Genomic DNA, 51,318 nt, shown 5'->3' on the forward strand with positions numbered 1-51,318 from the left:
GTGACCGCGTGGGCGACGGTCTGCCCCTCGCGCTCGGCGGCGGCGGTCAGGCTGTCCGACGCCGAGTTCGTCAACAGGACCGCCAGCGCGACCATCACCGGCACCGAGACCAACAACATTGCCGCCATCAGGCGGTAGCGGTACGGCCATCGTCGACGCCGTGACAACCGGGTAGTCATGGTGCCGCCCCCTTGGCCAACCGAATCTGACCGACCCTCGAGGGGATGAAATCCGCCTCGCAAACCCAGTGTGAGGCGACAACACGGTTATCGCACGTGCGCATGGTGATTGTGTTCTGCGTGATTTCGCCCGGGATGGCGCTAAGAAACGGGCTCGCCGTCGTCGCCGCGCCGCGGCAGTTCCGGTACACACATGGAGGCGTGCCAGTGAGCTTCGAGCTCGGCCGGGGCCATCGGTAGCCCCACGGCGAATCCCTGAGCGGATTCCACCCCGACGGCTTTGAGCAGCTCGAGCTGGTCCGGGTGCTCGACTCCTTCCGCCACCACGGGGAGGCCCAAGGCATGGACGGCGTCCACCATCGACCGGAAGAGCTCGCGCGTCGTCGCTGTACTGACATCGAGGTAGTCCTTGTCGATTTTCACGATGTCGACCGGGAGGCGAGTCAGCTGCTCGACGGTGTTGTATCCCGCACCGAAGTCGTCCAGGCTGAGTGCGACCCCCATGTGCCGGAGCTCACGCAGGTTCTTCATGGCGAGGACGCCGCCGACCAGCGTGGTCTCCGTGATCTCGAGGACGAGCCGGCCAGGATCGATACCGCTGCGACGCAGCGCGGTCGCGACGTCGTCCCGGATGCGCGACGCGTTGAGGTGGCGGCCGGAGACGTTGACGGCGACCGTCAGGTCGCGAGCTCCGACCGCGCGGTTCCAGGCGGCAAGCTGTTCCGTGGCGTTGTTCAAGGCCCACACACCGATCTCGCAGATCAGGCCGGACTTCTCGGCCACGGGGATGAACTCGGCCGGAGGAAGCAGCCCCACACCCGGCCGATCCCACCGCACGAGTGCTTCGAACCCTTCGAGGACTCCTGTCCGCACGCTGACGATCGGCTGGTAGTGCAGCACGAGCTCGTCGCGGTCGATGGCTTGCGAAATCGCAGCCTCGAAGTCAGAGATGCTCATGAACTCCCCGCCAGGTCAGCGCTCGTCGACTATTGCTCAGGCAATTCTTCCGCTCCACAGAACTGGGCGATTTCAGCGAGATCTCGGGTCGGAAGCGCTGGATCAACCATCGTTGACGGCATGGTCCGCAATGAGCACACCGAGCGAGCGTGAGATGCGGCGCCGCCGCACGGCAGCGACGGCCGGTACTCCCGGAGGAATGCCGTCGAGCACGCCCCGCGGAGTGTGGAACAGCCACATCGACATCGCGCGGAATGCGGCCCAGTCGCCGTCCGTCACCCGCATCGACACGATCTCGTCGCCGCTCGAACCCGCGGTGGTGCTCCGGACCACGGTCAGCCGCACCGGTGCGGCTCCGGGAAGGTGGAGCTCGACCACGCGGCCGGCCGGTGCGGAACCCTCTGGAAGCCGGACGGCCGCCCCGCCGACCGAGATGTCCACGAGCTCACCGTCGACGCCGTCGAGCTGCACCCTGGCGCGCACCGCGATGCGGTGCGAGTTGCGGCGCGACGTCGCGTAGGCGGGCGCCATGACCCGCAACGCACCGAGCACGAGGCCGATGCCGGCCAGCAGCAGCCAGACGGCGGACGCCACCGTCGCGCCGGCGGTCGCCCGCCAGGGAACCCAGCCCAGAGCGCCGGCGAGCGCGTAGATCAGCACCGCGAAGACGGCGACGATCGGCACGGTCACGATGCGCGGCGGGCGCGCCCGGACTCGCTCGTCGGCTCCCGCCTTGGGGGTGACCGCGAACTTGAGCGTCCGCCGGGTCACCAGCCACCACAGGCACGAGAAGCCCACCGGGATGCGGAAGATCCGCAGCGCGAACGACGTCGGAAGGTGCAGGTGGTGCCGGAACAGTCGCCGCACGCCCCACATCCGAACCACGAACATCGCGACGAAGACTGCGGCGAAGGCTCCTGGACCCGCGGTCGACGTCTGCGCACCACTGAGCAGGATCACCGCTGGGAGGAGAAACATCGCGACCGTGATCACCCCCTCCAGCCACCACACGGTCCCGCTGAGGTACTCGAAGTAGTTGCGCCACGACATCCATCTCTTGGCGGCCCACAACCGTTCCTTGGCGAGAACCTGCATGGAGCCCAGGCCCCACCGGGTCCGCTGCAGGAGGTACTGCTCCGGGGTCTGGGGCGCCAGTCCGACGGCCAGAGTCTGACTGTGGTAGACGGTCTTCCAGCCCGCGCGGATGAGGCCCAGGGTCGTGTGCATGTCCTCCACGATCGTGTCGGTGGCGATCCCGCCCACCTCGCGAAGCGCGCGCAGGCGGAGCAGGGAGGTGGAGCCGCACCAGAACGGTCCGGCGTTGTCGTGGTTGCGGGCCGCCATCAGGACGTGGAAGAAGATGCCCTGCTCACCGGTGACCCCGTCGTCGTCGAACGCCCCGGAGTTGTAGAACGTCTGGGGGCCCTGCACCAGCGCGATGCCGGGATCGTCGAACCAGCCCAGAGTGGCGGTGAGAAACGTCGGCAGCGGCACGTGGTCGCAGTCCAGCACGGCGATGATGTCGACGTCGTCGCCTCCGTCCGCGGCCTCCCGCGCCATGAGGTCGAGAGTGTGGTTGAGGTTGCCGGCCTTGGCGTGGTCGTGGACCGGCCGACGGACGTAGCGGGCCCCGTACTCCCGGCACATCTGTTCGACCCAGTCCCGGTCGCCGTCGTCGAGCACCCATGTCTCATGGGCAGGTCTCAGCGCGCAGGCTGCCGCGATCGTGGGCGCGATGACCTCCGCCGGCTCGTTGTAGGTGGGGATGAGGACCGCAACCCTCATCCCGGCGGGAAGCTCGCTGACCGGTTTCGGGGCGCGGCAGTCGATGTTCCACAGCGTCACGATACGGATCATCAGGCCCAGCAGGGGAAGCGCCTCGAAGCTCACCAGCACCCATGCCGCCGTCCTGTCCCAGCCTCCCGGGGGCATGGTGAAGCCGATGCGCCACCACAGGTAGGCCACGAGAGCCCCGATCGCGACGAGGCCGCCGATCCTGGCGAGCCAGCGGCGACGGGCAGACTCCGGCCGGGGCGCGCCGAGCAGGTATGCCCAGCCGGCCAGGTCGCTCCCGGGCTCGACCGAGACCGCGGTTCCCAGCGCCCGGTGCGGGTGGACATCCCGGGGAGGTGCGGCGGCTCGGGCACCAGGTGGGCCACTGGATCGGATCGGACTCATGGGGTCTCCTCCAGAAGCATTTCGCTTCCACGGTAGACGAGAAACGATTCAAAGGCTGGGCGCCCGGTGATGCCGAAATCTGCTGACCGACTTTCTGTTATCCGCGGCCCCCGGCAGGATCTCCTGTTCGGAAGCACTGTTTCGGGATCAAGCGGACGGGAGCGGCGAGTGCGGACGCACGGCGACGTGGACGGCATGACGGTGGCGGCGGCGCAGGCCGGGGACGAGCGGGCCCGCGACCTGCTGGTCGAGGCGTACCTCCCGCTCGTGTACAACATCGTGGGCCGCGCCCTGGACGGGCACGCCGACGTCGACGACGTGGTCCAGGAGACGATGGTCGCGATGGTGCGCGGCCTACCCGGGGTCCGCGAGCCGGAGCGGTTCCGGTCGTGGCTGGTGGCGGTCGCGGTGAACCAGGTGCGCGCGGCCGGCCACCGCAGGGCGGGTGCCGTGGCGGGCACCGGCGACGAGCTGGCCGAGGTCCCCGACCCGGGCGCCGACTTCGTCGGACTGACCATCCTCCGGCTGGGCCTGTCCGGTCAGCGCCGGGAGACGGCGGAGGCCACGCGCTGGCTCGGACCCGAGGACCAGGAGATCCTCTCGCTGTGGTGGCTCGAGGCCGGGGGCCGGCTTCGTCGCGACGAGCTGGCCGACGCCGTCGGGCTGAGTCCGTCCCATGCCGCGGTCCGGGTGCAGCGCGTCAAGGAGCAGCTCGAGACGTCCCGTACGGTGGTCCGCGCACTGCACACCGAGCCGCGCTGCCCGGGGCTCGCGGAGTCCGCCGTCGGCTGGGACGGCCGGCCCAGCGTGCTGTGGCGCAAGCGGCTGGTCCGGCACGTGCGCAACTGCACCTTCTGCCACTCGGCCGCGGCGGACCTTGTTCCCGTCGAGGGGCTGCTGGCGGGCGTGGGCCTGGTGCCGCTGCCGGCCGCGCTGGGCCACCTGGTGCCGCCGCAGCTCCCGGCGGGCGTGGTGGAAGAGGCCGGGCGTTCCGCCGGGCACCTCGCCCAGGGCCGGCCCGAGGGCTCGGCCGCTCTTCGGGCCCTGGTCGGCAAGCCGGTCGCTCTCGCCGTCGCCGGCGGGCTGCTGGTCGCCGTCGGCGGCGTGGTCGCCTATGCACAGGGCGTGGCGCTCCCCGACGACGCCGCGACGGCCGTCGCCTCGCCGAGCGCTCCGGTCGCCGAGGCGGTGTCGGCGAGCCCGTCGGCGTCGGCCGATCCGTCGATGGAGCCGAGCACCGAGCCGAGCCCGTCACCCGCGACGATTCCGGCCACGCTGGCGGAACGGCTGGCGGTCTCCCAGGTCGAGCTGCCCACGGCCCTGACCTACCTCGAGGCGGGCTACAACAACGTGCCCGAGTGGACCCGCGTGTCCGTCGCCGTCGCACCCGACGGCACGGCGCGCGCGGCCTGGCCCGCGCAGGACGGCGTGCACGTCACGCCGCTGACCGGCGCGCTGGAGCGCAGCGGCACGGACATCGTGGTCGGCGGCTCGGCCGAGGTGGGCGGCCTGGTCGCGCACGACGACGGCTTCGCCCTGCTCACCCGGGTACCGGACGACAACAAGTGGGGGGACACCGCCGCGGTGCTCGTCCGGTACCAGGGCGGTGCCGAGGCCTTCGCCGAGCGGCTCACCGGCGACTCCTCCACCGACACGAGCCCGGTCCTGGACGGCCAGCTGGCGTGGAACGGCAGCCGTTACGGCGCGTACTTCGTGGTTCACGGCGCAGACGGCTGGGCGGACGGGCACTACGGCGACAAGCTCGTCTACGTGGACCCCGCGGGGGCGCGGCTGTCCGGCGGCTGGGACTGGGGGTGCAGCCACAACGAGGGCATCGCGCTCCACGCGGAGGAGTCGGGCGCGTTCACCTCCTTGTGCTTCGACGACTGGCGCTCGGGCCTGTTCGTCAGCACCGGCATCTCCGCCCCGGACGACGCCCCGGTCGTCCAGCGCGAGGAGTGCTGGGCGGGCTACTGCGGCGGCACCTTCCCGAGCAGGAGCGGCTCGCTGGTCCGCTCCGGGACCGGCGTGTACGCGACGGCCTTCGCCTCCCGGGGTGCGACGTCGGCGGGCAAGAATGCGCAGGACACGAGCGGGCGCGGCTGGACGGTGGCCCCGGGCGGGGACACCCACCAGGTCGTGGTGGCGTTCCTGAGTGACGGCTCCACCCCCGCCGGCGACCCCGTGCGCCTGACAAGCGACCCCGGTACCGACCACGTGAACGTGCGCATCGCCCCCTACGGCGGTGACCGCTTCCTGGTCACCTGGGAGACGGTGGCCGACGCCGCCTGCGCGGCCGGGACGTGCACCGGTCGCTTCACCGGAACCCACCTGGCCCTCGTGGACACGTCCGGTCGCGTGCTCACCGAGGAGGTGGTCGAGGCGCACGTGTCGGGCGACATCGCCGTCCTCCCCGACGGCGACCTGGCCTGGGCATTCGTCACGGCCGCTCCTGACTACGGCTCCCGCCTCGGCAGCTCGCCCACGACGACGACGCTGTCACTGGCCCGGCTGGACCTGGTCGAGGGGTAGGTCGCGGCCCGGCTGAGGCCGGCCCGCATTCTCAGGTACTTCTGAGACTCCCCGCAGGGGCACCCCCGGTTCGGGCCGGATGCTGGAGGAACAAGATTCCTCGTGGGGAGGTGGCCTCGATGACCGAGGTGCTGGATCCGGTTGCCACCATCGACGGTGGTTCGCCGGGCGTCGAGGTGCCGTGGTGCACCGCCTCGTTGCGTCCCGTGGGACTGCTCCATCGTGGGCACGCTCGCCGCATCGGCGTCCTGCTCGAGGCGCTGAGCGGGGTGGCGAGCGTGGTGTGCCTGGACCTCGAGGCGGCCTCGCTGCGCGGGAGCGCCGTGGTGGCAGCTCTGGAAGAGGCTGCGCGACGCCTGGCCGAGAACGGTGGCGCGTTGCTGGTCGTCCACGCGAGCCAGGAGGATGCCGAGATCCTTCGACGGGAGGCGCCGGACGCGCTGCTGACCTCGGGCGGGTGACCGCCCGCATCCTGCTTTGAGTGGTTCGCCCATTTTGCCCTTCGAACACGCCGTTGACCGCGCGCCGCCGCCGGGATAACGTTCTCCCGCATGCGGCCCCTCCCGAGGGTTCGATGGTCATTCGAAGGAGAAGACATGAGCGACGCAACGATGCGGATTACCGGGACGCGCCGGCGGACGGTGGCTGCGGTGATGACCGTGCTCGGCGCCGTCGGGCTGACGGCCTGCGCCAGTGGTGGCGAGGAGGAAGGCGCCGCGGCGCCGGACAAGACAGAGATCCGGTTCACCTATGCCACCGGTGACGAGTCGTGGAACGGTGCGGTCAAGTCCGTGGTCGAGGCGTACAACGCGCAGAGCGAGATCGCCACGGTCCAGCTCGACCCGCTGACCGGGGGCACCGACTACGCGACGGCCGTCAAGACGATGGACGCCACGGGCAACTGGCCGGCCGTCATCGACATGCGTGACACGCGGACGTACATCGAGGCCGGCAAGCTCGCGCCGATCCCCGAGGAGGTCACCGCCCTGCTCGACGACGCGGTCTACAGCCCGGCCTCGGACGGCAACGTGTACGTGGCCCCGTCCACGGCCCTGAACGGCGAGATCGGCCTGAACATCATCTACGACAAGGCCTACTTCGCCGAGAACGACCTCGAGGTGCCGGCCACGTACGACGAGTTCATCGAGCTGCTGGAGGAGATCAAGGCCAACGGTGACGTGCCGCTGGCGACCGCCGCCGGGGAGATCTGGCCGAGTGACCAGCTCTGGAAGCCCCTCGCCTCGCCCGTGTTCGCGGAGTGGAGCGACAAGGGCGGGTTCTGGGCTGCTGTCGAGGAGGGCAAGGCGTCCGTCGAGGACCTGCGTGAGCCGCTCGACCGGCTGAAGTACATCACCGACAACTTCGTGCTCGAGGGCTGGCAGTCGACGCAGGACGCGCAGACCACGACGCTGCTGGTCAACCACCAGGCCGTGATGGCGACGTCGTCGGCCGGCATCGGGCGACTCAACGACATCCACAAGGTGGCGCCGGACTTCGAGGCGGGGCTGTTCATCGTCCCGGACGACGAGGGCCACATCAACGTGCTCAAGAACTCGGTCAACGGTGACACGCTGTCCGGGCTGTCGATCTCCGCCCAGGCCAAGGAGAACGGCGCCGAGTACGACGCCGCCGTCGACTTCCTCACGTACTTCTACTCGGTGGAGGCCGCGGACATCATCGAGCAGGCCGGTGTGATCGCGCCGAACATCAAGCTGGCCGACGAGATCACGCGCAACACCGCGATCCCCGGCGCGGAGGACTACTTCGCCCTGCTCGAGAGCCCCGAGCTCGTCTGGTACCAGAACGAGACGCTGTCGCCCAACTTCAGCGCCTTCAACACGTTCTTCCGGCAGACCCGCATCGAGATGCAGGACGGCCAGACGTCCATCGACGAGGCGATCGCCAAGAGCCAGGCCGAGTTCGACAACACCATCACCGCGGGCTGAGCCGTCGGTCGAACGCTCCGGGGCCGGGTGCACGCCGGCCCGGCCCCGGAGCGGTGCCATCGGGAAGAGACGGAAGGTCAGTACGCACATGAGTGAAACGCACACGGTCGAGAAGGCCCCGGTGCGCATCAGTGGGACGCCGACGGCGCAGAGCGACCCGGTGCGCGGCGGCTCGCAGCGGTTCCGGCGCCAGCGGGCGGCGATGTTCGGTTTCATCGCCCCGGCCCTGCTGGTGTACCTGGTGATGGTGATCGCGCCGTCCCTGCAGTCGATCCAGATCAGCCTCACGGACTGGGACGGCGTCAACGACGCGTACAACTACGTCGGCCTGAGCAACTACGAGGACATCCTCGGCAGCGAACGGTTCTGGAACGCGGTGAAGAACACGCTGCTGCTGGGCCTCGGGTCGGCGGTGATCGTCAACGTGATCTCGCTCGCGGTCGCGCTCCTCCTCGATCGCCTGCACCACTGGCAGGGGTTCTTCCGGACGATCGTGTACCTGCCGGCGCTGGTGAGCGGCTTCATCGCCGCGACGATCTGGAAGTACATCCTCAACTTCAACTTCGGCGCGGTGAACACCTCGCTGCGCGACCTCGGCGTCCCGACCTGGGCGCACGACTGGCTCGGCGACAGCGACATCGTCGTGTCGGTCCTGTTGTTCCTGCTGTGCTTCACGCTCGGCGGAAACACCACGCTGATCTACCTCGCCAACCTGCAGTCGGTCCCGCAGGAGCTGGTCGAGGCCGCGCGCATCGACGGGGCCTCGGGGCGCCAGGTGTTCCGGTTCGTGACGTGGCCGATGCTGGCCGGCGCGGTGACCGTGAACCTCACCCTCGCGATGATCGCAGGGTGGACGATCTTCGACCAGATCATGGTCCTCACCTCCGGAGGGCCCGGCTTCATCAGCGAGACGATGGCCTTCTTCATCTACAAGGTCGGTTTCGGCGAGTACCGGGCCGGGTACGGCAGCGCCGCCGCGGTCGTGCTGTTCATCGTCGTCCTGGTGAGCACCGTCGTCGCGAACCGGTACATGCGCAGCAGGGAGATCCAGGCATGAGCACCACCGTTCCCGTTCGCCGCGAACCGGCAGAGGCGCAGCAGGGAGATCCGGGCAGGAGCACCACGGGGCCCCTTCGCCACCGGACGCGACGTGGCACCGACCACGTGCGCTACACGGTCGGCGAGGTCGTCTCGATGGCGGTCCTCGCGGTCCTGGTCCTGGTCGTGTCGTTCCCGGTGCTGTACGCGCTGCTCAACTCGTTCCGGACCTACGCCGAGATCACCATCGACCCGATGGGTCTGCCGACGTCGTTCAAGCTCGACAACTACGCCCGGCTGTTCCAGGAGACCGCGTACGGCGAGGCCGTCCTGAACACGCTGATCATCACGGTCGGAACGATCGTCCTGCTGATCGCGGTCGTGCCGATGGCGGCCTACGGGATCGAGCGGATCGGCGGGCGGACGTCGCGCTGGGTCTACCTGCTCTTCGTCGCCGGTCTCATGATCCCGTTCCAGGTGCGCATGATCCCGCTGGTCAAGGCGATGAACGAGGTCGGGCTCTACAGCACGCTGACCAGCGTGATCCTGGTCCACCTCGGCGGCGCCGCGTCCTTCGGCATCCTGCTGTACTGCAGCTTCATCAAGAGCGTTCCGGTCGAGGTCGAGGAGGCCGCGCACATGGACGGCGCCGGCCGCCTGCGGACGTTCTGGTCGATCGTCTTCCCGATGCTGCTGCCCGTGACGTCGGCGTTCGTGATCATCCAGGCGCTGGGTCTCTGGAACGACTTCTTCATCCCGCTGGTGTTCCTCGACTCGACCTCGGCGGGGACGATCAACGTCGCCATCAACCGGATGGTGGGTCTGCTCACCTCGCAGTGGGAGCTCATCTACACCGGGGCGATCCTCGCGCTCGTGCCGTCGATCATCATCTTCGCGGCGTTCCAGCGCTACTTCATCAAGGGGATGTCGATCGGGGCCGTGAAGGGATGAGCGGCCCGTCGCAGGTCCTGTCCGGCTGGGTCGCCCTCGACGGGCCGGTCGCGCGGACCGCACTCCTGTGCTGGTACGCCTTCGTGGTCTCCGTGTGCTTCCTGCTCGCGTTCGCCCCCTACCTCCTGTTCGAGCGCCTCGTCGGGTGGCAGCCCAGCCACCTCGCGATCTGGCTCGGGGCCGTGAGCCTCGCCCCGGCCGGGCCGGCGACCTGCGGCCTGCTGGGCGCGATGCGCGTCCTGGTGGGCGACCGGGAGTACCCCGGCCGCCCCGTGCGTCAGTTCGTCGGTGCGGTCCGCGCCGGCGCGCGGAGGCTGCGACCGTGGTGGTGGGCGGTGCCGGCGGCTGCGCTCTTCCTCGGGTACGACGCGGTGCTCTACCGGGATGCTGTGCCGTCGGCGCCGGCATTCGTCGCCGTCGTGGGCGTCCTGATCACGGTGCTCCTCGTGGGCGTGACCGTGGTCGCGGGGGGCGACGCCGGTGCCGACGCCGGGACCGTCGCCGACGCCGACGCCGACGCCGCGGCCGGCGGGACCGCCGGGCTCCGGAGCGCGGCGCACGCCACGCTGTCCTCGTTCCTGCGGCGCCCCCTGGTCCCGCTCGCCTGGCTCGCCCTGCTCGTGGGCGCGGTGCTGCTCACCCGGCTGCCGGTCGTCGGGCCGAGCCTGGTGCTCTTCGCGCCCGCGGGGTGGGCCGGCGCGGTCGACGTGGTCAACCGCGCCTGGGGCTTTCCGGCGCCGTCCCCGCGGGTACCGGCAGGGCCGGTGCCGGGGGACCGGGCGGACGCGGAGAGCGAGCGTGCGAGATAACGTTCTCAGCCACCGGAGGACGCTCCCGGTCCGCCCGGAGCCTCCGTCAGGAGCGCGGCGGGGCCGTGGACTCGCGCACGACGAGCTGAGGCGTCGCGACCGACGTCGTCACGTTCTGAACGCCTTCGATCAGCTGGGACAGCATCCCGAAGGCGCGCGCGCCGAGATCCTCGAAGTCCTGGTCGACCGTCGTCAGCGACGGGCGCCACAGGCCGACGAGCGGCTGGTCGTCGAAGCCGACGACGGAGATGTCCTCCGGGACGCTCACGCCCCGGTCCGACAGTGCCCGCATCAGCCCGAGGGCGATCTCGTCGTTGCCGCAGAAGACCGCCGTGACGTCGTCCCGCCCGGCGACCTTCTCGCCCCAGCGGTAGCCCGCCATGGCGTCCCAGTCGGCGTTCATCACGGCGGGGACGGGGGCGCCGGCGGCCTGCAGGGCTGCCCGCCAGCCGTCCGTGCGGCCGGAGTGCTTGCCCTCGGTCGGCCCGGCGACGTGGTGCACGGTGCGATGACCGAGCCGGAGCAGGTACTCGGTGGCCTGGCGGCCCCCGGCGCGCTCGTCGATCAGTGCGGCCGCCGGCCCGCCCGCCCGGCGCGAGCCGCCACCTGCGACGACGAGCGGCAGGCTCTCCGGCAGCGCGCGGCCCGCGTTGATCCCGGCGCGGTCGAACTCGAGCACGATCACCCCGGCGGTCGGCTGGGCCAGCGCCAGGTCGATCGACCGGTTGACGTGCTCGTCGTCGCTGGACTCCAGCACGGTGATCGTCACGGACATCCCGGCGTGCCGGGCGGCGGTCTCGATCCCTTGGAGCGTGCGCGAGTAGCCGTAGTTCGCCGTCGAGCCCGCGAGGACGGAGACGAGCGTGCGCCGTCCGGACCGCATGGACCGTGCCGCGCTGTTGGGCCGGTAGCCGATCGCCTGGACGGCGTCGTGCACCCGCCGTGCGAGCTCGGGGGCGACGTACTTCGTGCCGGTCAGCACCCGCGACACGGTCGGGACGGACACCCCTGCTGCCTTCGCGACGTCGGCGAGGACGGGGGCGCGGTACGACTTCGGCGCGGCCATGGTGTCGAGGATAGAAGGCACCAGGCCCTTTCGTGAGCACTCTGGGCAGTGTCGTCGGGCGATGTCGCAGGGACGATCACCGTGATAACGTTTTCCCGCATTGCCGACAAGGAGGTTGCATGTACACCAGTGCTGCCGCGACACGCGGAACCATCGCCCCCGGGACCCTCTTCACGGACCAGGACGGTCGTCCGGCCCAGCTCCACGGGGTCGGGATCCAGGCCTTCGACGGGGTGTTCTACGCCTGGGGCGAGGACAAGTCCACGGGCGGGCTGTTCGGCGGGGTCGCCTGCTACTCGTCGCCGGACCTCGCGACCTGGACGTCCCACGGCCACGCCCTGCCGGTGACGCCGGACGTGGGGGACCTGGGGCCCGACCGCGTCGTCGAGCGGCCCAAGGTGCTGCGCAACCCGGACGGTGCGTACGTGATGTTCCTGCACGTCGAGACTGCCGATTACCAGTACGCGAGGCTCGGCTGGGCGGTCTCCGACCGGCCGGAAGGCCCCTACACGTACGTCCGCAGCGAGCGCCCGCTGGGCAACATCAGCCGGGACATCGGCGTCTTCCAGGACGACGACGGCACCGGGTACCTCCTGTCGGAGGACCGGGAGCACGGCCTGCACGTCTACCGGCTCTCGCACGACTACCTCGCTGTCGAGGAGATCGTCTCGACCACGCTCGCCCCGGACAGCGACCACCCCGCCGGGCCGCACGGCTACGAGTCGCCCTCGATGGTGAAGGTGGACGGCCTCTACTACCTGTTCGGGTCGGACCTGACGGGCTGGTCCACGAACGACAACAAGGTCGCCACGGCGCCCTCGCCCGCCGGTCCGTGGAGCGAGTGGGAGGACTTCGCACCGGCCGGCTCGGCCACCTTCGACTCGCAGACCTCCGTGATCGTGCAGGTGCGCGGCACGGAGACCACCAGCCACGTCTACGTCGGCGACCGCTGGCTCCAGGACGACCTCTACCGCTCGGCGCCCGTCTGGCAGCCGATCCAGGTGGGCGGCGGGACGGCCCGGCTCGAGTGGCGCGACGCGTGGACGATCGACGCCGTCACCGGGGTGATCGCATGAGTGTCACCCTCCCCGGCCTGGCGGACGACACCGAGAGCAGCTTCGAGTGGGGCAACGACGTCCTGCGGCTCCTGATCGCGCACGGCCCGCACACGACCCCGCGCCTCGTGGCGCTGTGGCACACCGCCGAGGACGGCCCGGACCAGCTCGGTCTGCGCCGGTCGGCGCTGCCCGTGCTGGAGGTCGCGCTCGCCGGCGACGGACGGGTCGGCACCTCGGGCAAGCGGCACGTCGACGGCGCCGCCGCGCAGCGGATGCGGCTCCTGGGCCTCGCGCAGGATCGCGAGATCGGTCTGCATCACCTGCGCCTGCAGCTCGGTGACGAGGTGACCGGCCTGCGCGCGGTGGTCCACCTCGAGCTGGCCGACGGGATCCCCGTGCTGCGCTCGTGGGCGGAGCTCACCTCCGACCGCGAGGTCGCGGTCGACTACGCCACGACCGGAGTCGTGTCCGGCCTGGGCCACGGTGCCCGGTGGGAGAGCGAGCTCGCCGTCTGGGAGGCGGCCAACCCCTGGAGCGGCGAGTTCCGGTGGCGCCGCTCGACCCTGTCGGAGCGCGGCCTGTACGACGTGGGCATGGTCCGGTTCAACCAGGTCGGGTCCAAGAACCGCGTGAGCCTCACGTCGACGGGGGCGTGGTCGACGTCGGAACACCTCCCGCTCGGTATCGTCGAGGACGCGCGGACCGGACGCATGCTGGCCTGGCAGATCGAGTCGAGCTCCGCGTGGCACGCCGAGCTCGGGGACCGGTACGGGGACGTGTACCTCGCGGTCCTCGGCCCGACGTCGCACGAGCACCAGTGGGCCGTCGAGCTGTCGCCCGGCGAGACGTTCTCCACCGTCCCTGTCGCGCTCGCGGTCGTGCCGGGCTCGGACGACACCGACACGACCCTCGGTGCGGTCGGGGCGGCGCTGACCGCGCACCGCCGTCGTACCCGGCGGCCGCACCCGGACCACACCGGGCTCCCGGTGATCTACAACGACTTCCTCAACGCGCTGATGTCCGACCCCACGACCGAGCGCGAGCTGCCGCTCATCGAGGCCGCCGCCGACCTCGGGGCCGAGTACTTCGTGATCGACGCCGGCTGGTACGACGACGAGTCGGGCGGCTGGTGGGACTCCGTCGGAGCGTGGGAGCCGTCCACGAACCGGTTCCCCGGCGGCGGGCTCGACGCCGTCGTCGACCGCATCCGCGAGCTCGGCATGAAGCCGGGGCTCTGGCTCGAGCCCGAGGTCGTCGGCGTGCGCAGCCCGATCGCGGACGAGCTGCCTGCCGAGGCCTTCTTCCAGCGCGACGGCCGGCGCGTCGCCGAGTGGGGCCGCTACCAGCTCGACCTGCGCCACCCCGCCGCCCGCGCCCACGTCGACACCGTCGTGGACCGCCTCGTCGACCGGTTCGGGCTCGAGTACCTCAAGCTCGACTACAACGTCGACACCGGCCCGGGGACCGACGGCGGTGTGGGCGAACCGCCCGGAGCCGGGCTCCTCGGGCACGGCCGCGCCTTCCTGGCCTGGGTGACCGACGTGATGGACCGTCATCCCGGCCTCGTGGTCGAGGGCTGCGCCGCGGGCGGATCGCGAATGGATGCGGCGAGCGGGTCGGTGTTCCCGGTCCAGTCGCTCACCGACCAGCAGGACTACCGGCTCGTGCCGCCCGTCGCGGCGGCGGCGCCGCTCGCCATCACGCCGGAGCAGTCGGGGGTGTGGGCCTCGGTGGAGGGGTCGATGAGCGAGGAGGAGCTGTCCTTCTCCCTCGTCACGGCCCTCTTGTCGCGCGTCCACCTCGCGGGACGCATCGACACGCTCGACGAGCCGCAGCGCGCCGTCGTCCGTGACGCCCTCTCGGTGTACCGGACGGTCCGGCCCGCGATCGCGCGATCGGTGCCGGTCTGGCCGCTCGGGCTGCCCGGCTGGCGCGACCAGTGGGTCGTCCTGGGCGCCCGCGACGGCTCCGACCTCTACCTCGCCGTCAGCCGGCGCGGGACCGAGCCGGGCGGCGCCGACGTCGTCCGGCTGCCCCTGCCGGGGCTGCGCGCGGTCGGAGAGGCCCAGGTGCTGTACCCCACCTGGCACGACGACTCGATCGCCGTGGCCGACGACGGCTGCTCGCTCGAGATCAAGCTGCCCGCCCCGACGACGGCGCGCCTGCTGCGCGTCTCCGTCACCGACCGCTGAGGAGGACCCGTGCATCTCGTGAACCCTGTCGTGCGCGGCTTCGCGCCCGACCCCTCGGTGATCCGCGTGGGGGAGTGGTACTACCTCGCCACCAGCTCGTTCGAGTGGTTCCCTTCGATCCCGCTGTTCCGGTCGCGCAACCTCGCCGACTGGGAGCACGCCGGCTCGGTCGGCTCGGCCGTTCCCGGCAGCTCCCTGCTGGGCGTGCCGGACTCGGCCGGGATCTGGGCGCCGGCGCTCAGCCACGCGGACGGGCTGTTCTGGGTCGTGTACTCGATCGTCCGCTCGATCGGGCGACGGTACTTCGACCTGGAGACGTACGTCTGCACGGCGCCGGAGGTCTCGGGCCCGTGGTCCGAGCCCGCCCGGGTGCCGGGCCACGGCTTCGACCCGTCCCTGCTGCACCACGACGGCCGGCACTACCTGCTCAACCTGCAGAACGACTCGCGGGTCGGCGGGCGGCGCTTCGACGGCATCGTGCTCACCGAGCTCGGCGTGCCGGTCGTCGAGGGCGTGCCGGACGTCGCCGGAGTGCGCGCCGCAGGCCCGACGCACCTGCTGCTCCAGCGTGAGGAGCTGGTCGAGGGGCCGAAGATCACCGTCAAGGACGGCTGGTTCTACCTGCTCCTCGCCCAGGGCGGCACCGGGGTGGAGCACGGTGTGCTGGTCGCCCGGTCGCGGTCGCTGACCGGGCCGTACGAGGTGGACGAGGTCCCGCTGCTCACGTCGCGGGACGACCCGGCGGTGCCGCTGCAGAAGGCCGGCCACGGCGAGCTGGTCCGGGCGCCCACGGGCGAGTGGTACCTGACCCACCTGGCCGCCCGGCCCGTGGCCACACCCGGCGGGCCGCGAAACCCCCTGGGGCGCGAGACCGCGGTGCAGGAGATCGCGTGGGTGGACGGCTGGCCGCGGCTCGCGCAGGGCGGCTGGCACCCGCAGACCGCCGTGACGGTACCCGACGTCGCGGCTCCGCCGCCCGCCCTCCTGGGCGACAGCCCGGCCGGGCTCGACGTGGCTCCCGCGTGGCCGTGGTCGACCCTGCGCGAGCCGGCGGGGGACTGGATCGACACGACCTCGCGGCCGGGATGGGTCCGCCTGCGGGGGCGGATGGGCCCGGAGTCGCTGTGGGAGCAGTCGTTGCTGGCGCAGCGCCTCACCGAGCACAGGGCAGAGATCGAGGTCGCCGTCGACGCGAGCCCGACGACGCACACCCAGTCCGCGGGCCTGGTGCTGTGGTACGACACCGCCTCGTACTACCGGCTCCACGTCACCTGGGCCGAGCCCGCCGGGGAACGTCAGGCGGGGCAGCAGTGGCGGGGCGAGGGGCGTCGCGTGCTCGTCCTCGAGCACGGGCATCCCGACGGTAGCCGGGTCCTCGCGACCGTCGAGGCTCCCGACGGCCCGGTCCTGCTGCGGGCCGAGACCGACGGCGCGGTCGCCCGGATGTTTGCTGGGGCGGCGCGGGGTGATCTCGGGAGCGTCGAGCCCGACCTCGACCTCAGCGAGCTGTCCGACGACTTCGGCGGCCGGCTGCGGTTCACGGGAGCGTTCGCGGGCATCAGCGTCGTCGACCTCGTCGACGGTGCCTTCACCGCGGACTTCTCCGCGTGGACGATGCGGGTGCTCCCCCGGGAGGAGTGGCGGCGCTAGCCCGGCCGCGGCCGGGCGGCGCTAGCTTGGCCGCGCGGACGGCACGAGAGGGGGCATCCCGACGTGCTCGCCGACCCAGCTGACGAGGGGGACGAGCATCCCGGCAAGCTCGTGGCCGGTCGGCGTGAGCGCGTAGTCGACGCGGGGCGGCACGGTTCCCTGGGACTTCCGGTCGATGAACCCGTCGGCCTCGAGCAGCCGCAGCGTCTGGGCGAGCATCTTCTCGCTGATGCCCCCGATGTTGCGGTGCAGCTCGCCCCAGCGCATGGAGCCGTGGGAGAGCGCGACGATGACGAGGACCCCCCACTTGCTCGTGATGTGGTCGAGGACGACGCGGCTCGGGCAGTTGGCGTCGAAGGGGGTCGCCTTGTCGGGCGTCAGCACCGCCACACGGCCGGGGTTGGTATCGCTCACGTAAGTACCTTACCAAGAAGTGCGTACGGCGATCTGGGAAGTAAAGGGTTGGGCGGCTCGTTGGGCGGAGTGCGCGCGGACGAAGGTTCGCGTGGACACCGACAGGAGAACCACATGAGCATCATCGTCACGGGCGCCACCGGGCACCTCGGCCGGCTCGTCGTCGATCATCTGATCGCCCGGGGCGTGGCCCCCACGAGCATCGTCGCGGCGGGTCGCGACAAGGACCGGCTCGCGAAGGTCGCCGAGACCGGCGTGGCCACCGCGGTGATCGACTACACCGACCCCGCCACGCTGGACGCGGCGTTCGCCGGTGCCGACACGCTGGTGCTGGTGTCCAGCAGCGAGATCGGGCAGCGGGCGGCGCAGCACGCCAACGCGGTCGAGGCAGCGCAGCGCGCGGGCATCGCGCGCGTCGTCTACACGAGCGCCCCGGGCGCCACGACGTCGGCGCTGATCCTGGCACCGGAGCACAAGGCCACCGAGGAGATCATCACCGCCTCGGGTCTGACGTACACGATCCTGCGCAACAACTGGTACAACGAGAACTACTCGGCCGCGCTGGCCCAGGCCAAGCAGACCGGCGCCTACCTCGCGAGCACTGGCTCCGGGAAGGTGTCCAGCGCCTCGCGGAACGACTTCGCGGAGGCCATCGCGGCGGTCCTCACCACGCCGGGACACGACGACGTCGTGTACGAGCTCGCCGGCGACACGTCCTGGGACGGCGACCACTTCGCGGCCGCGGCGACGGCCGCGCTGGGCGTGCCGGTGGCCCACCAGTCGGTCAGCTCGGAGGAGCACGGGGCGATCCTCGCCTCCGTCGGGCTCGACGCCGGGCTGGTCGGCTTCCTCGTCGCCCTGGACGCCAACATCCGCGACGGTCTGCTCGACGCGCCGACGTCCGTCCTGTCCGACCTGATCGGCCGGCCCACCACCCCGCTCGCCGACACGCTGCGCGAAGAGGCCGCTCACCTGGCGTGACGCCAGCGCTGTGGGTATGGGTACGGCGTGAACTCGGGCCGTACCCATACCCACAACCCTCGGGTGAGGTGGCATGGTTTGCACCATGTCAAACGATCTCCACACCGCCGCCGAACTGGGGCCGGGAGCCCGGCTGAGCAATGGGGTGTCGTGGTGAGCCCCGCCGAGCCCGCCACGGGCGGCCTGTCGACGGCCGGGGTCGACGGTCCCGCGGAAGCCGTCTATCGCCTCGTCCTCGGTGAGGGGACGGTGAGCGTCGGGCGCGTGGCGGAGGCCCTCGGCCTCGACGAGCACGAAGCCGGCGCCCGGCTCGAGGAGCTGCGGGCGGCCGGGCTGATCAACCGTGGCGCCAGCGACGGCCGGTTCGCGGCCGTGGACCCTCGCGTCTCGCTGCGGGCCGTCGCGGAGCGCGCGGAGGCCGGCCTGACCCGGCTGCGGGCCGCGATCCCGGTGCTCGCGGAGGTCTTCGAGTCCAGGGACGGCGCCGACCGGCCGGGGGCGAGCGTCCGGGTCCTCGTCGGCGCGGATGCGGTGGGCGCCGCGTACAACCGCCTGGAGCACGAGGCCGTGGAGGAGTTCCTGGCGTTCGACCGGCCCCCGTACGTCCTCGCGCCGCTGAACCCCCTCGAGCCAGCTGTCATCGCGCGGGGCGTGCGGTGGCGTGCGGTGTACGCAGCGGCCTCGCTGGACCGGCCGGGTGCGTGGGACGAGATCGGGCGGGCGATCGGCTTCGGAGAGCAGGCGCGGATCACGGCCGAGCTGCCGGTCAAGCTGGCGATCGCCGACCGGCGCTCGGCCATCGTGTCCACGCGGCTCGACGCGGAACGGCCCGAGGCGATCCTGACCGACTCCGCGCCGCTGGTCAGTCTCCTCTGCGACGTGTTCGAGGAGCGCTGGCAGCAGGCGGCCGACATCCCCCGCACCTGGTCGTCCGGGCGCGTCGCCGTGACGGCGGGCTCGCGCGGGCCGTCGGGGGAGGAGCGGACCCTGCTCGCCTTCTTCGCGGCCGGGGCGAAGGACGAGGTCATCGCGCGTGAGCTGCACATCTCGCCGCGCACCGTGCGGCGGCGCGGCCAGCTACTCCTGCGCCGGCTCGGTGCCGCGAACCGCTTCCAGGCGGGGGCGCAGGCCGTGCGACGCGGCTGGATCTAGCGGCGCACGAAGAGTGGCCTCTTGCGGCCACCTGTCCGGGGGAGGACCTCCGGACGCTTGTCGACGAAACATGGCGGGGCTTGTCTGGTCGTCGACCGCCATGCGCGGGTCGCACAACGTCCACCGGAAGGTCACCATGCCTCACGTCCCCCGCCGCAGCGGCCTGGCCGCCGCGTTCACGGTGCCGGTCGCGCTGGCCGGATCCGCCCTGGCGCCGCTCGGCGCCGCGGCCGGCACCGGCGAGCCCGTCGTCGTCATCATCGAGCTCGATGGGCCGGGCGCCGCCGGGCGCGTCGGTCTCGAGCGCCTCGCCGAAGCCAGGGTGGCGGGCCCGGGCGAGGTGGGCGCGCTCGACGCGCTCGTCGCCACGTACGCCGCTGCCGCAGACGACGTCGCTGCCGAGCAGGACGCCGCGCTCGACGCGCTGCAGGCGTCCGGCATCCCGGTCGAGGAGCGGTCCCGGATCACGGGCCTGATCAACGCGGTCGTGGGCGAGGTGCCCGCCGACCGGGTGGACGAGCTGGCCGCCGCCGAAGGCGTCGCTCACGTCACGGCCGACCGGCCGGTCCGCGCGCTCACCGACGGCAGCGTCCCCTCGACTGGAGGCCCCGCCGTCCGGGACGGCACGGATGCGTCGGGCAGCCTGCGCGGCACCGGCGTCACGGTCGCCGTCATCGACACCGGCGTGGACTACACCCTCGCCGACCTGGGCGGCGGGTTCGGGGAGGGGCACCGCGTCGTCGACGGCTACGACTTCGTGGCCGACGACGCCGACCCGATGGACGAGCACCACCACGGCACCCACGTGGCGGGCATCATCGCCGGCTCGGGCGCGGAGTCCGTGACGGGGGTGGCCCCCGACGTCACGCTCACCGCGTACCGGGTCCTCGACGAGAACGGGGAGGGATATCTCTCGGACGTGCTGCTCGGCTTCCAGGCAGCCGCCGACCCCGCCGGTGACCACCCGGCCGACGTCGTCAACATGAGCCTCGGCAGCGACGGCGGCGCCGACGACCCGCTCGCCCGCGCCGCCGCGGCGGCCGTCGAGGCGGGCACCGTCGTCGTCGCGGCCGCCGGCAACGCCGGTCCGGGCGCCCAGACCGTGGGCACACCCGCCGCCGCACCCGGCGTGCTCGCCGTCGGTGCGTCGACCACGGGCATCGTGACGCCGACGATCGCGTTCGAGGGGGCGTCCGTGCCCGCCGGGTCCGTCCGCCGCTACTCGCTGTCCGCCAACCCGCCGCCCGACCCCGTCACGGCGCGCCTGGTCGACGTCGGCGCCGGTACCCCGGAGGACTACGACCGGGCGGGCGACGTGACGGGTGCGGTCGTGGTCTACCAGGGCTACACGTCCGGGCCGGTCAGTGGTTACGACCTGTACCTCGCCGAGCTCGCCGAGGCCCGCGGCGCCGTCGGTGCGATCGTCTACCAGCCGACGGCCGCCGATCCTGTCTCACCGGCCGGTGTCGTCGCGTCCGACCCTCAGGGTTTCGAGGCGAGCGCCGACGGCACCCGCGACCTCACCGCCCAGGGCTGGGACACGCGGCGCGAGTCGCTCGTCATGTTCACCATGTACTCCGGCGACTACCTCGGCATCCGGGCGCAGGTGCTCGCGGGCACGGTACGCGCCTCGATCGGTGGCACCGACGCGACCGACCTCGTCGCCTCCTTCAGCTCGCGCGGTCCCAGCGGCGTGGACGTCAAGCCCGAGATCGTCGCTCCCGGCGTCGAGATCCGCTCGACGATCCCGGCCTGGCAGGGCATCGAGGGGAATGCTTATCGCCTGTCCGGCACGTCGATGGCCGCGCCGCACGTGGCCGGTGCCGCCGCGCTCGTGCGCCAGGCCCACCCGGACGAGTCCGCGCTCGACATCCGGGCCAGGATCATCGGAGGTTCCCGCCCGCTCGACAGCTCGGACGCCGGCGTGAGCCCGTTCGTGCAGGGCGCCGGGGCGCTCGCGGTGGACCGCGCCATCGGCCAGGACGTCACGGCCTCCCCGGACGTGATCGGGCTCGGCCTGGCCGACACGGTGGGGACCACTCGGTCCCGCACCGCGACGGTCACCCTGACCAACCACGGGCCGACCAGCCGGCGGCTCGGGCTGGACGTCGTCGAGTCGGGCGTGAGCGACGGCCGCGTCCAGCTCTCGGCGCGGAGCGTCACCCTGGAGCCCGGCGGACGGGCCGATGTCGAGATCACGGTGACGGCCGGCGACCGTGCCGCCGCCGGCGAGGTCTCCGGCGTGCTGGTGGCCACGGACCAGGGTGGCAGCACGCTGCGCGTCCCGTACGCCCTGCTGGTGCGCCCGCTCGTCGTGCGGGCCACTCCCGACGTCACGGAGGGACCGACCCGCGTCGTCGTCCAGGCGGCCGCGCCGCTGCAGGACCCGGTGCTGACGGTGGTCGCGCCGTCCGGGCGGCGTAGCACGGTGGGGCTCGAGCCCATGGCCGGACGCGCGAGCTGGTACATCGCGAACCTGGACGTCCGCGAGGGTGGGGTGCACTCGCTCGAGGCGGCAGGTTCGGCGGGCGACCGCCTGCTCGGCGGCACCGGATCCCTCGTGGGCCTCGGACCCGAGCGTCCCGGCGGCTGGGAGCAGGTGGGCCCGGTCTTCACGGGCGGGCGCACCGTGACGTCGCCCGGCGCGGCCGGCACGGCGCTCCACGTGCTGCAGGACAGCGTGAACCCGTTCGTCACCACCGACGGCGGCACGACGTGGACCCGGATAACGGCCATGCCGGTCGCCCGCGGCTGGGCCCTGGCTGCGGCAGACCCCACGGTACCCGGCGGATTCTGGCTGGCCGTGAACGGCCGCGCGGGCCGTGACGTCCTCGACGCGACGTACCAGGGACAGCTCCTGCGCACGCCGGACGCCGGCGAGACCTGGGACGTGCTTCCCTTGCCCGACGAGGCGATCGAGGCTCTGGTCGCCGACGAGCGCACGGTGGCGGTCGCGACCGCCTCGGGCGTCCGGTTCAGCCGCGACCGCGGGCAGTCCTGGGACCTCGTACCCACCGCTTGGGCGGGCCCGGTCGCGAACCTGGCGCTGTCCGGGGACCACGTCTTCGTCCAGGGCCTGCACGGCGTCTGGCGCGCGGCGCTCGCCGGCGGCAACGTCGAGCAGGTGCTCGCACCCGACGAGCTCGGCAACGTGACCGACCTCGCGTCCGACGGCGGCACCGTCGTCGTGACGGGCGGCAGCCTCGCGGGCGCCGCGGTGTGGCGCTCCTCGGACGCCGGGGCGACGTGGGAGCGGTCGGACGTGCTGGCGGACGCCTTCCAGCTCGACGTCACGATCGTCGACGGCACCACCTATCTTGCGTACTTCGACCGCGTGTACACGAGCGCTGACCACGGCCGGACCGTGTCCGGACCGATCTCGGTGCCGCCTGGGAGCCGCGAGGTCTTCGACGTCGACCGGTGGCCCGGGGCGGACGGCGGACTGGTCCTGACCACGACCACGGGCGTGTTCGAGAGCGCCGCCGGGGGCTGGCGGCGGTACCCGATCGCCGGCGGGGCCACCTGGACCGTCGACGTGGGCGTGGATGCCGCCGGGGCCGACGTGCTCCGCACGGCCGACATCGAGGGGCTCAAGGAGCGCACGCTCACGGGCCTCGGCACCGGCGGGGCGCTCGACTGGGGGATCACCGGAGCTGAGGGCTCGATCGGCCTCACCGCGCTCGACACCGAGCAGTCCCCGCTCGGCGCGCGCGACGTCTGGTGGACGCGGCAGGACGCCTTCTACTCGAACGGGCTGCACCGCCGCTCGCTCGACGGCACCGACCGGGCCGTGGGGCCGACGTGGCTGAGCCTGCGTGACGTCGCGGTCTCCCCGCTGCGCCAGGACACGGTCGCCGTGGTCTACGCCGCCTCGCCGGAGGCCGGGATCCTGGTCTCCACCGACGGGTTCGCCACCTGGACCTCGCACCCCTACGACCTCGGGGTCCGCGAGATCCGGTTCGACCCCGCGCGGCCGGAGCGCCTCTGGATCGCCGCTGACGAGGGGCTGTACCGCTCCGACGACCTGGGCCGCACGATCACGCGCGTGACCCGGGCACCGGCCCGCACGGTGCACGTCGATCCCGAGGACCCTCGGCTCGTGGTGGTGGGGACCGACGGCGGGCTCCTCGTGAGCACCGACGGTGGCCGTCGGTTCCGGGACTCCGGCATCCCGAACCTCCGGTCCACGATCAGCGCGGCGGTGTCCGTGCACCTCACCGGCGACCTTCGTCAGCGGGCGCACGCCGACCGCGTTCTCGTCGCCGGCACGAACGACGTCGTCGCCGACGGCGTCCTGGCGTCCGCGGCGGGCGTGTTCGTCAGCTTCGACGACGGGCGTTCGTGGAAGCCTGCGTCGAACGGTCTGACGGCGCTCGGGGTCTTCTCGCTCGACGTGAGCCCGGACGGGACCCACGTGTTCGCGGGTACCAGGAACGGCGGGGTCTTCCGGACCGCGGTGGGCGACCTCCTGCCGCGCCGCTGAGACGGGCACCGGCCCGGGACGACCTCTCCCCGTCCCGGGCCGGTGTCGTGGCCCGTGACGGCAGGCCGTCGGCCGGTCGGGCTCAGGGCTGGTTAGCCTTGCTCGCCATGGAGCTGCTCGCCTCCGGCCGCGACGCCGACGTCCACCTGCTCGGCGGCGGCCGCGTGCTGCGCCGCTACCGTGACGGCCGGCCGGCCGCCCGTGAGGCGGAGGTCATGCGGGCGCTGGTCGCAGCCGGGTATTCGGCACCACGGGTGTGGGGCGTCGACGGCCCCGACCTCGTCCTCAGCCGCATCCACGGCCCGACCCTCGCCGAGGCGATGGCCACCGGCAGCGTCAGCGTGGCCGGTGCCGCCGGCCTGCTTGCGCGCCTGCATGACGACCTCCACGACCTGCCCTGGCCTGGCGGCGCACCGCTGCTGCACCTCGATCTGCACCCGCTCAACGTGATGATGCCGTCGGAGGGCCCGGTGGTGATCGACTGGTCGAACGCGCGCCCGGGCCCCGCCGCGCTGGACGTGGCGACCACCGCGCTCATCGTCGCGCAGGTGGTTGTGACGCCCGGGATGCTGCCGGACCAGCCCGAGCTCGAAGCGGCCCTGCGACACGACCTCGGTGCCTTCCTGCCCGCGTTCGCCACCGCGGTGACCACGCCGTGGAAGGACCACCTCGAGGAGGCGGCAGCACGGCGCGCGCTCGACCCCAACCTCACCGCCCGCGAGCTCGCGCTGCTGGGCGACGCCGCGGCGCTCGCCCGCGCTGCGGCGTCGCGCCCACGGGGCTGAGCGGGGGACCTCCGTATCTCTGGCGAGACCCCTGCTCCGTCGGTACGTTGCGGGCGGATGCGGAACCACTCCGCGTCCCGCAGGGGGCGGCGACTCTTCGGCATGCCTCGGCGCGACCATCGAGGAGTCGACATGAGCGAGAACAGCTACGGCGGGCCGACCGAGGCCGAGGAGCTCTCCGAGCAGGCGGAGCCGCTGTTCGAGGAGCCGGCTCGGACCGGCACCCAGGGATACGAGCACGAGCCGCCTTTCGCCCCTGCCGAGCCCGCCGACGAGTCGACCGAGTTCGGGTCGTCCGAGGGCTGGGGCGGCGGAACGGACCTGCCCGGGGACGACGGGTCGTGGGAGTGGGACGGGCCGACGTCGGACGGCGCCTACCTGGACGAGGACGAGCCCGAGTACACCGACGAGCCGGAGGAGACCTCCGCGCACGGGCCCGGGTCGGCCGAGCAGGCCTGAGACCGACCGCCTCACCACGGGGTCCCCGCCGTCACGGCGGGGACCCCGTTCCCCTTCTGCGGATGTGTCAGTGACCTTCGCTACGTTGTGCCGCATGCCGCGTGACGCGGCGGGTTGCCGCTCCGACGTGCGGGAACGAGGGACGACGAGGGGTACTAGGGATGCTGCAGGACGTGATCGACCGGGTGAGCGGGCGGGGTGCGGCGGCGAAGGCGCTGAGCGACGCGCTGCGGGTGCTCAAGGTCGAGGGACCGGACGTGTACGAGCGCGCCGCGGCCTACGTGCAGGACGGGACGGGGCCGGAGATCCTGTCGGACCTCGCGGGGCGAGACCTGGACGTCGTGGATCAGCTCCTGGAGCGACCGGGCCGGGTGAACCCGTACTCGTCCTGGGTTCCGGACCAGGTCACTGCCCGGTTGCGCGAGGCGGACGCGAAGTGGTCGGTGCCGCAGAGCACCACGGCCCGCGACCGGGCCTACCGCGTCCAGGACGGGGCGACGGCGGTCCAGCTGTCCCGCCTCGCCCGCCTCCTGACCACGATCGCCGGCACGGTCGACGGTGAGACAGCGGGGCTGCCGGCGTGGGTGGCGCTGCTGGCCAACGACGTCGCGACGGCGCTCTACGGTCGCGGGCACGGCAAGCAGGGCGACGCGGGGACGCAGAAGGCCCTACGGGGGCAGTGGACGCCCGACGCGCTGGCCGAGGTGGTGCGTGAGGGTGGCGTGCCCGACACGGAGGTCGCGACGACCGTCGTGCGGGCGCTGCTGCACCGCGTCGAGCCGAAGCGCTCGTGGCGCCCCAGCCCGCTCGACGCGTTGCTCCAGCACCGGTCGGTCGCCGAGTACCTCGCCGGGCAGTGCGACGCGGTCGCCGCCGTCGTGCCGTCGCTGAGCGCTCACGGGCGCTCTGCGTTCCTCGACCATGTCGCCGCGGCCGGCACCTCGGCCGCGCACGCGGCTGTCGTCGCGACCCTCGCGGCCGACTCCGCCAAGACGGTGCGGCAGGAGGCCCTCGCGCTGCTGGCCGGCCTGCCCGAGGACGAGCAGCTACGGCTGCTCGGGCCTCTGCTGCGCTCGGCCGCACCCGCCCGCCTGGAGGGCGTCGTCACCCGGCTCGCGGCTGCGGACGGCGGGCTCGCCGCGATCGAGGCGGCGCTCGACGGGGCCACCGGGACCCGGGCGACGCTCCTCGGCAAGGCCGTCGAGCGGGCACGTGCGCTCGACGGTGATGCCGAGGCGCCGCCCGCGCCGGTCGATCTCCCGCCGTTCGAGCCGCTGCCGGAGACCGAGCTGGGGGAGGACTTCGTCAGCGCCGCGCGCGGCGTGCTCGACAAGCAGCTCGCGCGGCTGACCGGCGAGCTGGCGGCAGCCGAGGCCGCAGGGTCGGGACGCAACGAGAACTGGCTGAAGAGCGCGCGCAAGAGGCTCGCCAACCTGCGTGAGACCGGGGACGACGAGCTGCGCGACCTCGCCGCCTTCCTCTCGGGGAGCGCCGTGAAGCGCCCGGCGACGGGGGTCGTCGAGCGACTGGTCGGCCGCAACCCGGGTCACGAGATTGCGGCGCTCGGGCCGCTGACCCTCCTCCACCGCACCCGTCTCGTGCTCCTGGAGCACATCGGCCAGGACCGGCTCACCAGCCGGGGTGGGGCGCAGAACCTGTCGTGGCGCCTGCGCGAGCACGTCGAGCCAGGGACGGACCTGCGGGCGGTCGCCGACGTGCTGCGCCGCTGCAAGGTCGAGGACCCGGACGCTGTCGTCATACGCCTGGCGCTCCAGCGCACGTGGAGCCAGCCCTACGTGCGGGCGACCGACGCCTGGCCGTTCTTCGCGGAGCGGCCGGCGCTGCTCGAGCGCTACCTGCAGCCGCAGACCGGCTACGAGTGGGGCGACGCGCCGGCGCGCGTCCTCGAGATCCTGCGAGCCTTCCCTGCCGTGCCCGCGGAGGTGCTGCCGCGCGTCACCGCGCTCGCGCTCGGCGAGGGCAAGACGCACCGGCTCGCGGCGCAGAACGCCCTGGCAGCGCACCCCGGCGCGCGGAACCTGGCGGAGCAGGGGCTCGGCGACGGCAAGGCCGAGGTGCGCACGGCGGCGGCCCGGTGGATCGCCCGCCTGGGCGACCCGGCAGCCGTGCCGTCCCTGCGCGGCGCGCTCGCGAAGGAGAGGCGGGAGCCGGTCCGTGCAGCGTTCCTCACGGCGCTGGAGGCGCTCGGCGACGACATCTCGGCCGACCTGGCGCCGCAGGTGCTGCTCGCGGAGGCGACCAAGGGCCTGCGCGCGAAGGTCCCCGCCAGCCTGACCTGGTTCCCGTTCGGCCAGCTCCCGGCCGCTCGCTGGACCTCGGGCGGCGACGTGCCCCGCGAGGTCGTGCGGTGGTGGGTGGTGCTGGCGTGCAAGCTGAAGGAACCGAGCGGCGGGGGCCTGCTCGCCCGCTATGTCTCGCTCCTCGACGAGGGGTCTCGTGCCGCCCTGGGCTCGTTCGTGCTGCGTGCGTGGATCGCGCAGGACACCCGCACGGCGTCGGCCGACGAGAGCCGCGACTACGCGGAGCGGCGCGCCCGCACCGCCTTCGACAATGCTCAGCAGTGGGCCAAGCAGCATCCCGAGGTCGAGTGGTACGCCGAGCAGGCGGCCAAGACCCTGGACGACCACTACCGCGAGGCCTACCGCGAGCACCAGGCCGCCTATCTCGGATCCGCCGTGAAGGACAAGGGCCTGCTCGCACTGACGGTCGGCATGCCCGGCAGCGAGCTCGCGACAGCGACCCAGCAGTACCTGCGCGCGCACCAGGGCCGCCGCGCCCAGGCCGAGGCGCTGGTGCGGGCGCTCGCCGCGAACGGGGACCGCCCGGCCGTCCAGCAGCTCCTGGCGGTCTCCCGCCGGTTCAAGCAGAAGACCGTCCAGGACGTCGCGACCGGCCTGGCGACCGAGCTCGCGGAGCGGCGCGGCTGGAGCGCCGACCAGCTCGCGGACCGTACCGTGCAGACGGCCGGCTTCGACGACGACGGCATCCTGCGGTTCGGCCTCGGCGACCGCGAGGTCACCGGCCGGATCACGCCGTCGTTCACGATCGAGCTGCGCAGCCCGTCCGGGGCGGTCGTCAAGGCGCTGCCGGGCGCCCGCGCCGGCGAGGACGCGGAGCCCTACCGGGAGGCGAAGGCCCAGCTCTCGGCGAGCCGCAAGGAGCTCAAGGCCGTGGCGGCGCTGCAGACGCAGCGGCTCCACGAGGCGATGTGCACCGGCCGCAGCTGGACCGCCGCCGAGTGGCGCGAGTTCGTCCTGGACCACCCCGTGATGTCGCGGCTCGCGGCGCGGCTGGTCTGGCTGGCCGAGCCGGGCACGCCCGCGCAGCGCGCGTTCCGGCCGGGTGACGGTGGCGCGCTCGTCGCCGTCGACGACGAGGACGTCACGCTGCCCGACGACGCGAAGGTCGCCCTCGCGCACGCCGTCACCTTGAGCGCCGGTGCGGCGGGCGACGACGTGGCCGCCTGGCGGGAGCACCTCGCGGACTACGAGATCGTCCCGCTGTTCGACCAGCTCGGCGTGTCGTTGCCGGACCTCCCCGCCGGGGCCGTCCGGATCAGCGATCACAAGGGCTGGCTGACGGACAGCTTCTCGATCCGCGGCCGGGCGACCAAGCTCGGCTGGAGCCGTTCCGCGGCCGAGGACGCCGGCTGGTTCACCGCGTACACGAAGACCTACCCGTCGGTCGGCGTCACCGCCGAGATCCAGTTCACCGGGGCCTTCCTGCCCGAGGAGAACATCGCCGCCGCCGTCACGGACCTCGAGTTCCGGCGGACCGGGACCTGGGGCGACAAGGGCCTCGTGCCGCTCGCCGACCTGCCGCCGGTCCTCGTCGCCGAGAGCTACCGCGACTACGTGACCGTGGCCGAGGCCGGGGCGTTCGACCCCGACTGGGAACGGCGGAGCCAGTACTGATGTCCACCGCACACGCGACCGCCCACCCGACGAACGCATGACCACCGAGAGGAACGACATGACCACGGCCCCGACCGCCCCCGCGGAGCTGCGCCCGCCCGCCGAGGTCCGCCACGCGGACGAGCTGGCGGTGCTGGCTCGCTGGGACGCCGAGCGCGGCGCCGAGCTGCCGCCCGGCTGGCGCCTGAGCCCCCGCGCGGTGCGGGCGTTCGTGGTGGGCCACCCCGAGCTGGGGGTGTCCCGGAAGTTCTACGGCGACGACCCGCTGGTCGACCGGGCCGTGGTCTCGCTGATGGGCCGGCAGGGCCTGATGCTCGTGGGCGAGCCCGGCACGGCGAAGTCGATGCTGTCGGAGCTGCTGGCCGCCGCGGTGTCGGGCACGTCCACGCTGACGATCCAGGGCACCGCCGGGACCACCGAGGACCACGTGCGCTACTCGTGGAACTACGCCCTCCTCGTCGCGGAGGGGCCGAGCGAGCGGTCGCTCGTGCCGTCGGCGGTCCACACGGGGATGCGCGAGGGCAAGGTGGTGCGGTTCGAGGAGATCACCCGCTGCGCGCCCGAGATCCAGGACACCCTCGTCTCGATCCTCTCCGAGAAGCAGCTCATGGTTCCCGAGCTCGGCAGCGAGGCTCGCGTGGCCGCCCGTCCGGGGTTCAACGTGATCGGGACGGCCAACCTCAAGGACCGAGGCGTCCATGAGATGTCGGCCGCGCTCAAGCGCCGGTTCAGCTTCGAGACGGTCGCGCCGGTGCGGGACCGCGAGTTCGAGATCGAGCTGGTGGAGCGGCAGGTCGAGGCCGAGCTCGGTCCCGCCGGGCAGCGGCCCCCGTTCTCCCGGGACGTCCTCGAGGTGCTGGTCACGGTGTTCCAGGACCTGCGCTCGGGCACGACCAGGGAGGGTGCGCCCGTCAAGCGGCCGGAGACAGTCATGTCCACGGCCGAGGCGGTCAACGTGGCCGTCGCGGCGAGCCTGGAGGCGCGATACCTCGGTGACGGCGTCGTGACGGCGGCGGAGGTGGCACGTCAGGTGGCGGGCGTGGCGCTCAAGGGCGAGGAGGAGGACGCGCGGCGGCTGCGGCACTACGTGGACAACGTGGTGCGGGAGCGCGCCCGGCACGACCGGCGGTGGAAGGAGTTCTTCGCCGCCGCCGAGCCGCTGTGGCGGTGACCGACGTGACGGTCACGAGCACCGCGCCCGCTCGTGCCGCCTGGGGCGCGGCGCCCGAGCGGCTGCAGCGTGCGGCGGACGCCGTCGTGCGGCTTCGAGAGGAGGGCATCGTCCTCGCGCCCGTGCGGCACCACAGCCCCGCCTGCGCCGTGGCCGTCCGGGCAGCGATCGAGGAGCTGCGCCCCGCCGCCGTGCTGATCGAGGGCCCGGAGGAGTACACGCGGCTGATCCCCGACCTGCTCGACGAGGCGACGCGACCGCCCATCGCTGTCCTCAGCCTCGGCGCGGACGGGCTCGGCGCCGGGTTCTACCCGCTCGCGTCGTTCTCGCCGGAGTGGGTCGCCCTGCGGGCCGGCCGCGCGGCGGGCGCAGAGCTCGCCTTCGTGGACCGGCCGTGGGGCGAGCGGACGGGGGAGGGCGACGCCGGCGGGCGGGACGAGGGTGTGCAGGGCGGCGGCGAGGCGGACGGCGGAGGCGACCCCTCCGCCGTCGGACAGGGTGACCCGTTCGCGCGCACCCTCATGTCCGAGCGGTACCTGGCCCACTCGCGCTCCGTCGCCGACGTGGCGCAGCGGCTCGGCTGCCGTGATCACGACGAGGTCTGGGACCACCTGTTCGAGGCGCGCCCGACGGCGGACCTCGCCGACTGGCGCACCGTCTTCGACGACGTGCTGGCCTGGGCGGCGCTCGCCCGCCTCGACTACGAGGACACGGTGCTCGCTGCGGACGGCTCGCTGGACCGCGAGGCGCGCATGTCCGCGCGGGTCACGGAGCATGCCGAGCGCCTCGCCGGCGCCGGGCCGGTCCTCGTGGTGACGGGCGCGTTCCACACGCTCGCGCTCGTCGAGGCCCTGGCCGGCGCGCCCGAGGGCGCCCCGGTGCGGGACCGCCGCCCGGCCGGAGGCTACGGGCCGGTCGAGGTCGGCGACCCCGCCTGGCCGGACGCGTGGCTGATCCGCTACGACCACCAGCGCCTCGACGGCCTGCGCGGGTACGGCGCCGGGATGCCGTCGCCCGGCTGGTACCAGCGACTGTTCGCGGCGCACGAGTCGGCGCTCGCGGCCGGGGTCCTGGGCACGACCGCGGGCGACGGTGTGACGCCGGACAACGCGATGTCGCACCGCGCCGCACCCGCCGAGGCGCTCGCGCGCGAGGTGCTCGTCGACGTCGCACGCGGCGCCGCCGGACGCGGGCACGCCGTGAGCCTGCCGCAGGTGTCCGCCGCTGCCGAGCAGGCGGTCCGCCTCGCCGACCTGCGCGAGCGCCCGCACCCGGCACGTAGCGACGTGCTGGACGCGATCACCTCGTGCTACCTCCAGGACGACGGCGGGCTGGGCGGCCCCGGCGAGGGAGACCGGCCGCTCGGGCTGGCCGTCGCGGAGGTGTTCGGCGGACGTGCCCTGGGCGACGTGCCTGCCGGCAGCGCGCAGCCGCCGCTGGTGCGCGACGCGCGGGAGCGCGTCGTGCGTGCGGGCCTGACGGTCGACGACTCGGTGCCCCGCAAGGCTCGGCTCGACGCCCGGCGTACGCCCTCGCACCGTGCGCGGCGGCAGGTCCTGGCGCTCCTCGAGCTGCTCGGGGCGGACTTCGGGCGTCGGCTGTCCGGCCCCGACCACGTCGCGGGCCGAGGCCTCGGCCTGCTTCTGGAGGAGTGGGAGTACGCGTGGACGCCGCTCGTCGAGGCGCGGCTCGTGGAGCTGTCGCACCTGGGCGCGACGCTCGACGCCGCGGCGGTCGCCCGCCTGCGCGAGGAGGAGGAGCGGCTGGCGTCCGAGCAGCAGCGCTCCGCCGACGGCGTGGCGCGGCTGCTGGCGCAGGCGCTCGTCGTCGGGCTCGGCGAGCACCTGCCGCGACTGGTGGCGCTGCTGCGGTCCACGCTCGACGTTGACCGCGACCTCGCGTCGATCGTGGCCGGCGGGCAGCGGCTGCTGCACCTGTGGCGCGCGCGGGCAGAGCTGGACGCGCAGGACCACGGCGACGACCTCCTCGGCCTCGTCGACCAGGCGCTCGCCACCGCGGCCTACCTGGTGGCCGACCTTGGCCGCGCCGCCCCCGAGGACGAGGACGCCGCGGTCGGCACGGCAGTCGCGCTCCGGGCGCTCGTCCGGGCGGCCGAGCGAGCGGCGGACGAGGCGGCGTCGTCCGCCCCCGGCCTCGACGGTGCCGAGCCGGACCCGCGAGGCGCGGGCATGCCGGACCCGCGAGGCGCGGGCGTCGGGCCGGGCGTGCAGCGAGAGCTGGCGCGCCTGCGCGAGGACCCCGCTACTGCGCCCGCGGTGCGGGGCGGGCTCCTCGCCCTCGGCTACGTCGACGGCGAGGTGCCCGACGACGTCCTGCTCACCCAGGTGCGCGGCGCCCTGCTGGCGGGGGCGGACCCGGGCGCCGCCGTGCGGTTCCTCGGCGGGATCCTGCGGGCGGCGCCCGACCTGCTGCTGCACACGCCCGAGCTGTTCGACGCGGTCGACGGCGCGCTGCGCGCGCTTTCGGGCGAGGCGTTCCTCGCCGTGCTGCCGGACCTGCGGAGGGCGTTCACCTGGCTGCGCCCGACCGAGACGCACCGGCTGGCCGAGCGGGCCGCGGCCCGCGCCGGCGTGCGGGCCGACATGGTGAACGCGCGCGTGGCCCTGGACGAGAGCGACCTGGCTGCCGGCCTGGCGGTGGAGCGCGAGCTCGCGGCCGTCCTCGGGCGGGACGGGCTCGCGCACTGGAGCGGAGGAGAGGCATGACGGACATGACAGGGTCGCCCGGCCCAGGGGTAGGCACGGTGGCGCCGGTGGCGCCGGCGTCGGCCCCGGGTGCGGCCGACGAGGAGGCCGCCCGGCGGTGGCGGCTCGTGCTGGGCCGGTACGCCGCCGAGCACCTGTCGGTGCCCGGTCAGGACGCTGGCCTGGAGCGTTCCCTGCGCTACCTCTACGACCGCGAGTACGCGGCGCGCGGGCACCGCGCAGGCCGCGGCGAGCACGACCAGCGGCCCGGGCGGGGCGGCGGGACGCTCGACCCGTCGGCCGTACAGGGCGTCGACTGGACCGCCATGACCTGGCTCGGCGAGGCCCAGAAGCTGTTCCCGCGCGAGACGTTCGAGCGGATGCAGGTCGACGCCGTGGGCCGGTACGGGCTGACCGAGCTGCTCGCCGACGAGGCGGCGGTCGAGGCGCTCGAACCGAGCCGCGAGCTGGCGACCGCGCTGCTGCAGGTCCGGGGTCGGCTCGACGAGCGGGCAGCCGTCGGTCTGCGCCGCGTGATCAGCAAGGTCGTGGAGGACGTGGTGCGCCGCCTCCGGCCGCGGTTCATGACGGCGGTGGGTGGTCGCGTGGACCGCTCGCGACGCTCGATGCACCGGGTCGCCCGGAACTTCGACTGGAAGCGCACCGTGCGCGCCAACCTCGGTCGCCTGGACGCGCAGGGCCGCGTCGTCGTCCAGGACGTCCGGTTCTCCTCCCGGTCGAAGCGCGCCCTGACGTGGGACGTCATCGTGCTCGTCGACCAGTCCGGGTCCATGGCGTCGTCCCTGCTCTACTCCGCCGTGTGCGCCGGGATCCTGACCGGCCTGCCGGGGATCGACGTGCGGCTTGTGCTGTTCGACACGAGCGTCGTGGACATGACGCACCTGGCGCACGACCCGGTGTCCGTGCTGCTCACCGCGCAGCTCGGCGGCGGTACCGACATCGCGCGCGCCGTCCGGTTCGCGGAGCAGCAGGTGCGCAACCCGTCGCGCACGGTGGTGGCCCTCGTCAGCGACTTCGAGGAGGGCGGGTCTGTGTCGGAGCTGCTCGCGGCCGTGCGGCGGCTCGCGTCGTCCGGCGTGCGGCTGCTGGGCCTCGCCGCGCTCGACGAGGCAGCCGAGCCCGCCTATGACCGCGGCACCGCGCAGCGGCTCGCCGAGGCGGGCATGGAGGTGGCGGCGCTCACTCCCGAGCGGTTCGCCGAGTGGCTCGGGGAGGTGCTCGCATGAGCGCCGGTGCCCGGCCCTGGCTCGGCGTGTACGCGGTCGACGATGCCGCACTTGCCGCGCTCGCCAGCGCGGGGCTGCTGCGCCGTGCGCGCAAGGACACGGTCGAGGTGGCCGCCGAGGACGCGAAGGGGGCGGAGCTCACCGTGAGCGGCTTCCGCGTCCGCCTCGACCGGCGCGGCCCGACGGCGGTGCGGTGCGACTGCCCGACGGCGGGCGTGTGCCAGCACATCGTCGCGGCCTGCCTCTGGGGCCGGGACCTGGCGGTCGCCCAGGCAGCGGAGAGCGCACCCGCCGACGTCCCTGCCGAAGGAGAACCTGCCGAGGTACAACGTGCCGAGGGAGAACCTGCCGAGGGAGAAGGCGCCGGACGAGAACGGCCCGCAGGCGCGCGCGCCGCGATCGTGCCGGCGTCCGCCCCGCCACCAGCTCGCCCGTCCCCGGCGCGGGCCGCGGCGGAGCGACGCCGCGCCGGGGCCCGAGCCGCGGCGCTCGAGGAGGTGCGGTCCACGGTTGCCCATCTCGTCGCCACGGGCCTGTCGCACGTCGGTCCGGGCGACGCCGAGGAGCTGCGCGCGCTCGCCGGCCGCGTGCGCGTCGCGGGTCTGGACCGGGTGCACGGCGTCCGGCTGGACGCCCTGGTCCGGACGGCGGCCGGCCTGGTCGACGACCTCGCCGGCCGGGACGACCAGGTCGACGAGGAGGACCTCCTGGATGCCCTCGCCGAGACCTGGGGCCTGTGCGAGGCGCTGTCCGCGGACAGTGACCCGGGTGAGGCCGCGACCTCCGGCGCCGCGACCGCCCGCGCCGCGACCACCGGCGCCACGACCACCGGCGCCGTGGCGAGCCGGAGCGCGACGACGGCGGACCACGACGAGACGGACCTCGGCCGGCTGGTGCCCCTCGGGGTGCGGTGGTGGACGGCGCCGAGCGGCTCGCGCGGCGTGGAGCTCCTCGGATGGGACCCGGCCGATGGGCGTGTGCGCAGGGCGGTGACCGGTCGGGCGTCGGGCACGGACCCGTCGTTCCGGCGGAGCTGGGACATGCCGCTGCTGTGGGGCGTGTCGGCGGCCCGCTTGAGCTCGGGCCCGCTCGCGCTGAGTGGCGTGCGGGTCATGCCGGACGGCGCGCTCGGCGCGGGCGGCAGCCCCCGCGTGACGGTCCTCGCCCCGGGGCTCGACGTGGAAGAGCTGCGCCAGATCGCGGCCGGGACGGCCCCGGGCCGCCCGGCGCGCGAGTCGGTCGGCTTCGGCCGCAGGCCGGCGCAGGTGCGGGTCGTCATGGTGCGCGACACGGGGACGGTCGGCGTCGACGAGGTACGGCAGGACGTCACCTGGACCGTGACCGGCGCGGACGGCGGGGAGATCGTGCTGCGGCTGCCGGTCGCGGAGGGCACGGCGTGCGAGACGCTGCTGTCGGTCGTCGCAGGCGGACGCACGGTCGTGGCCGTGACCGTGGAGCGGCGTGAGGGACGCGACGAGCCGGTCGGGTTGTTCGTCCGGGAGGCGGACGGTCGCGTCGTGCTGGTCAGCCCCACGCTCACGCCCGCCTGGTCGCTGGAGCGCGGCCGGTGGTGGGAGACGTGGCGCAAGCGGCTGGCACGTGTGTCGCGGCTCCGCGCGAGTGCCGCCGTCGTGGCGACCGCCACGGCGCCGCCCACGCCGGTGCGGCTCGTGTGCAACCTGACGCAGGACGTGCTGGTCGCCGTCGCAGCGACCGGCCGCGCTCATCTGACGGCGCGTCAGCGGGCGGACGTCGAGCGCGCCCGCGACCTGGCACGTGACCTCGGGCTCGCCACGCTCGAGCGCACAACCGCAGGCCTGGCGAGCGGCACCGACGGCCTTACCCCGGACGACCTGCTCCGCGCGGCCTTCCTCGTGGGGCGGGCGCGCCAGGTGGCGGAGGTGGCCGGCGCCTGACGCGAGCCGGGCCTTCCCGCGGGCCCGGCTCACGCCCGCAGGAACACCGCGTACCCGTCCAGCAACCGAGCGAGGCCGAACTCGAACAGCGAGTCGAGCGTCAGGTCGATGCCCGTCGACATCGCCTCGGCGAGGTGCGGGTGGCGACGCACGTCGGTGACGGCCTGCAGCGAGGGAAGGGCGCGGTCCATCCAGTCCTCGTCGGACAGACCGGTGTCCTGGCGGGCCTGCTCGGCCGGCTCGACGTTCACCGCGACGCCGCGCACGAACTGGAACACCGTCACGGCCAGGTGCATGCGCACGTCCACGTCGAGCCGGCCAGGTGTGATGTCGAAGGCGGCGAGCAGCGCCTCGGTGTGGGCGATCCCGTTGGCTGCCGGCTGCGGGCGGGTCATCGACATGGCGTGCGCGGCCCAGGGGTGCGCAGTGAACGCCGCCCACAGCGTCCGGGCGACCGTCTCGGCGCGGGCGCGCCAGCCGTCGGGCAGCGGGTCGGGCAGCGGAGACTCGCCGTAGACGGCGTCGAGCATCCGGGCCACCAGGTCCTCGCGGCTCGTCACGTGGCGGTACAGCGACATGGTGGGCATGCCGAGGTCGGTCGCGATGCGGCGCATCGAGAGGCCGCCGAGGCCGTCGGAGTCGGCGAGGGCGACGGCCGCCCGCACCACGTCCGCCGTCGTGATCCGGGCCGCGGGCACACCGCTCAGGCGTGCCGCCACCACCGTGCCCACCCCGCGCCGGGCCTCGACGAGGCCGCGCCGGCGCAGCTCGTCGAGCACGCGCGTGGCCGTCGCCATGGCGACGCCGTGCTCCGCGACGATGCGCCGCGTGGACGGGACGAGGTCCCCGGTGGAGAGGTCGCCGTCCTCGATCCGTGCCGCGATCAGGTCGGCGATGCGCTCGTACGTGGTCGTCACACGTCCTCCTCCGCCCGGTGCACTGGTGCACCTGCTCGCTGAGCCGCGCTTGCCGAGCCGGTGCACTACCACCGTACTGCCTGCACCTGGCTCTGCTGGACGTGCACTTCGTACGGTGTACGCAGCAGCCGGGCCGCGGGGGCCCGGCAACGAGGGGAGACCGACATGACCCACATCCTGATCTCCGGCGCGGGCGTCGCCGGGACGGCGCTCGCGTACTGGCTGCGGCGGTACGGGATCGACGTGACCGTCGTGGAGCGGGCACCAGGCCCGCGCCAGGGCGGCCAGGGCATCGACGTGCGCGGCGCGGCCCGCGACGTGATCGAGCGGATGGGCCTGACCGACCAGGTGCGCGCCGCCCACACGGGCGTGCAGGGCATCCGGCAGGTCGACGTCGCCGGGCGCGTGCGCGTCGAGATGGGGGCGGACGCGTTCGGCCACTCGGGCGGCATCATCGCCGACCTCGAGATCCTGCGCAGCGACCTCGTCCGCATCCTCAGCGAGGCCGGCGACGGCGTCGAGTACGTCTTCGACGACACGATCACCGCCACGGAGCAGGAGGCCGACGGCGTCCTGGTCACCTTCGGGCGGACGGGTCGCCGCCGGTTCGACGCCGTCGTCGGCGCCGACGGCGTGTTCTCCGCGACGCGGCGCCTGGCGTTCCCCGCCGCACGCCTCGTCGACGGCGGGTACCACCGGGCAGTGTTCACCATGGACGACGCGCCCGCGCTCGACGGCTGGGAGCTCATGTACACGATGCCGGCGGGGAACGGGACCACCGGCGGGCGCAACGCCCTGCTGTATCCCGCGCACGGCGGGGCGCGCGGCATGGTGCACTTCGCCGGCGACCCGGTGCCGTACGACCGGCGGGACATCGATCAGCAGAAGCGGATCGTCGCCTCCGTCTTCGAGGGCGAGGGCTGGTACCTGCCACGCATGCTCGACGCCATGTGGCGGGCGGACGACTTCTACTTCGACCGGCACGGCCGCGTCGAGACGCCGTGGCACGACGGGCGGGTGGCGCTGCTCGGCGACGCGTGCGCGGCGGGGTCCGTCGGGATGGGCACCACGATCGCGCTGGTCGGGGCATACGTCCTGGCCGGGGAGCTCGCCGAGGCGGGCGGCGACCCGCTCGCGGCCTTCCCCGCGTACGAGACGTTGATGCGGCCGTACGTCGCCGCGAACGTGCGGCCCCTGCCGGGCGGGGTGAAGGGCTTCCTGCCGTCGACCCCGCGGGCGATCCGCACGGGGCAGACGATGATGCGGTGGCTGCTGCGCACCCCGTTGGGGCCGGCGATGATGGGCGGCATGGACAAGGCGGTCAGCGCGATCGACCTGCCGGACTACGCCGTGGAGACAGCGGCCTGAAGCGCCCGGGCCGACGTGGCTTCCCGTCGTCGTCGCAGCGGGGTCAAGGGGCGATCAGCACCTTGCCCCGGTTCGCGCCCGACGCGAGACAGCGGATCGCCTCCCGCACCTCGTCGAGCGCGAACGTGCGGTCCACGACGGGCGTCAGCGCCCCCGACGCGAGCAGCGTCCGCAGCGTCTTCAGGGACTCCTGCCGCGGCGGCAGCGTCACCGACGCCGACAGGTGCCGGTCGACGACGGCCCGCGCCAGGAGCCCGGCGAACCGGGGGAGCGAGCCGAGCAGGCCGTGCCCGGCCGCCCCGTAGTGGTCGTGGCCGACGAGGGCGTAACGGCCGTCGGGCCGCAGGATCCGGCGCCAGGCCCGGTACGGGTGGTTCCCGGGGACGTCGACGACCAGGTCGTACCGCTCGCCCGCCCGCGTGACATCGGTGACCGACGCGTCGACGACGCGGTCAGCCCCGGTCACGCGTGCGAGGTCGAGCCGGGCGGGCAGGTCCACCCCGGTGACGGTCGCGCCGTATGCCTTTGCGATCTGCACCGCGAGGGTGCCGACCCCGCCGCCCGCGCCGTTGACGAGCACCGATGCGCCCGGTCCCGCGTGCCCGGCCGGGACGTTGTTCAGCGCGATGAGGCCGGACGTGGGCACCGACGCCGCCTCCTCGAACGACACGTTCGCGGGCATCTGCGCGAGTCCGTCCTCGGGGGCGACGACGAGCTCGGCATACGCGCCGCCGTTGCGCCACTGGTTGACCCGCAGGGTCTCGCCGAACACGGCGTCACCCGGCCGGAACCGCGTGACACCCGCGCCCACCGCCTCCACGACGCCCGCGACGTCGGTCCCGGGCACGCGCTCGCGCGGTCGTCGAATGCCCGATCCCATGAGCCGCAGGGCGTACGGCCGGCCCGTCACGACGTGCCACACGTCGGGATGCACCGACGCCGCACGGACCCGGACGAGCACCTCGTCGTCGGCGGGCACCGGCTCGGCCACCTCGGCGACGCGCAGCAGGTCGGGTGACCCGTAGGAGTCCTGGACGACTGCTCTCACGGGGCGCTCCTGGCTCGGCAAGGGGACTGCGGTTGTCGTTGTAGGTCCACCCGCAACGCACGCTGCTGGCCAGGACAGACTACGGCCGCGGAGCGATGAGTCCCGGCGCGCAGGGCGGTCGGTACTGCATGGAAACCAAGAACCTGGCCGGCCTCTACGACCTGCCGGTCATGGAGTGGGACGCCGTGCACGAGCGGCTCGAGCGGGGCTTCGAACAGGCGCCCGGGTCCGGCGGGCCCGACCGGCACACGTGCTGGCTCACGACGATCAACCCGGACGGCACCCCGCACGTGACGGGCGTCGGCGTCTGGTATCACGACGGCGCGTTCTGGTTCACGGCGAGCCGCGCCAGCCGCAAGGGCACCAACCTGGCACGGGACCCCCGGTGCGCGCTCGCGCTCGCGGTGCACGAGTTCGACCTCGTCGTCGAGGGTCGGGCGGATCTCGTCACCGACCGCGAGGAGGTCGCCGCGACGGCCGCACGGGCCGCCGAGGGCGGCTGGCCGGCCCGTCCGGACGAGTCGGGTGAGGCGCTCACCGCGGAGTACAGCGCTCCGTCGGCGGGACCGCCGCCGTGGCACGTCTACCGGCTGGTCGCGACGTCGGCGACGGGCGTGGGGACCGTGGAGCCCGGAGGGGCGACGCGGTGGACGTTCTGAGCCCGCATCATCCCGGCGGCGTGGCGGACTGGCCGCGGACCGAGGTCGTGCCTACGGTCGAGGGCATGACCACCGCAGAGAGCCGGGTCGACCCGCCGATCGCCGCAGACGAGCTCAGCACCCTTACCGGGTTCCTGGACTACCAGCGGGACACGCTCCGCTGGAAGTGCTCGGGCCTCTCGCGCGAGGAGCTCGCGCGGTCGCTCGCCCCCAGCACGCTCACCCTGGGCGGCCTCCTCAAGCACCTGACGGTGGTCGAGGCCGGCTGGCTCAACCTGTCGTTCGCCGGCGGGTTCGCCCGGCCGTCGTGGCTCGAGCAGGTCGCCTGGGACGACCCGGACTGGAGCTTCAAGAGCGCCGCCGCCGACGACCCTGAGGACCTGTTCGCGTGGCTCGCCGAGACCCAGGAGCACTCCGCGCAGATCATCGCGGCGGCCGCTGACGGCCTGGACACGCTGTCCGCGGACGCCGGTGACGACGGCCGGCGCTGGTCCCTGCGCTCGGTCCTGTGCCACATGATCGGGGAGTACGCCCGGCACAACGGCCACGCGGACCTGATCCGTCAGTCGATCGACGGCGCGACCGGCGACTGACCGCGGCGGCCCCCGCCCGGGCGCGGGGTCGTGCCGCAGCGGGTCCCGGGCGTGTCAGTGGCTCGGGGCAGACTTGCCGCATGCACCTCGTCCTGGCCCGCGGCACCGCCGGCGCCGTCGGTCTCACGACGGTGCCCGACGACGGCGCGCCCCCCGGCCCGGCCGAGAGCCTCCCCGCGGCGCGCCTCGCCGGGGAGGTCGGGCGCCGGGAGGACGGCAGCGTCCGGTGGGTGTGGGACGACACGAACCGCTGGTACCCGGCGCTCCTGACCGACGGCGTGCGCGTCGAGCGGGCGCACGACCTGCGGCTCGCCCACGCGATCCTCCGGTCCTCGGCCTTCGCGGTGGGGACGGACCTGGCGCGCGCCCCGCGGGGACCGTGGGACGGCCTCGCGCCGACGCCGCCCGGCCCCTCGCCGGCCCTGCTGGCGCACGCCGGCGCGCGGCCCGAGGCGCTGTTCGACCTCGGCGAGATGACGGCGGACGGTGAGCGACCGGCGTCGGGCGGCGAGGAGCTGGAACCCGTGAGCGAGCTGCGCGCCCAGCTCGACGCCGTCTCGGGCAGCACCGAACCCGGGCGGCTGCGCCTGCTGCTCGCGGCGGAGTCGGCGGGGGCGCTGGTCGCGGCCGAGATCCACCACGCCGGCCTGCCGTGGCGAACCGACGTCCACGACGCGATCCTCACCGAGGCGCTCGGCCCGCGCCCCCGGCCGGGCGCGAGACCGGAGCGGCTGGAGGAGCTCGTGCGCCGCATCCGCGAGGCGCTCGATGCCCCGCCCACGCTCAACCCCGACTCCCACCCGGACCTGCTCAAGGCGATGGAGTACGCCGGGGTGGGCGCCCGGAGCCTGCGCAAGTGGGAGCTCGAGAAGCTCGATCACCCGGTGATCGCGCCGCTGCTCGAGTACAAGTCGCTCTACCGCCTCTACACCGCCAACGGCTGGGCGTGGCTGGACACGTGGGTGCGCGACGGGCGCTTCCGCATGGAGTACGTGGTGGGCGGCGTCGTGACGGGGCGGTGGGCCTCCTCGGGCGGCGGGGCGCTACAGCTCCCGAAGAACGTGCGCCGGGCGGTGGTCGCCGACCCGGGCTGGCGGCTCGTCGTGGCCGACGCCGCCCAGCTCGAGCCGCGCGTCCTCGCGGGGCTCGCGCGCGACGAGCGGATGGCCGCGGCCGGCCGGTCCGCGGACGGACAGGGCACGGACCTGTACGCCGGCATCGTCGCGAGCGGAGCCGTCGAGACCCGCGAGCACGCCAAGGTCGGGATGCTCGGCGCCATGTACGGCGGCACCACCGGCGCCTCTGCCCAGGTGCTGCCCCGCCTCGCGAAGGCGTTCCCCGCGGCGATCGACCTCGTGGAACGCGCCGCCCGCGCGGGCGAGCGCGGCGAGGTCGTCACGACCTGGCTCGGCCGCAGCTCGCCCCCGCCCGGCGAGGCCTGGGCACAGGTGCAGGGACTCGCCTTCGAGGAGGGCTCCGGGGCCGACGCCGCCTCGCGCGCCCGGTCCCAGACCCGCGCCTGGGGCCGCTTCACCCGCAACTTCGTCGTCCAGGGCACGGCCGCCGAGTGGGCGCTGTGCTGGCTCGCGTCGATCCGGCGGCGTCTGTGGGAGCTCGGCGAGACCGCGGACCCCGGTCAGGCGCCCGAGCCGTTCGCCCGGCGCCCGCACCTCGTCTACTTCTTGCACGACGAGGTGGTGGTGCACGCGCCTGCTGCGCTCGCGGACGTCGTCGCCGACGAGGTGCGGGCGGCCGCGACCGAGGCGGGCCGCCTGCTCTTCGGCAGCTTCCCGGTCCAGTTCCCGCTGAGCGTCGCCGTCGTCGACAGCTACGCGGACGCGAAGGGCTGATCGGACGACGGCCCGACGGGCCCGGTCACGGCCGGATGCCCGACGTCGGTCGCGCCGCCCGTGCGCGCCGCAGCCGCCCGCGCGACGTGGGACCGGGCGTGCTCGATCGCGGGCTCCAGCTCCGCGAACTGGTGGCTCTCGTGGCGCAGCTCTGCGAGCACGCCGACGGCCGTCATGAGCTTGCGGTCCTGTGGCCGGATTCCCTTGACCAGCACGGTGACGCCGCGCCGTTCGAGCTCGGTCACGAGCTCGGCGAGCGCGCGGGCTCCCGTCGCGTCCACGACGCGCAGGTGGGAAAGGCGCAGGATCACCACCTCGACAGGCGCGTCGGGGAGGTCGATGGATGCGCGGCCGAGCCCGTCGTGCGCCACGCCGCTCACCTCGCCGAGGATCCGGTCGGAGGCGCCGAAGAAGAGGGCGCCGTCGAGCCGGAACAGGGCGATCCGCTCATCGCCTGGCTGCGCGATGCCAGGCAGCGGCTCGCGGTGCACCGACGTCGCCCGGGCTACGGACCGCAGTGCGAAGAAGGCGGCGACGAGGAGCCCGATCTGCACCGCCTCGATGAGGTCGAACGCCACGGTGATGACGGCGGTGACCACGAAGACGACGGCGTCGCCCCTGGTGGACGTGAGCACGGCCCGGATGGTCGCGGCGGAGATCATCCGGAACGACGTCACCATGAGCACACCGGACAGCGCCGCCATCGGGATCTGACCCACCGGGCCGGTCGCGAGGTAGATGACCGCGAGGATGACGAGGGCGTGCACAACGGCCGAGAGCCGGGTCCGGGCGCCAGCACGGACGTTGACAGCGGTGCGGGCGATCGCCCCGGTGGCGGGCATGCCGCCGAACAGCCCGCTCGCGATCGACGCCAGACCCTGCCCGACGAGCTCTCGGTCGGGGTGGTACGGGCCGGTGTCCGCCATGGTCGCGGCTACCCGGGCCGACAGCAGCGACTCGATCGCGGCCAGCGCCGCGATCGCCACGGCAGCGCCGACGAGGTCGCGCAGGGCGCCCGGACTCACGCCGGGCACCAGGGGCAGCGGCAGGGAGTCCGGCAGGTCGCCGATCCGCGGCACCGGCGCGTGCAGCACTTCCGCGAGGACGGTCACGAGCGCGACGGCGACCAGCGACGCCGGGACGGCGGGGGCCAGGCGGGGGAGGAGCACCATGACCGCGGCGACCACCGCGACGAAGGCGAGGGTCCAGGCCCAGGCGACGGGGGCGCCGTCGGGCACCGCGTTGCCGATCGCCTCGGTGACGGCGTGGAGCCCGCCGACCAGCGGGTTGACGCCGGCCTCCGCACGGAGGCCGACGGCTGCGGGCACCTGCTGGAGGAAGATGATGCACGCGATGCCGAGGGTGAAGCCCTCGACCACCGGCCACGGGATGTACGTGACCACGCGGCCGAGGCGCAGCAGGCCGCACGCCAGCACGAGAGCGCCGCCGAGCAGCGTGACGACCGCGACCGAGCCCAGGCCGTGCTGCGCCACGATGGGCGCGAGGACTACGGCCATGGCGCCGGTGGGGCCGCTGACCTGCACGTTCGACCCGCCGAGGACCGCAGCGAAGATACCTGCGACGACGGCCGTCACGAGCCCGGCCGCGGGTCCCACGCCCGAGCTGACGCCGAACGCCAGCGCGAGCGGCAGCGCGACGACGCCGACCGTCAGGCCCGCGAACACGTCGCTGCGCAGGGTGCGCGGACGTAGGTCGTAGTCAGTGCGAGCGGGCAGGAGGTCGCGCACGTCGAAGCGTGACAGGAGCGCCCGGGTGGTCACCGAGCGGCCTTCTCGACGTCGGAGGTGCCGTCGCCAGTGGTGTCGATGCGGTGGCCGGTGACGTGCCCGAGGAGCGTCACAGCGCTGGCGCCCGGGACGGCGGGCAGCCGACGTGCGGCGGCGAGCTGGTCGCCCGCGTCCGCGTGGGCCCCCGAGAGCCGGGAAAGCAGGAAGGCGCGCGCCACGACGAGCAGCTCGGCGACGAGCGGCTCGGCGAGGCGGTAGTCGACGGCGTTGCCGGACCGCGCGGAGGTGACGACGCCGGCTCGCTTGAGCACCGCGAGGTGCTGGGAGAGCTGAGAGGGCTCTGCGCCCGTCACCTCAGCGAGCCGGGTGACCGGGGCGGTGAACTCGTCTGCGGCGGCGAGGACCTCGAGCACCTGGATGCGCATCGGGTGCGCGAGCGCCTTGAAGAGCTCCGCCTTGATCCGGTAGAGCGGCTGGGTGTCCATGGTTTGAGGAGTTTAGCAAAACATCAATCCACGAGTGCGGCCGGCGGCCGGTCTCGCCTCCGCCCCGGAGACCGCGTTGTGGGTATGGCTACGGTGTGAACTCGGGCCTGAATTCACACCGTAGCCGTACCCACAGTGCTGGTCAGGGGGGTCAGGAGCAGGTGACGGGGATGGTTCCGGTGGGTGGGGTGCCGTTGGCGGTGAAGCCGTAGGAGGTGCTCTGTCCGGTGGCCAGGGTGCCGTTCCAGGTGGCGTTGGTGACGGTGACGGGGTTGGTGGTGCCGACGCGGACGCCGTTCCAGAGGTTGGCGATGGTGTTGCCGGTGGGCAGGGTGAAGGTGGTGGTCCAGGCGGTGCGTGCCGATCCTGCGGTGACGGTGACCTGGGCGTTGTAGCCGCTGCCCCAGGCGTTGGTGACCGCGAACGTCGCGGTGCACGCCCCCGGCTGCGGCGTCGGAGTCGGCGTCGGCGTGGGGGTCGGCGTGGGGGTCGGCGTCGGAGTGGGCGTCGGTGTCGTCGTGCCGCCGCCGAGCGCCGCGTAGATCGCCGCGTAGGCCGGCTTCTTGGCGTAGTTGCTGTCCCAGACGAGAGCGTCGCCCTGGCCGGAGAAGACGCCGGGGATCCACGAGTACTTGTCGGTGATGCCCCAGATCGTCACGCCCTGGCAGCGCGCGACGGCGCGGCAGGTCGTGAAGATGTTGCGGTAGTCGCTCGCCTGCTGCGCCAGTGCGGAGGTCGAGGCCGGCGTGGAGGTGCGGATGTCGAGCTCGGTGATGCGGACGTCGACGCCGAGGGCGGCGAAGCGCTGGAGGTTCTGCTGGAGCGTCGACGGCACCTGGCCGACGATGAGGTGCGCCTGGAACCCGACGCAGTCGATCGGGACGCCGCGCGCCTTGAAGTCGGACACGAGGTTGTAGATCGCCGTCGACTTCGAGTTGACGGCCTCGATGCTGTAGTCGTTGATGCAGAGCTTGACGGTGGGGTCGGCGGCGCGCGCGGCGCGGAACGCGGTCTCGATCCAGCCGTTGCCCATGCCGTTCTGCAGAAAGCTCGACCGGCGGGAGCCGTCGTCGTTGAAGGCCTCGTTCACGACGTCCCAGGCCTCGACCTTGCCCTCATAGTGGTCGACGACGTTCGTGATGTGGTTCGACATGGCGCTCTGCAGCGTGGTGCCGGTCAGGCTCTGCGCCCAGCCGGGCGCCTGCGAGTGCCACACGAGGGTGTGCCCGTACAGGCCCTTGCCGGTCGTCTGCGCGTAGGTCGCGACCTGGTCGCCGGCGGTGTAGGTGAACTGATTCTGCTGCGGCTCGGTGGCGTCCCACTTCATGGCGTTCTCGGCGACGACGTAGTTGAACTCCGTGTCCGCGATGTTCTTGTACGCGCTCTCGTTGAGATAGCTCGACGTCAGCGCGAAGCCGATGTCGAAGCCGAGCGGCGTGGCCAGCTCCTTGAGGGTCGGGTCTGCGGCCTGCGCCGACGTCGTCGCGGTGAGGGCGAGGCCCGCGGTGAGGGCGAGGACGCCGGCGGTCGCGGCGGCGCCGCGCCAGGGGAATCGTGCCCGACGCCGGGGGTCGGTCCCGGCGGGACCGCCGTCGTCGGCCCGTGGCCGGGTCGGGCGGGTGGTGCTGTGTGCCATGTCGTCTCCTCGTCGAGGCGGGCGGTCGAGTCGTGCAGCTGAGGCGTGCAGGGACGGGACGCATCGCGGCGCGGGGCAGGCCCGGTCACGATGATGAGGCGAGGGTCCACAGAAAACGTTGTCGAAGCCACGGGGCACAACGTTTAGGTCGGCGTGTCACCGACGACACGCCCTGCCGCGACTCCTCGGCCGTCGGGACGGCCCGCCTACTTCGCGTGAGCGAACCTGGCGAGGTAGTCGGCTTGTCGGACGGCCCGACTACTTCGCGGGGGACAAGTTGCCGAAGTAGTCGGTCCGTCCGCACGAGCAACTAGGTTTGACCGCGTGAGCGAAGCACCCACTCTCGGCCGCGTGGTCGAGGCCCTCGAGTCCCTGTACCCGCCGTCGACCGCCGAGGGCTGGGACGCCGTCGGACTCGTCGTGGGTGAACCGGCGCACCCGGTGCGCAAGGTCCTGTTCGCCGTGGACCCGGTGTCCGCCGTCGTCGACGAGGCGCTCGAGTGGGGAGCCGACCTCCTGGTCACGCACCACCCGCTGTTCCTCAAGGGCGTGCACTCCGTCGCGGCCACCACGTTCAAGGGCACCGTGGTGCACCGGCTCGTGACCGGCGGGTGCGGCCTGTACGTCGCGCACACCAACGCGGACGCGGCCCCGCGCGGCGTCGCGGACGCCCTCGCCGACCTCGCCGGGATCGTCGACCGCCGCCCGCTCGTCCTGCCCGCCGGCCCCACCACCGGCCCGGGCGCCGCCCCCACCGCCGGCCCCACCACCGGCCCGCGCACCGACGGCCCGGGCACCGCGCCGGACGCCGCGGGCGCCGCCGAGACGGGCATCGGCCGCGTCGGCCGGCTCGCCGAACCCGTCACGCTCCGGGCGTTCGCCGAACGCGTCGCCGCGGCGCTGCCCGCCACCGCGCAGGGTGTGCGGGTCGCCGGCGACCCGGAGGCGACGGTGCGCACCGCGGCCGTCGTCGGCGGGTCCGGGGACTCCCTGTTCGACGCCGTCCGGGCCGCGGCCGCCGACGTCTACGTCACAGCCGACCTGCGCCACCACCCCGCGTCCGAGCTGCGTGAGCGCGCCCTGTTCGAGGCAGCGGGCGGCACCTCCGGGACCCCGTTCCTCGTCGACGTCGCCCACTTCGCCAGCGAGTGGCCGTGGCTCGGCTACGCCGCCGGGGACCTGGTCGCGGCGCTGTCCGCGGCAGGAGGTACCGTGGCCACGGTGACCACGCGCGTGAGCACCCTGACCACGGACCCGTGGTCGGCCCGGGTGGCGTCGCCCGGCCGCACCTGAGCGGGCACTCCGCCTGGGCGACCCGGTGCACCCGGGCGACGTTCCGGCGTCGGACACCAAGAACTGCATCCAGCGAGAGGAACCTCCGGTGACCACTGCACCCCCCGCCGACCAGCTCAGGCTTCTGGAGGTCCAGGCGCTCGACACACGGGCGCAGCAGCTCGCCCACCAGCGCCGCACGCTGCCCGCCCTGGCGAAGCTCGCCGAGCTCGAGGGCCGGATCTCGGACCTGCACGGGTCGCTGGTGGAGTCGCGCACGCGGTTGGCGGACCTGCGGCGCGAGCTCGCCAAGGCCGAGGCGGACGTGGAGCAGGTCCGCACCCGCGCCGCCCGCGACCAGTCGCGCCTCGAGGGCGGTGGTGTGAGCGCGCGCGACGCGGTGGCCCTGACCGACGAGCTGGCATCCCTCGCGAAGCGACGCGACGCTCTCGAAGAGGTCGAGCTCGACGTCATGGAGCGCCTGGAGGCGCACGAGGACGCGCTGGCGAAGGTCGAGGCCGCGAACGACGAGCTGCTCGCCGAGAAGGCGGCGGTCGAGGCCGAGCGCGACGCCGGCTGGGCGGACCTCGACGTGCAGGTCGCGGCCCTGGCGACGGAACGCCTGCGCACGGCCGACGGGCTCGACTCCGGGCTCGTCTCCCTCTACGACAAGCTGCGGGGACAGCTCGGCGGGCTCGCTGCGGCTGCCCTGCGCGGCGGCCGCTGCGAGGGCTGCCGGCTCGACCTCAACCCCGCGGACCTGGGCGTCGCGAAGGCCGCCCCGCCGGAGCAGGTGGTGCGCTGCGAGGAGTGCGGCCGCATCCTCGTGCGCGTGGGGCAGTGAGCATGCCCGAAGGTGCCGCCGAGGACCCCGGGCTCGACACGCACGTCCTGCCCTCGGGAGCGATGACGCGCCTCGACGGTCTGCAGCCCCTCACCGTCGTGCTCGTGCGGCACGGGGTCACGCCCGTGACGGAGGCCGGCGGGTACTCCGGCTCCGACGTGCCGGGGCCGTCGTTGTCGACCCGCGGGCGAACGCAGGCCGCGCAGGCGGCCGACGCCGCGTTCCGGGTCGGCCGCAGTCTGTGGCCGGACGTGCCGCGGGTGTCCACGCTGGTCGCCTCGCCAACCGTGCGCACGCAGGAGACCGCGACCGCGGTGGGCCGCCGGCTGGGCCTGCACGTCGCCACCGACGAGCGGTTCGCGGAGTGCCGGTTCGGCGAGTGGGAGGGTCTGACCCGGCCCGAGATCGAGGCCCGCTGGCCGGACGTCTTCCGGGCGTGGCACCTCGGCGAGGTGCCCGCACCCGGCGGCGAGTCGTACGCCCAGGTCGGGATGCGGGTGGACGCCGGGCTGCGGGACCTGGTCGCGGGCGGGGTGGGCCGCACCGTCGCGGTCGTGGGGCACGCCGTGCAGATCCGTGCCGCGGTGGGGCGGGCGCTCGGCGCGCCCCCGTCGCACTGGGCGCGGCTGCGCGTGCCGCCCGCTTCGCTGACGGTCCTGCGGTTGTGGCAGGACGGCGTCGCCGAGGTGACCGTGGCGGGCTTCCCGACGGACGTGTGAGCAGCCGCCACTACACCAGCTGCGCGCGACCGAGCATGCGGCCGAGGTAGGCCTCGAGGCCGTCGAGCGTGGCCCCTCGCGCGCGGTGGGCGATGTAGCCGTCGGGACGCACGAGGTAGTGGGCCGGAGTCTGCTTGTCGAGGCGTAGGCGGCGCAGCGCGTCGCCGGTGTCCGTCCACACACCGGGGCCGACGGCGGTCGTGAGCAGCGCGACCTGCACGAGTCCCGGCCACGGGGAGAGGAGTCCGTCGACGCCGGCGTCGGCCCAGCTCTCGCGCGGTCCGCACAGGACGAGCTGGAACCCGGTGGGGTTCAGGCGACGGTGCAGGGTCGTCGCCTGGCCGTCCGCGCTGATCGCCGCATCGGGGAACCGGTCGCCCGCTCGGGGACCGGACCACGGTCGCGACAGCCCGCCGACGGCGAGCGGGCCGCGGCGGTACCGCACGGCGAGCTCGGAGATCACGCGGAAGCCCGCCCGCCGCACTGCCGGGATCCGCAGCGCGATCGGCGCGACGACGGCGCCGACCCGCGGGCGGGCCCACATCAGCGCGCGGTTGGTGGAGGTCGCGATCCGGAACACCCGGCCGGTCATCCGCAGGACCGTCCGGGCGACGGGCAGCCGCTCCGCCTCGTAGCTGTCCAGCAGGCCGTCGTCCGCCCGGTCCGCGCAGACGAGGGCAAGCTTCCAGCCGAGGTTGACGGCGTCCTGGATCCCGGTGTTCATGCCCTGGGCGCCGGCCGGGCTGTGGATGTGGGCGGCGTCCCCGGCCAGCAGGACGCGACCCGACCGGAACCGGTCCGCGCGGCGGTTGTGGATCGAGAAGTCCGTCAGCCACACCGGGTCGTGCACGCCGACCCGCCCGCCGGTGTACGCGGTAGCGATGCGCTGCAGGGTGGCCGTCGTCGTCGGCCCGGTGACCTCGGGCGGGCGCATGACGAGCAGGCGCCACGTCGCCGGTGCGCCGAGCGGAAAGAAGAACAGCAGGCCGCGGCGGTCGAGGAAGGCGTGGATACGCCGAGCCTCGAGGCCGTCGGCCTCGAGGTCGGCCAGCACGAAGGTCTGGGAGAACGCCGTACCGGCGAACGAGATCCCGGACGCCTTGCGGACCACGCTGTGCGCGCCGTCGCAGCCGACGACGTAGCGCGCCCGGACCGGCACCGTGCCGCCGTCGGGCGCGGTCAGCTCGCACGTCACGCCGGTGGCGTCCTGGACCAGGCCGACCAGCGACGTGCCTCGTTCGACCGTGACCCCGCGCCCGGCAAGTGTCTCGATCAGGATCCGCTCGGTCGTGGCCTGGGAGACGAACAGCACGAACGGGTAGGCGGTCTCGGTGAACCCCTCGTCGAACAGCGCGACCCGCGTAGTCCTCGGCCCGGCGTGCATCACCACGGTCGTCGCGGGGTCGCCGGCGGCGACGAGGCGCGGGGCGACGCCGTGCCGGTCGAGCACCTCCAGGGTCCGCGCCTGGATCGCCAGAGCGCGCGACTCGTGGACGGCGTCGGGCGCCGCGTCGACGATCCGGAACGGTGTGCCGTGGGCGGCGAGCTCGAGCGCGAGGCCCAGACCGGTCGGGCCCGCGCCGACGACGAGCACGTCCGTGTCAGCCGAGCTCCCGGTCCGGGCCATGCAGACCAGGCTAGCGAGAGCGCCTCCGTGGCGACGGACAGGCGTCCGCACGTGCGCCTCGGGCCCGACGCGTTCGTCCGCCGTCGGCGAACCCGGAAATTGAGCCGGCCCGACTCAAGTTGGACCGATCAGCCCCACTTTCCAGAGGAGGACACCATGACCACCATCCTGACCCGTTCCCCGTTCACCGACGCCCGGCTCCACTACGTGTGGAACCCGCGGAACGCCAGCGCCGAGAGCGTCTCCCCGGCAGCCGACGTGTACCGGGAGGGCGAGGACCTCATCGCCCGCCTCGACCTGCCGGGCATCGACCCGGCCGCCGACGTGACCGTCGAGGTCGAGGGCCGCAAGCTCGTCGTGCGCGGCGAGCGCAAGGACCAGCGCGCGGAGCAGTCCGACGGCCGCCGCCTCAGGGAGGTCCGCTTCGGCTCGTTCCGCCGCGTCGTCACGCTGCCGAAGGCCGTGGACGGCGACGCCGTCCACGCGTCCTACGACGCGGGTGTCCTGACGGTGACCGTCTCCGGCACCTTCGCCGGCACGACGCCGCAGCGCATCGAGGTCACCACCGCCGCCTGATCACCTCAGCGGCGCAACCGACGGCGCTCCCGACCGCTCCCGCGGCGGGGGCGCCGTCCATGTTGTGGGTTGCAACTGCTCGGGTCCAGCGCCCGTGCCGTCCCGTGATCGGCAGTTGGGGGGGGGGGGGGGGGGCCCGCCGGGCCGCGGCAGCCCCCACCCGCGCCAACGC

General features: G+C 73.6%; 37 protein-coding genes. 27 read left to right on the forward strand and 10 right to left on the reverse strand.

Annotated features, from left to right (window positions below; all coding sequences use genetic code 11):
• Window positions 1–320: 320 nt before the first annotated feature.
• Window positions 321–1,136, reverse strand: coding sequence for an EAL domain-containing protein (locus tag L1785_RS15900; protein WP_236090262.1), 816 nt, complete (start codon window positions 1,134–1,136; stop codon window positions 321–323).
• 102 nt (window positions 1,137–1,238) lie between these two features.
• Window positions 1,239–3,314, reverse strand: a complete 2,076-nt coding sequence (locus L1785_RS15905; RefSeq protein ID WP_236090263.1) for a glycosyltransferase family 2 protein — start codon at window positions 3,312–3,314, stop codon at window positions 1,239–1,241.
• Between the two features lie 168 nt (window positions 3,315–3,482).
• On the opposite strand from L1785_RS15905, the gene L1785_RS15910 reads away from it, so the two are divergent.
• The 6 genes from L1785_RS15910 (at window position 3,483) to L1785_RS15935 (ending at window position 10,590) form a co-directional block, all read left to right on the forward strand.
• A complete protein-coding gene (locus L1785_RS15910) occupies window positions 3,483–5,846 on the forward strand; it encodes an RNA polymerase sigma factor (protein ID WP_236090264.1) in 2,364 nt (787 codons plus the stop codon).
• Window positions 5,847–5,965: 119 nt separating this feature from the next.
• Window positions 5,966–6,307: a hypothetical protein gene (locus L1785_RS15915; RefSeq protein WP_236090265.1), complete on the forward strand. Its 342-nt coding sequence runs from the start codon at window positions 5,966–5,968 to the stop codon at window positions 6,305–6,307.
• Window positions 6,308–6,442: 135 nt separating this feature from the next.
• Window positions 6,443–7,792, forward strand: a complete 1,350-nt coding sequence (locus L1785_RS15920; RefSeq protein WP_236090266.1) for an ABC transporter substrate-binding protein — start codon at window positions 6,443–6,445, stop codon at window positions 7,790–7,792.
• Between the two features lie 88 nt (window positions 7,793–7,880).
• A complete protein-coding gene (locus tag L1785_RS15925) occupies window positions 7,881–8,849 on the forward strand; it encodes a carbohydrate ABC transporter permease (protein ID WP_236090267.1) in 969 nt (322 codons plus the stop codon).
• Complete coding sequence (locus tag L1785_RS15930; protein ID WP_236090268.1) at window positions 8,846–9,781, forward strand: carbohydrate ABC transporter permease; 936 nt, start codon at window positions 8,846–8,848, stop codon at window positions 9,779–9,781. Before L1785_RS15925 ends, L1785_RS15930 begins: the two co-directional genes overlap by 4 nt.
• The gene (locus L1785_RS15935) at window positions 9,778–10,590 is read left to right on the forward strand and encodes a hypothetical protein (protein ID WP_236090269.1); all 813 of its coding nucleotides are present in this window, start codon (window positions 9,778–9,780) and stop codon (window positions 10,588–10,590) included. Before L1785_RS15930 ends, L1785_RS15935 begins: the two co-directional genes overlap by 4 nt.
• A gap of 46 nt (window positions 10,591–10,636) precedes the next feature.
• Here the strand turns inward: L1785_RS15935 and L1785_RS15940 are convergent, their stop codons facing one another.
• Window positions 10,637–11,656 (reverse strand): LacI family DNA-binding transcriptional regulator, encoded by a 1,020-nt coding sequence (locus tag L1785_RS15940; RefSeq protein WP_236090270.1) that lies wholly within the window; start codon window positions 11,654–11,656, stop codon window positions 10,637–10,639.
• 119 nt (window positions 11,657–11,775) lie between these two features.
• On the opposite strand from L1785_RS15940, the gene L1785_RS15945 reads away from it, so the two are divergent.
• The 3 genes from L1785_RS15945 to L1785_RS23265 are packed head-to-tail and all read left to right on the forward strand — an operon-like array spanning window position 11,776 to window position 16,556.
• Window positions 11,776–12,732: a family 43 glycosylhydrolase gene (locus tag L1785_RS15945; protein ID WP_236090271.1), complete on the forward strand. Its 957-nt coding sequence runs from the start codon at window positions 11,776–11,778 to the stop codon at window positions 12,730–12,732.
• On the forward strand, window positions 12,729–14,906 hold the full coding sequence (locus L1785_RS15950) for a glycoside hydrolase family 36 protein (RefSeq protein ID WP_236090272.1): 2,178 nt from the start codon (window positions 12,729–12,731) through the stop codon (window positions 14,904–14,906). The genes L1785_RS15945 and L1785_RS15950 overlap by 4 nt, the downstream gene beginning before the upstream one ends.
• Window positions 14,907–14,915: 9 nt before the next feature.
• Complete coding sequence (locus L1785_RS23265) at window positions 14,916–16,556, forward strand: glycoside hydrolase family 43 protein (RefSeq protein ID WP_236090273.1); 1,641 nt, start codon at window positions 14,916–14,918, stop codon at window positions 16,554–16,556.
• A gap of 21 nt (window positions 16,557–16,577) precedes the next feature.
• Here the strand turns inward: L1785_RS23265 and L1785_RS15960 are convergent, their stop codons facing one another.
• A complete protein-coding gene (locus L1785_RS15960) occupies window positions 16,578–16,946 on the reverse strand; it encodes a winged helix-turn-helix transcriptional regulator (RefSeq protein ID WP_236090297.1) in 369 nt (122 codons plus the stop codon).
• A gap of 138 nt (window positions 16,947–17,084) precedes the next feature.
• Here L1785_RS15960 and L1785_RS15965 point away from each other — a divergent pair, with 138 nt between their 5' ends.
• The 10 genes from L1785_RS15965 (at window position 17,085) to L1785_RS16010 (ending at window position 35,804) form a co-directional block, all read left to right on the forward strand.
• Entirely contained in the window at window positions 17,085–17,951 is an 867-nt protein-coding gene (locus L1785_RS15965; RefSeq protein WP_236090274.1) for an SDR family oxidoreductase, read from the forward strand.
• Between the two features lie 153 nt (window positions 17,952–18,104).
• Window positions 18,105–19,103, forward strand: coding sequence for a helix-turn-helix transcriptional regulator (locus L1785_RS15970; protein ID WP_236090275.1), 999 nt, complete (start codon window positions 18,105–18,107; stop codon window positions 19,101–19,103).
• Window positions 19,104–19,239: 136 nt separating this feature from the next.
• Complete coding sequence (locus L1785_RS23065; protein WP_283250196.1) at window positions 19,240–23,586, forward strand: S8 family serine peptidase; 4,347 nt, start codon at window positions 19,240–19,242, stop codon at window positions 23,584–23,586.
• 107 nt (window positions 23,587–23,693) lie between these two features.
• A complete protein-coding gene (locus tag L1785_RS15980) occupies window positions 23,694–24,371 on the forward strand; it encodes a phosphotransferase (protein ID WP_236090276.1) in 678 nt (225 codons plus the stop codon).
• Between the two features lie 132 nt (window positions 24,372–24,503).
• A complete protein-coding gene (locus tag L1785_RS15985; protein ID WP_236090277.1) occupies window positions 24,504–24,830 on the forward strand; it encodes a hypothetical protein in 327 nt (108 codons plus the stop codon).
• Window positions 24,831–24,991: 161 nt separating this feature from the next.
• Complete coding sequence (locus L1785_RS15990; protein ID WP_236090278.1) at window positions 24,992–28,765, forward strand: DUF4132 domain-containing protein; 3,774 nt, start codon at window positions 24,992–24,994, stop codon at window positions 28,763–28,765.
• Window positions 28,766–28,802: 37 nt separating this feature from the next.
• Window positions 28,803–29,936: an ATP-binding protein gene (locus L1785_RS15995; protein ID WP_236090279.1), complete on the forward strand. Its 1,134-nt coding sequence runs from the start codon at window positions 28,803–28,805 to the stop codon at window positions 29,934–29,936.
• Window positions 29,933–32,662, forward strand: coding sequence for a DUF5682 family protein (locus L1785_RS16000; RefSeq protein WP_236090280.1), 2,730 nt, complete (start codon window positions 29,933–29,935; stop codon window positions 32,660–32,662). Before L1785_RS15995 ends, L1785_RS16000 begins: the two co-directional genes overlap by 4 nt.
• Window positions 32,659–33,888: a VWA domain-containing protein gene (locus tag L1785_RS16005; RefSeq protein WP_236090281.1), complete on the forward strand. Its 1,230-nt coding sequence runs from the start codon at window positions 32,659–32,661 to the stop codon at window positions 33,886–33,888. Before L1785_RS16000 ends, L1785_RS16005 begins: the two co-directional genes overlap by 4 nt.
• Window positions 33,885–35,804 carry a hypothetical protein gene (locus tag L1785_RS16010; protein ID WP_236090282.1) on the forward strand — a complete coding sequence of 640 codons (1,920 nt, stop codon included), beginning with the start codon at window positions 33,885–33,887 and terminating at the stop codon, window positions 35,802–35,804. Before L1785_RS16005 ends, L1785_RS16010 begins: the two co-directional genes overlap by 4 nt.
• A gap of 29 nt (window positions 35,805–35,833) precedes the next feature.
• Here L1785_RS16010 and L1785_RS16015 read toward each other — a convergent pair whose 3' ends face one another.
• Complete coding sequence (locus tag L1785_RS16015) at window positions 35,834–36,721, reverse strand: TetR/AcrR family transcriptional regulator C-terminal domain-containing protein (protein ID WP_236090283.1); 888 nt, start codon at window positions 36,719–36,721, stop codon at window positions 35,834–35,836.
• Window positions 36,722–36,886: 165 nt separating this feature from the next.
• On the opposite strand from L1785_RS16015, the gene L1785_RS16020 reads away from it, so the two are divergent.
• Window positions 36,887–38,089, forward strand: coding sequence for an FAD-dependent monooxygenase (locus L1785_RS16020; RefSeq protein WP_236090284.1), 1,203 nt, complete (start codon window positions 36,887–36,889; stop codon window positions 38,087–38,089).
• A 43-nt stretch (window positions 38,090–38,132) separates the two neighbouring features.
• On the opposite strand, the gene L1785_RS16025 is transcribed toward L1785_RS16020, so the two are convergent.
• The gene (locus tag L1785_RS16025; RefSeq protein WP_236090285.1) at window positions 38,133–39,137 is read right to left on the reverse strand and encodes an NAD(P)-dependent alcohol dehydrogenase; all 1,005 of its coding nucleotides are present in this window, start codon (window positions 39,135–39,137) and stop codon (window positions 38,133–38,135) included.
• A gap of 128 nt (window positions 39,138–39,265) precedes the next feature.
• Between L1785_RS16025 and L1785_RS16030 the strand changes: the two genes are divergently transcribed.
• The 3 genes from L1785_RS16030 (at window position 39,266) to L1785_RS16040 (ending at window position 42,239) form a co-directional block, all read left to right on the forward strand.
• Window positions 39,266–39,796 (forward strand): pyridoxamine 5'-phosphate oxidase family protein, encoded by a 531-nt coding sequence (locus L1785_RS16030; protein WP_236090286.1) that lies wholly within the window; start codon window positions 39,266–39,268, stop codon window positions 39,794–39,796.
• Between the two features lie 65 nt (window positions 39,797–39,861).
• Window positions 39,862–40,389 carry a DinB family protein gene (locus tag L1785_RS16035; protein ID WP_236090287.1) on the forward strand — a complete coding sequence of 176 codons (528 nt, stop codon included), beginning with the start codon at window positions 39,862–39,864 and terminating at the stop codon, window positions 40,387–40,389.
• A gap of 80 nt (window positions 40,390–40,469) precedes the next feature.
• A complete protein-coding gene (locus tag L1785_RS16040) occupies window positions 40,470–42,239 on the forward strand; it encodes a bifunctional 3'-5' exonuclease/DNA polymerase (RefSeq protein WP_236090288.1) in 1,770 nt (589 codons plus the stop codon).
• Here L1785_RS16040 and L1785_RS16045 read toward each other — a convergent pair.
• The 3 genes from L1785_RS16045 to L1785_RS16055 all read right to left on the reverse strand — a co-directional run bounded on the left by L1785_RS16045 (window position 42,218) and on the right by L1785_RS16055 (window position 46,108).
• Window positions 42,218–44,020 carry a SulP family inorganic anion transporter gene (locus L1785_RS16045; protein ID WP_236090289.1) on the reverse strand — a complete coding sequence of 601 codons (1,803 nt, stop codon included), beginning with the start codon at window positions 44,018–44,020 and terminating at the stop codon, window positions 42,218–42,220. The genes L1785_RS16040 and L1785_RS16045 overlap by 22 nt on opposite strands.
• Window positions 44,017–44,472, reverse strand: coding sequence for an ArsR/SmtB family transcription factor (locus tag L1785_RS16050; RefSeq protein WP_236090290.1), 456 nt, complete (start codon window positions 44,470–44,472; stop codon window positions 44,017–44,019). Before L1785_RS16050 ends, L1785_RS16045 begins: the two co-directional genes overlap by 4 nt.
• Before the next feature lie 151 nt (window positions 44,473–44,623).
• On the reverse strand, window positions 44,624–46,108 hold the full coding sequence (locus tag L1785_RS16055; RefSeq protein ID WP_236090291.1) for a glycoside hydrolase family 10 protein: 1,485 nt from the start codon (window positions 46,106–46,108) through the stop codon (window positions 44,624–44,626).
• A gap of 324 nt (window positions 46,109–46,432) precedes the next feature.
• Between L1785_RS16055 and L1785_RS16060 the strand changes: the two genes are divergently transcribed.
• The 3 genes from L1785_RS16060 to L1785_RS16070 all read left to right on the forward strand — a co-directional run bounded on the left by L1785_RS16060 (window position 46,433) and on the right by L1785_RS16070 (window position 48,943).
• Window positions 46,433–47,401, forward strand: a complete 969-nt coding sequence (locus L1785_RS16060) for a Nif3-like dinuclear metal center hexameric protein (protein ID WP_236090292.1) — start codon at window positions 46,433–46,435, stop codon at window positions 47,399–47,401.
• 88 nt (window positions 47,402–47,489) lie between these two features.
• Window positions 47,490–48,224 carry a zinc ribbon domain-containing protein gene (locus L1785_RS16065; RefSeq protein WP_236090293.1) on the forward strand — a complete coding sequence of 245 codons (735 nt, stop codon included), beginning with the start codon at window positions 47,490–47,492 and terminating at the stop codon, window positions 48,222–48,224.
• Window positions 48,225–48,226: 2 nt separating this feature from the next.
• On the forward strand, window positions 48,227–48,943 hold the full coding sequence (locus L1785_RS16070; RefSeq protein WP_236090294.1) for a histidine phosphatase family protein: 717 nt from the start codon (window positions 48,227–48,229) through the stop codon (window positions 48,941–48,943).
• A 10-nt stretch (window positions 48,944–48,953) separates the two neighbouring features.
• Here L1785_RS16070 and L1785_RS16075 read toward each other — a convergent pair whose 3' ends face one another.
• Window positions 48,954–50,570, reverse strand: a complete 1,617-nt coding sequence (locus L1785_RS16075) for an FAD-dependent monooxygenase (RefSeq protein ID WP_236090295.1) — start codon at window positions 50,568–50,570, stop codon at window positions 48,954–48,956.
• Between the two features lie 156 nt (window positions 50,571–50,726).
• On the opposite strand from L1785_RS16075, the gene L1785_RS16080 reads away from it, so the two are divergent.
• On the forward strand, window positions 50,727–51,146 hold the full coding sequence (locus tag L1785_RS16080; RefSeq protein ID WP_236090296.1) for an Hsp20/alpha crystallin family protein: 420 nt from the start codon (window positions 50,727–50,729) through the stop codon (window positions 51,144–51,146).
• Window positions 51,147–51,318 lie beyond the last annotated feature (172 nt).

This window comes from Antribacter soli, assembly GCF_021568775.1.
Classification (GTDB): Bacteria; Actinomycetota; Actinomycetes; order Actinomycetales; family Cellulomonadaceae; genus Antribacter; species Antribacter soli.

Bases quoted from the DNA above. Each gene is read 5' to 3' on its own strand.
- L1785_RS15935 (WP_236090269.1), top strand. From the start codon at position 9,778: ATGAGCGGCCCGTCGCAGGTCCTGTCCGGCTGGGTCGCCCTCGACGGG.
- L1785_RS15990 (WP_236090278.1), top strand. From the start codon at position 24,992: ATGCTGCAGGACGTGATCGACCGGGTGAGCGGGCGGGGTGCGGCGGCG.
- L1785_RS16050 (WP_236090290.1), bottom strand. From the start codon at position 44,472: ATGGACACCCAGCCGCTCTACCGGATCAAGGCGGAGCTCTTCAAGGCG.
- L1785_RS16055 (WP_236090291.1), bottom strand. From the start codon at position 46,108: ATGGCACACAGCACCACCCGCCCGACCCGGCCACGGGCCGACGACGGC.
- L1785_RS15930 (WP_236090268.1), top strand. From the start codon at position 8,846: ATGAGCACCACCGTTCCCGTTCGCCGCGAACCGGCAGAGGCGCAGCAG.
- L1785_RS15985 (WP_236090277.1), top strand. From the start codon at position 24,504: ATGAGCGAGAACAGCTACGGCGGGCCGACCGAGGCCGAGGAGCTCTCC.
- L1785_RS16080 (WP_236090296.1), top strand. From the start codon at position 50,727: ATGACCACCATCCTGACCCGTTCCCCGTTCACCGACGCCCGGCTCCAC.
- L1785_RS16040 (WP_236090288.1), top strand. From the start codon at position 40,470: ATGCACCTCGTCCTGGCCCGCGGCACCGCCGGCGCCGTCGGTCTCACG.
- L1785_RS15940 (WP_236090270.1), bottom strand. From the start codon at position 11,656: ATGGCCGCGCCGAAGTCGTACCGCGCCCCCGTCCTCGCCGACGTCGCG.
- L1785_RS16010 (WP_236090282.1), top strand. From the start codon at position 33,885: ATGAGCGCCGGTGCCCGGCCCTGGCTCGGCGTGTACGCGGTCGACGAT.
- L1785_RS16020 (WP_236090284.1), top strand. From the start codon at position 36,887: ATGACCCACATCCTGATCTCCGGCGCGGGCGTCGCCGGGACGGCGCTC.
- L1785_RS15900 (WP_236090262.1), bottom strand. From the start codon at position 1,136: ATGAGCATCTCTGACTTCGAGGCTGCGATTTCGCAAGCCATCGACCGC.
- L1785_RS16005 (WP_236090281.1), top strand. From the start codon at position 32,659: ATGACGGACATGACAGGGTCGCCCGGCCCAGGGGTAGGCACGGTGGCG.
- L1785_RS16035 (WP_236090287.1), top strand. From the start codon at position 39,862: ATGACCACCGCAGAGAGCCGGGTCGACCCGCCGATCGCCGCAGACGAG.
- L1785_RS15905 (WP_236090263.1), bottom strand. From the start codon at position 3,314: ATGAGTCCGATCCGATCCAGTGGCCCACCTGGTGCCCGAGCCGCCGCA.
- L1785_RS16075 (WP_236090295.1), bottom strand. From the start codon at position 50,570: ATGGCCCGGACCGGGAGCTCGGCTGACACGGACGTGCTCGTCGTCGGC.
- L1785_RS23065 (WP_283250196.1), top strand. From the start codon at position 19,240: ATGCCTCACGTCCCCCGCCGCAGCGGCCTGGCCGCCGCGTTCACGGTG.
- L1785_RS15915 (WP_236090265.1), top strand. From the start codon at position 5,966: ATGACCGAGGTGCTGGATCCGGTTGCCACCATCGACGGTGGTTCGCCG.
- L1785_RS15925 (WP_236090267.1), top strand. From the start codon at position 7,881: ATGAGTGAAACGCACACGGTCGAGAAGGCCCCGGTGCGCATCAGTGGG.
- L1785_RS16070 (WP_236090294.1), top strand. From the start codon at position 48,227: ATGCCCGAAGGTGCCGCCGAGGACCCCGGGCTCGACACGCACGTCCTG.
- L1785_RS15920 (WP_236090266.1), top strand. From the start codon at position 6,443: ATGAGCGACGCAACGATGCGGATTACCGGGACGCGCCGGCGGACGGTG.
- L1785_RS15980 (WP_236090276.1), top strand. From the start codon at position 23,694: ATGGAGCTGCTCGCCTCCGGCCGCGACGCCGACGTCCACCTGCTCGGC.
- L1785_RS16030 (WP_236090286.1), top strand. From the start codon at position 39,266: ATGGAAACCAAGAACCTGGCCGGCCTCTACGACCTGCCGGTCATGGAG.
- L1785_RS15945 (WP_236090271.1), top strand. From the start codon at position 11,776: ATGTACACCAGTGCTGCCGCGACACGCGGAACCATCGCCCCCGGGACC.
- L1785_RS15950 (WP_236090272.1), top strand. From the start codon at position 12,729: ATGAGTGTCACCCTCCCCGGCCTGGCGGACGACACCGAGAGCAGCTTC.
- L1785_RS15995 (WP_236090279.1), top strand. From the start codon at position 28,803: ATGACCACCGAGAGGAACGACATGACCACGGCCCCGACCGCCCCCGCG.
- L1785_RS15965 (WP_236090274.1), top strand. From the start codon at position 17,085: ATGAGCATCATCGTCACGGGCGCCACCGGGCACCTCGGCCGGCTCGTC.